The sequence below is a fragment of the Lachnoclostridium phytofermentans ISDg genome, from assembly GCF_000018685.1.
GTDB lineage: Bacteria > Bacillota > Clostridia > Lachnospirales > Lachnospiraceae > Lachnoclostridium > Lachnoclostridium phytofermentans.
Map to the genome: position 1 here is coordinate 4,591,201 of NC_010001.1, position 57,671 is coordinate 4,648,871.

Sequence of the window (57,671 nt, forward strand, 5' to 3'; positions counted from 1 at the left end):
CTGTATTCTTAAAGGAGGTATAAGCAAGGTAGATTTCACCTACCTCGTCTGCTACAAACGCATCAAGAACAGCTTTACCAATTTCAATAGCATCTTTATAGATCGGTGCATTCATTACTTCGGAATAGTCTTTTGCAATATGGTATCCTCTTCTTGCTAATGCCTCTTTTCCTTTACGCCCTACGGCATAAACTACAGCATCTTCCTTATTAATATCACTACTCATAACGAGTTTTAAGATATTAGAGTTATAACCGCCTGCAAGACCACGATTGGAGGTAATTACAATAATCGCCTTCTTATTTGATTTACCTGCTGATAGATAAGGATGTGATATATTACCGGACTTACGAAGCATATTTAGTACAGTATCATACATATGATCAAAGTAAGGTTTCGCATTCTCAGCTTTTGACTTTGCTTTTTGTAATTTTACTGTGGAAACTAACTTCATGGCTTTTGTGATCTGCCCGGTGCTCTGAATACTTTCCTTACGCCTTTTAATGTCTCTCATTGAGGCCATAGCTTCACACCCTCTCTATTAGTTCGTAAACTCTTTCTTGAAGTTTTCTATTGCAGTGATTAATGCTTTCTCACATTCCTCATCCATTACTTTCTTATCACGAATACTTGCCGGAATCTCCGGATATTTCGTATCGATAAACTCAAATAATTCCTTCTCAAAACTTCTAATTTTACTAACCTCTATATCTAATAAATACTTCTTTGTAGCAGCAAAGATAATGATTACCTGATACTCTACTGGCATTGGTTTGTATTGTGGTTGTTTTAAGATTTCGCGAATTCTTTCACCTTGTGCAAGTTTTTCTTTGGTATCTGCATCAAGGTCAGAACCAAACTGAGCAAATGCAGCAAGTTCACGATACTGTGCAAGTTCAATACGGATAGGACCTGCGATCTTCTTCATCGCTTTTATCTGTGCAGAACCACCTACACGGGATACGGATAAACCTGCATTCACCGCTGGACGGAAACCTGCGTTAAACATATCAGTCTCTAAATAAATCTGACCATCTGTGATAGAAATAACATTCGTAGGAATGTAGGCAGATACGTCACCTGCCTGTGTTTCGATGATTGGAAGTGCTGTTAAGGATCCACCGCCAAGCTCATCATTTAATCTAGCAGCACGTTCTAGTAGTCTTGAATGTAGATAGAATACATCACCTGGGTATGCCTCACGTCCTGGTGGTCTCTTAAGAAGCAAGGAAAGTGTACGATATGCCGCTGCGTGCTTCGTTAAGTCATCATAAATTACAAGAACGTCTTGTCCAGACTCCATCCATTCTTCCCCTATAGCACACCCGCTATATGGAGCAATATATTGAAGTGGTGCCAACTCACTAGCTGTTGAAGCAACTACTGTAGTATAGTCAAGAGCACCATACTCTTCTAAAGTTTTAACAATATTTGCAACTGTAGAAGCTTTTTGGCCAATAGCAACATAAATACATTTTACATTCTGACCCTTTTGATTGATAATCGTATCAATTGCAATTGCGGTCTTACCAGTTTGTTTATCACCGATAATAAGCTCACGCTGACCACGTCCAATTGGAACCATAGAGTCAATCGCTTTGATACCTGTCTGAAGTGGTGTATCTACGGATTTTCTTGCGATTACACCAGAAGCTACACGTTCTATTTGACGGTATTTTTTTGTTTCGATCGGACCTTTTCCGTCAATTGGTTGACCAAGCGCATTTACGACACGGCCTAACAATGCATCACCAACTGGAACTTCCACTACTCTACCAGTTGTTTTCACTGTATCGCCTTCGTTAATGTTCTTCATATCACCGAGTAATACGGCTCCGACATTATCTTCTTCTAAGTTTAACACCATGCCATAGACGTCCCCTGGAAACTCCAGAAGCTCACCTTGCATTGCGTTCTCCAGACCATGAATACGAGCAATACCGTCCGCTACCTGAATAACAGTACCTACATCAGATACCTCAAGCTGCATGCTATAATTCTTAATCTGTTCTTTTATGACTGAACTGATTTCTTCAGGTCTTAAATTCAAGAGATAAGCACCTTCTTTCTGTAGATTTCTTCCTTAAGTACCTCTTTTACTATTTTATTAGCCAAGTTGTATCTTAAAGAGATTTTTTGATAGCGTGTTTAGCTTCGATTTTAGGCTGCTATCCACTACTCTATCTCCGATGCGAATGATTAATCCTCCAAGGATTGACGCATCCACCTTGTAATTCATCTCAAATTGAACATATTTTGTTGTAGCTAAAAGCTTATCTTTAATCTGTTCTTTCTCCTGCTCGCTTATTTCCACTGCAGAAGTCACATAAGCTACTCCAATGTTTTTATGCTCACGAACCTTTGCTAGAAAATAATCAAAGATTCCGGAAATCTCATCATACCTTCCCTTCTTAATGATAATCACTAGGAAGCCGGTAACATCATCGCTTACTCTACCTTTAAAGATATTTTCAACAAATGCTACTTTCTCTTCCTTCGTAATCTTAGGATGATTTAAAAATTTGATGAGTTCCGTATTCTCATTAAATACCATCTTCACAGCTTTGATTTCTTCTTCTATTATGTCAAGAGACTGATTTTCCAAGGCTAAATCAAATAACGCTTCTCCATATGTTTTGGAAACTAGTTTTGCCATGTCTCATCACCCATCTCATTCAAAGCTTCATCAATTAACTGTTTTTGTTTTGTTTCATCTATGTTGCCAGCAATAATTTTGCCAGCCATAACGGATGCTACAGCAATCATTTCTTGCTTTACTTCATCCTTCATCTTGCTCTTATTCAATTCAATTTCTTTATTTGCCCGATCTACAATTCTTGAAGCTTCCACCTTTGCTTCATCAACAATATCATTCTCACGCTTTAATGCTTTCTTACGACCTTCACTTAAGATCTCATCCACTTCCTTAGAAGCTTCTTTTATCTTTGCTTCGTAATTAGTTTTTAATTGCGTTGCTTCCTTTTTATCCTTTGCTGATGAATCCATTTCCTCTTTAATACGGTCTTGACGTTTTTGTAAGAGTTCTCTGGCCGGGTTGAACAGAAGATACGATAAAATTAGAAAAAGTACGAATATGGCAAGTCCCATAATGGCTACATCTACCACAAGTTGCATATCTAATCCAAAGATACGATTTACTAGACTTGTGTCTTTAGTTCCTGTCGCCAATACTGTAGTGCTATACATGCCTGCTATCAAATTGCCCACATTTCGGCCTCCCTTCCTTTAATATTTTCTAGAGGCCGATTACAGCTTACCGAGAAGTGGGTTAGCGAATAAGAGAATAATAGCAACCGCGAAACCATAAAGACCTGTTGTCTCTGCTACCGCTTGTCCTAAAAGCATAGTAGACATAATGTTACCTCTTGCACCAGGATTTCTACCTACCGCAGCTGCACCATGACCTGCTGCAATACCCTGTCCGATACCAGGTCCGATACCTGCGATCATCGCAAGACCTGCACCAATTGCTGAACAACCTAAAACAAATGCTTCATTAGAAATCATATATAATTCCTCCTTAATCTTTCTTTTACTCTTTTTGTAAACTATTAATTATGCATCCTCAAATGTATTTGAGATAAATACCATCGTTAACATACAGAACACATAAGTCTGAATGGCACCTGAAAATACATCGAAATAAATGTGTAGCGGAGCCGGTACAAATAATAATATTACCTTTGGTAATAATCCATAAATCAATCCCATCATAACTGTACCCGATAATATATTACCAAATAAACGCAATGATAAAGATAACGGCGTTGCGAGTTCACCGATAATATTAATCGGAGTTAATGGTAGTGGTTTAAATAGATTTGTAACGTGTGCAGCCTTTTGATACTTAAATCCATTGTAATGGATAAGTACAAAGGTAATTAATGCTAATGCTAAAGTTACACCATAATCTGCTGTTGGTGGCCTCATGCCGAACAGTCCGGAGAAGTTCATTAACAAGATAGAAATGAACAAGGTACCAATATAATTTGCAAATTTGAAACCATGTTTCTCTCCCATATTAGCTTTGGTCATACTATCAATACTTTCTACCAAAAACTCAATGAAATTCAGGAACTTGCCAGGAACCTTATAAGGATCTGCTTTTTTAATACAACGGTTTGCTATTACTGCAAATGCTATGATGACAATCATCACAATCAATAAACTAATATGTGTTGTCGTAATCCATAACTCATGCCCAAACAGCTTATACCGAAGCAGACCGTCAACACCAAAGGTTATATCATCTCTTGCTACTTCGACTGCTTGTGTATCTAATACACCTGAGGAAAGCATTATGCCTCCTAAACTCACTTTCTCACCCTCCTTTTCCCTTATTTTTTACTTAATACTTTATGGGTTAACGGCTGTATATAGGCCGATAACTTCAAACATAATACTCCTAGTACCACCGTTAATACGTTGATACTGTTGATATAAACTGCGACCAATAAAACTACAATAATTAACATAAGACGAAACATTGCATTTCTCTTTGTGTAGCTCACAGCACTCTTTTCATCCATATATAAAGATTTTTCAATCGTTGAATACATACTAAATGTTAATAATACCGATACTAATGTTCCCAAACCAAGCCCAAGATAATAGGCTAGCTTATCTACCTTTAAAAATAAACCTGGAATAAAAAATAAGATTGCAAACACTGCGATACCAATTAATAATTCTTGAAATGTTTTTTTTCCTTCATTCATAATAAGCAACCTCCCATTTATTTTTACTTATAATCTCTTTTTTGCGATTATCTTTGGATTTTATTTATCTTCTTTTCTTCTGTTCTCGCGTTCCTTTTTCATTTCAACCAAAAGATTTAGTTCAGCATCTTCTCTTTCCTTGTCTTTTGCATAAAATGATTTTGTCATAAGATAAATGTTACGAAATGCTGCCATAATTCCAAGTACAATTCCAATGATAGTAATGTAACTGGTCCCAAATCTATCGTCCAACTTCCTTCCTACATAAACACATAAAAAAATCGGAACGAGCATGCTGTAACCAATTTGGCTTATCATTAAAATTCCTTTCGCTACACCACTCTTACTCTTCATAATTTTAAATAACTCCCAAATAATTAATATTTATTGAATAGACTTGTAATTTTTTACAAATATATTTCCTGTTTTTACACAATATGAGTAATATTATACCATTTTGTCTAAATTTGTCCACTTTCTTCTAATGGAAAAGTAATAGGACATTATCCTCAATTAATCCGCAAAGCACAAAAGCTGCTATATTAACGGTTTATTTATATGCATACTATAATATATGCAATTTCCGTTATTATAACAGCCTCTAAGTTATTTAGTTCTCCAACATAGAGATTCTTCTTATATGTCTATCATCATTGGAAAATTCTGTGTTTAAAAAGATTTCGACGATCTTTAATGCAAGACCAGGTCCAACCACTCTTCCCCCCATGCATAGTACATTTGCATTATTGTGTTGTCTTGTTGCTTCTGCGCTAAAACAGTCATGACATAATGCCGCTCGAACTCCTGCTACCTTATTTGCTGCCATGGAGATACCAATACCAGTTCCGCAAATCAAGATCCCGAATTCACATTCCTTATTTGCAACTGCCATAGCAACATTTTTCCCAAAAACCGGGTAATCACAAGATGCTTTAGAATCAGTTCCAAAATTCTTATATGGAACCTTCTTCTCCTCTAAGTATGCAATTACTTCCTGCATTAAATCATATCCACCATGATCACAACCTAGTGCTATCATTATTAGTCCTCCAATTCTGTTCTTTCGTTTATTCGGTTCTATGGTAACATAGAACCGTTATCTTGTATATCATATTTTATCCCGAATCTTACCTTTGATTCGCATTAATTTGCACCGCAATCATGTTATTCTCACACTTCTCTCATTAACTGGTACATCGTTTTCTTGACTAATAGAGCAAGTTCTTCAAAACACTCTTCATAATCAAGAAGTGTTCCGCCATATGGATCAACCACATCCCCAATTTCTCCGACATATTCCTTTATACTATATATGTTACTTTCGATACCATAATCTAGCATGAGCTTTAATTTCTGTTTATATGTCATGGTCAAAATCAAGGTACTTTCTGTAACCTCGGAAGCTTTAAACTGCTTCGTCGTATGTCCATCGATAGGAATGTTATGATTTTTTAAAACCTCTTCCGATTTTGGATTGATTGGCTCTGAGAACAAGACAATTAACCCTCTTGAGCGGATTTCAAACTCATCTTCTTGTATTAAATTTTTAAGAAGTGCTTCCGCCATTGGACTACGGCAAGTATTCCCTGTACAGACAAAGATTACTTTATCATACTTTCGTGGCATGATTTTACCCCCTACTTTTGTTATCCTTTCCCAAAGCTCTATGTCTAATCTATTGTAACAACTTGATAACCAGCTGCCTTTAATAGACGATTCATAATGGCTTGTCCTAGATAATTATCCTCAAAGCTTTCTGAAAAGATATATGCTGCATTGCTAGTATCAAACTCGCGAAGACATTCAAATAAGTGTGCAGCAATTGTTTCTTCATTTTTTCTAGTTCCGATACTTTTTACATCTCCATAAGAATAAAGATTCTTCGTTTCTTCGGTAGCAAGGATTCCTACATGAAAGCCCTCTTCTGTCTTTTGCTTAGCAGCTTCATTGATTGCTTTAATTACCTGATTCGTATCACCTTCGTATATCGTAAGCTGTCCTTTCGGTGCATAGTGGCGATATTTCATGCCTGGAGCTTTTGCTACTACTGGATCACTCTTCTCTTTTTTTAACACAGCTTTGTCATATTCTGTTCCCCCAATGCACTGATTCAACATCTCTCTTGTAATAAACCCAGGACGTAAAATAACAGGGTTGTCACCAGTCAAATCTACAATGGTTGACTCTAAACCAATCGTAGAAGATCCACCATCGATGATCATGGATACACATCCATCCAAATCCTCAATGACATGTTCCGCCTTTGTAGTACTTGGTCTTCCTGACTTATTCGCACTTGGTGCAGCTAAGTAAAGACCAGACTCTTTTATTAGACGTCTAGCAATCTCATCCGATGGCATTCGGATTGCTACCGTATCAAGACCTCCTGTTGTCTCAAGTGGAACCAAATCACTCTTTTTTAATATCATCGTGAGTGGTCCCGGCCAGAAATCGTCGGCTAATCGATACGCTTCCTCCGGAACCTCCACTGCTAATTCTTTTAGTGCTTCTATGTTTGCGATGTGAACGATTAAAGGATTATCAGACGGTCTACCTTTTGCCTCATAGATACGTCTTGCTGCTGTCTTATCGAGGGCATCACCACCAAGACCATAAACAGTCTCGGTAGGAAACGCTACTAGCTGTCCTTCTTTCAGTAATTCTACTGCTTCCTTAAAATCTTCTGAATTTAAATTATCTCGATCCATTCGCTTTATTATTGTTTTCACTGTTCTACCTTCTTAACTCTTTCTGCATAATCAATTTATCTATGGAATCCACATAAATCGATTATTGCTCTATCGTATTTAAGTACCTCATCACACCTAAATGAATTGCCCATGCCATTTCCCTTTGATATTTTTCAGTAACCAATAGATCCGCCTCCTTATGATTGGAAAGGAAGCCACACTCAACAATAATGAGTGGACAAGTGGACTTCTTAAGTAGGTAATAGTCCTTATTTGGTTTTTCCAATCTATGATTACCATCGGTAATACATTCTTTTAATGTTGCTTGCATTATCTGAGCAAATTCTTTCCCCTGTTCAGACTCCGTATAATAAAATACTTGTGAACCATAACTTGATTCTTGCGGAAAACTGTTTTGATGAATGCTTACTGCTAAGACTGGATTTGCTTCTGCCATTAATTGAACTCGTTTTTTTAAATCGGATGCCTTTTTATTGGAAACACCTTCTGTATGAAGAGCTTCATCTGTGGTTCGTAGCATAACCACCTTTAGATCATTAAGTTCTAATAAATCCTTTAATTTCATCGCAATCGACAGATTGATATCTTTTTCAAGTGCTCCATTCACTCCAACTTTTCCAGGATCAAATCCTCCATGACCAGCATCAATTACAACAGTTAACCTATGATCCTCTTTCGGCTGCTTCGACCTTGAAAACATATGTTTCATGGTTTCAACGCTCTTGTCTGAGAGAAGTAACATCGAACAGAGGACCAAGATTGCAAATACAACATTAAAGTAACGTTTTTTCATTGTTCTGACCTAGTTTCCTTGCGTTTCTTTATATCATATGAAACGACAAAGATTCTAATTCACATATTTCTGAATTACATTCCATATGCTAGGTTTTTCAAATCCTAATCTCCAACTTGCAACACCCGCCAAATCAGCTTCAGAGATAAGTTTCAACTTAGCTTCGATGGATTCCTCTTCCTCTAGCCAGATTTTATACTTCGCACCATCTTTCTCATACTCAGCATAGTATTGTCCTGTCGTTTGGTCCCAGCTCTTCGTTGCTTTGTTCGCTTCTAACGTTTTTTCAGCACTCGTCATACTAACTGCCTCTGAAGCAAGTGCTGGATTACCAAGTTCCGTATATTCCTTCCATAGTCTTGCGTAAAATGGTATTCCCATAATAAGCTTTTCCTTTGGCACTTGGAGTAGCGTATCTTCGATTGCTTTTTGTAGAAATCCGATAGATGCAACAGAACCAGCTTCTTCTGATTTACTGTGATGCTCATCATATGCCATAATTATAACATAATCAAGTACTGCCCCCTGTTCTTGTCTATCATAGAACTTAGAGTAAGATGCAGGAACATAAGTATCGGAAGATAATACAATCTGGTTGCTTCGGCATTTGACAGATAATTCACGTAAAAATTGAATGTAATGTGGGCCAGTCTCTACCGATAAACTCTCAAAATCAATATTAATACCATCGAGGTTATATTTTATGGCTTGTGCTATCAATTCATTAATCAAACGCTCTCTGCTTGAAGTTTTTGATAATACTTCAAACGTATCAACAGTAGGATCAAAATTATCCACTAGGGCCCAAACTTCAATTCCCATACTATGAGCTTTTTCTATATAGCTTTCACTTGCCAAAGAGGCTAATGTTCCTTCTGCCGAATTAATACGATACCAAGTTGGCGATATCGTCGTAACACCCTTGGTAGAATCTAATACCTCTGCTAACTTTTTATTAGCCTCTTGATTGGTAACCTGATGCCAAGTTAAATTAATCTTATAATCCTTCGTGATACTTTCATAAACAGGAGCTTCAAAGTTACTTGTTACCTTATCGTAGTAAGAATTTGAAAGGTTCTTTTTACGGACGAATCCCCTAATTCCTTCTTCTGTCATAACGGTTAAGAATCCATTTTGTTGATTTCCGCCATTATTGATTAATAAAACACGATCCCCTTTATTTAGTTCTTTTAATATGGGACTTTTAATGGATGCTCCTGTTCTTATCTGTGTTGCATTCTCTACATCAGCAAATAAGTAATCTCCCCATTTACACTGAATTACAACTAAATCCGGATTTTCATAAGCTTTATAACGCATATCTGAATATTCTGCAACAAAGGGTAGTGCTACATAAACTTCTGTATTCACCATCTTTACGATTGGATAATTTGATGATACTTTATTTTTATTTACAAGATAATCTTTTGTACCTACCTCTGCCTTAATAATTTCTGTTGGCGTTGTGTAGATTAATACATTTTCTATCGCATCCCAATAAAACCTCTGATTGAACTTAACTTTTATGGTTTCAAGATCCATATATAAAACACCATCCAGAAGTTTTGCATTTCTCTCATAAACGATATCATCCATGATGACCATCGCTTCCCCTTCCGGTACTTGATAGAATTCCGATAGTGCTTTTACTTCTTTACTTGGTGTATTTTTCTCTACGATATAAGATACAACAATCGCAAGTACAACAACCACTACTGCGATAGTTCCAATAAATGCAAGCTTTGTTCTTTTTTTCATATTAACCTCTCTTAGTATTCTCCTTTGAGTTTTTGAGCATGTTAATGCCTGGGCAAACTATTCCATAGTGAATATTATAGCATTTTTCCCTGTTATCGTCATCTATTATTTCGATGATTTTCTCGTTTTTTCCTTAAAATAATATAAATAAGGCATTGAAATATAAGTCATAGTTAATAATCTAAAATCTCCCTCTTCCCTTTTATCCATTAAATCAACAATTTCTATTCTTAGATTTTACCCATATTTAGTGCATGAAAAACAGCCTTTCATCATTTTTGCAAGAAGCAGTGTATTGAGACAATTGCTCCTAAAGCAGTTTACAGATAAAAGACTGTCTTGTCATGTGAGTTCTCGAATTATTATGCGATACTCAAGTTGCATTTATACATCTTAAACGATCAAGTAGGTTGCATCACTGGTGCGAGTATTCATTTGGGAAAATGGCTGTTGAAATTTTCAGCCCTTCGAAATTAAGACCCTGATATGTATCATAAGAACATTTTTAATTGTTTGGAATAAGAAGGTGTGATATGCATCTTAACTCCTCTTTGATACAGATTACTGATACAAAGTTGCAATGATCATAACTTAATCATTTAAGTGAATGCCTAAAAATAAATTTCTTTTTAATCTATACGGAGCACAGATTCAAACAGATGTATCGCTTCCGTAGTTGGATTAAAAAAATCTGGTTCTAATCCAAGTACACTCGGTCTTATCGGTAATTTCAAACCTTGTGTTAATGACTTTTTTGTAGCCATATTACATATGGCCGTTTTTTTTAATTGAGTTTTTTCATCCGTCATATATCTTAATAGCAAGTCTTCTGCTTGATACCACGGTGCATTCATGAATACAAAAATCACAATATCTAATTTATCCTTTACCTCCATAACTTCCTTATAGTTTGTACCAAAATCAATAAGTACACATCTATTTTTAAAATCATTATTATAATCATCGTTCTCTGTTACATTGCCTTTTATTAAAAACTGAATTCCATGTAACTTGAATCCGTTGGTCCATTTTTCGCTAACAGAGTAATAATTTGATAGAGAAGCTAAATCATTACGTCCACTCTTTTCTAACACAGTGACCTTATGCCCTAGACATCCACTTAAATACTGAGCCATCAATAACGTAAGATGGGTAACCCCAGAATTTCTATGGAGACCCAGTATCCCTATTCTTTTAAACATCTCTATTCTATTCTTTTTCATTCTTCTCAAGTCTCGCCCTTTTCTATCTATTTCTCATCCTTCTCTATCGTGGGACAAACGAGTTAGCTCGCTTGCTGTTAACGATAGACTATTACCCGAGACGCACCTCCCTCTAAGCTGATGGACGCAAGTCACAAGATATCTCTTAGCAATTTCATCGTTTCGGATGTTTTTCCTGTGAGCGTATATGATTCATATGGCAATCGTTCAATTTGTAAATTCATGGTGCGTAATAGCTTTGCCTGCTCCTTTGTTGTAATAAAATTTGCTAAATAAATCACTTTACTATTCCTAAGTAGAATAAGCTGTTGTTTTGAGTTAGTTAATTCCCAATCCTTCGCCCCAACAACAGAAAAACAATGTTTTCCTTTTAAGAAGCCCTCTCTATTTTCCTCACTAAGAACTCCATAATCATAAACAATATGTTTATACTTAGATAACATTTCATCCGAGAGAATTCTACCTTCGTAAAAAGGTAACATAGGAATTCCTTCATATTCGTAGATTCCATCTGAATTTAATCTCCCGTTTTCCGTTAACATATCACGTACTGCACATGTAGGATTGCTTTCGATATAGAGGCAATTACCATATTGAAATTTTAAAAATTTACATAATTTCATTGCAAAATGAGTACATCCAATATGACGCTGTGAACCACTGACTGTGTAAATAGCTGCTGATTTTCCTTCTCCGGTTTTATTTTGTTTTTGTTGTATCTGTAGTAATCGTTTTTTAATCTCTACGATAGACGAATATCTGATTGTCTTCTTAAGCATTAAACAACGATTAATAACCGCCGATAATTCCTTGCTACATCGGTTATTTTCTTCAATATTTTCCCCTTTTCTCCTCGTATATTCTTGTCCAAACACCATATAATACAATACCATACCAAATGCATAGATATCTGAACGCTCATCAAGTATTGATTGTTCATACTGTTCTGGTGGTGCAAACCATTTTGTACCTAAAAAATCTTTTCTGATGTCTGATTTTCTAATCGCATTACCAAAGTCAATTAAATAAAGCTCCGATTCGGATATCAAAAGATTTGAGGGTTTTATGTCAAGATGAAGTACAGGTTGCTTTTGGGAATGAAGATACTTAAGAATATCACATAATAAGATTGCATATGATAGAATCAACTTCTCAGAAAGTTCAATAGATTGGCAGACACTTAGTAATGTTTTACCTGGCAGATATTGAAGGATCAAGCAAGTAAAATTTTCAGTTTCAATGAAATCAAAGACGCAGGGAATTGATGCATGATGCAGACTGCTAAGAATTTTCGCCTCTTGGTAAAGTCCCTTACACAAAGGAGATTTTTTATCAATTTTCTTTAAAATACAAAGACTATGTAACGATATGTGTTCCGCTAAATATACTATAGTATCCTCATGTCTTTTCAGTTCTTTTTGGATACGATATTTTCCAAACCAAAGGTCGTTTTGCATACTCTCCTTTCTACCGGAAAATAAATGATCATTAAGCGATATAAACTCATGAGCATAATGCTTTCTCATAAGTATAAACAAGAAAAAGAGCTTTCTAAGCTTCCTTGTCATGAATTAAGATGAAAAAGAATCTATCTCTATTATAGATAACTTTTCTCTCCAATGCAATGAAATTTATCAATCTGTGCTGTACAAAGTACTGTGCTATTTTTAGTGATTCTGACGAGAGCTCTATATTGTATAGGATATTGACTTCTCTAAGGTTATCCTTTATACTTTGTTCAAGACAATAGGGTTATCAGACCTTGTTGTATACACAGTGCAAATGATGTTAAAACTCAAAATAGAATAGAGCCGTAAGAATAGAAAGGGGTGTGATTCTATGAAACTTGAAAAAATAAGCGATACTCAAATTCGATGCACACTGAATAAGGAAGATCTTATGGACCGGGAACTACGCATTAGCGAATTAGCATATGGTAGTGACAAAGCGAAACAGCTCTTTCGAGAGATGATGCAACAGGCTGCTTATGAATTTGGTTTTGAAGCGGAAGATATTCCACTGATGATAGAAGCAACACCGGTATCGGCAGATTGTTTGGTTCTTGTTATTACTAAAGTCGAAGATCCAGATGAATTAGACACCAGATTTTCCAGCTTTACACCTTATGCATCTGATGATGATGATGACTTAGAGGAAGAGGAAGAAGAGGAAGATGCTTACGCAGATGAGATCTTAAATTGTTTTGAACACCTTGGTGAATTACTCGGTAAACGCGAAAAAAGTAATTCTTCTAAGGAAGAATTTGTTCCAACCCAAAAGCAATCCGAAAAACAGGCGAAAGCTAATGAGGAATTTGTACAGTTAGCAAGCTCACTCTATAAAATATTTTCCTTCCGTAATTTAAGCGAACTCACAGGCTTAGCAAGAATCATCGTACCATTTTATCAAGGATATAACACATTATATAAAAATCCGGTAGATTCCAAATACTACTTAGTAGTGCATATCTCAAGGCATACACCGGAAGATTTTAATAAGGTATGTAACATTATCTCCGAATACGGGAAGTCAGAGAAGACAAATTACGCAAGTATTTCCTATTACAAAGAACATTATGATGTCATAATTGCAGACAAAGCGATTCAAAAATTAAGTTCACTATAATGATTTGAAAACTTCTTACACTAGCAAAAAAATTATATAAAAAATGGGCTGTAATCCTACAGCCCATTTCCTTTTTTATTCTATATTATCGAAACCAAAATCATATTTCGATAATCAGATTGACGGTGCAAAAAAATGCACCATTTATATTATCGAAACCAAAATCATATTTCGATAATCAGATTGACGGTGCAAAAAAATGCACCATTTATATTATCGAAACCAAAATCATGTTTCGATAATCAGATTAGCGGTGCAAAAAATGCACCATTTATATTATTTTGCTTCTTCAAAAGCGTTTAATTTTGCAACTAACTCGTCTACATCGATTCCATGAACCATACATGCTTCCTCTAATGACTCTCCTTGAGCTGATGGACATCCAATACAATGCATTCCGGTATCTAATAAAATAGGAATTAAATTCTGGTCAATTGCAATGATATCTGCGATAATCATATCCTTCGTAATTTTCATATTTATTACCTCCTTATGAGTAAAACACTCCATATAAACACGGTATCGTGTTCATTACATTATAGTTTACCCAATAGTTGTCGTCAAGCCTCTTAATTAAAAGAAATATTTTTTCTAAAAATTAAAAGCAACTCTACTATCCGCTCTTTCTATATATTACTATTATTACTGGATACAAAAGGATAGAGCAAAATTTGACTTGTATTCTTTGTCCATTTAGAGTAAAATGATATCACAAATATTTAAAGGAGGTAAACAAAATGGCATACGTAATTAACGATGGTTGCATCAGCTGTGGTGCTTGTGCAAGCGAATGTCCAGTAGGAGCTATCTCTGAAGGCGCTTCTCATTATGAGATTGATGCAGATGCATGCTTAGATTGTGGCGCTTGTGCATCTACTTGCCCAACAGGAGCTATTGAGGGTTAATTAAAACATAGGAATCGTTAGGATTCTATCAATAGACATACACATTATGTGATTCTATTGTCATGATAAGGAATATTATCATGTACAAAAAGGGGCTTTTGCAAAATAGATGAGTAATCAATCTATCGAGTAAAAGCTCCTTTTTTATCACTTTCTAGGGGTGTTTCGAGTAGAAAAACGCAGACTATTACTCTGTTATTAGCTACCGAAAATAATTGTAGGTTACTATATCCTAACTTTATTTTTCTTAAAAAATTTACTTTCCTTTTTTTTATTACTATTACTATATTCTCTTGTTACAGCTATCTGACCTTTCGATTGCGTTTCGCGGATAAGTCTATCTAACTGTTTATAGCGTTCCTCTTCTCTTTCCTCTCTTAATCTCATTCGATAATCAATCTCTTTCACTACAGATTCCGATACCGTTTTGCTTATGTCCTTTGCTAAATACTGGCTATTTTCTTGCATCGCATCCACCATAATCCCCTGCATGATTTGTATAAATTGCTTTACTTTATCTTGATTATTCTTCTCAGACTTAATACCAATAGCCTCTACTTCTTTAGAAACTCTCGCTTCCTCTACTATCTCCAGGGTTTGTTCGATATCGTATGATTTCTTTTGTTCTACCGTATCATGAAACTCTAAGACATCCTCATTTCGCTTCGTAACCTCTTCCATAGTCTGCACGTCTATTACCTCTCCTTTGGCATCCAAATTCTCTAGCTTTTTTATTTCTTCCCTATCATCTAAATTCATTGCATCCCGCCACTTCGCATATTGAGTGCGTAAATTCAGCTGTGCCTTTGTACCAAAAAGCCCTGTCGCAACTCCTAGCTTGTCCTTAAACAAATCAATACGTCCAGGTTCCATGGAAAATAACTTATCTATGTAAGGCAATATCATCTGAATGACCTTAAAAGAAAATCCTTCATTCTTTAATATGTTTACTGTTTTTAATAATTCAATATCCTGTAGTTTATAGTATCGATATCCTAACTCATTGCGGGGGATATCCAGTTCCAATTGATCTTCCATATATCGAAGCTCGTTTGGTTTAACTTCAATCATTTTTGAAGCCTCCGTTATCATATAAATCCTATCTTTCATATGCGTCCTCCGAAATGTAATAATTTTCCACTTCCTAATTATAACATCTGGATATTGAAATGCAACAACTCGTCCTAATGTTTTAGTAAAACCCTTCGACAGTAATCTATAAAAAAAAAGAGGGTGTTGCAAAAACACCCTCTAAAACTTTTTAATTTGTCGATTCTTTTAATTATACTCATTCATAACATCTGATTTCATACTACAGAAAAAAATACACTTCGCAAACTTTTCCATGCCACGAATAACAAGTGTTAATTGTTTTTTCTTACTATCGCTCTAAGTTCGCAAATTTTGTAAACTGAGATAACCAAGCAAGTTTTACAGTTCCTGTTGGACCATTTCTTTGTTTACCAATTATAATTTCTGATACACCAGCATCCTCGGAATCATGATTATAATAATCATCTCGGTAAATAAACATAACAACGTCGGCATCCTGCTCAATTGCACCAGATTCACGAAGGTCAGATAGCATTGGTCTTTTATCCGGACGTTGCTCTACCGCACGAGATAACTGAGACAATGCAATTACCGGACAGTTAACCTCTCTAGCTAATGCTTTTAAAGAACGAGAGATCTCTGATATTTCTTGTTGTCTCGATTCTGCTTTCTTACCACCTGACATTAACTGAAGATAGTCGATAATGATCAATCCAAGATTATGTTCTAACTTAAACTTTCTACACTTTGAACGAAGCTCTGTTATCGAAATACCTGGTGTGTCATCAATAATTAACCCGGACTCACCAACAGTTCTTGCACTCTCCATTAATTTTGCCCAGTCCTCGTCATTTAGCTCACCGCTTCGGATTGCTTGAGAGTCAACTTTGGAGTTCATCGATAAGATACGATTTACAAGCTGGTTCTTTGACATTTCTAGACTAAAGATTGCTGTCGTTATTTTACTTCGTACTGCAACATATTCCGCTATATTTAAGACAAACGCTGTTTTTCCCATAGAAGGTCTTGCTGCAATCAATATTAAATCCGATGGCTGTAGGCCAGCCATTTTATAATCCAAATCATAAAAACCAGTAGCGATACCTGTTACGCTACCCTTATTCTTTGACGCTGCCTCAATACTATCCAGGGATTTGATAACAATATCTTTGATACTTACAAAATCACCAGAACTACGGTTTTGAACAATACTAAAAACATCTTTCTCAGTTTGTTCTAAAACCACTTCTACCTTCTCTTTATCAAGATAGCACATGTTGGTGATTCCTTCTGTCACCTTAATCAAACGGCGAAGTAATGCCTTTTCACTAACGATCGTTGCATAATACTTTACATTCGCTGAGGTTGGAACCGAACGAATCAAATCACTGATAAACTCTAAGCTACATAATTCCGGAGGTACTTCCTTTTCTTTTAACTTACTCTGTAATGTAATTAAATCTACAGGTTTTCCTTCCTGAAACAGTTCTATCATAGCATCGTATAATACTCCATACTGATGCTGATAAAAATCTTCTGCATTCAATATTTCTGAGGCAGTAATAATCGCATCTCGGTCCATAATCATGGAGCCGATTACCGATTGCTCGGCTTCTGCACTATGCGGTTGAATCTTCTTAATAAATGCCTCATCCATGGCTGATGCTCTCCTTACAGACTATCTACTTTTACCTTAAGTTCTGCAGTTACTTTTGGGTGTAATTTTACTGGTACGGTATAAGTTCCCATATTCTTAATTGGATCATTTAGCACAAGTTTCTTCTTATCAATGTCATGTCCTAATTGTTCTTTTAATGCAATTGCAATTTCCTTTGTTGAAACGGAACCGAATGTTCTTCCACCCTCACCGGATTTGATTTTTAATAAAATGCTCTTTGACTCAATTTCTTTTGCAAGAGCCTGGGCTTGTTCTAAAATCTCCTGAGCTAGCTTTGCTTCTGCAGCTTTTTGTAGCTTTAAATCATTCAAATTCTTAGGAGTTGCCTCTAATCCTAATTTCTTTGGGAGGATAAAGTTTCTTGCATATCCGTCACTTACATTAACCACCTCGCCCTTCTTTCCAAGAGCTTTCACATCATCTAATAATATAACCTGCATCTATATGTCTCCTTCCTCTGTCATCTTTGTTAATACATCCTTTACTTTTTGCATTGCCTCTGCAAGTGTGCAATCAATAAGCTGTGCACCAGCTACACTCATATGACCGCCACCTCCTAGTTTTTCCATCACTACTTGAACATTTAATTCATCAATGGAACGCGCACTTATATAAATCTTTCCATTAAACTGTGTAAATACAAAGGAGGCTTTCATGTTATTAATATTAAGAAGTTCATTTGCCACCTGTGCACCAAGAACGGTTGGGCTATCAACCCCTTCGCTGCTACACTCTGCAAATGCATACTTATCCATAAAAACTTCGGTTGAAGTAATTGCCGCCGCCTTTGTTATATATTCCGGCATCTCGGTACGAAACGCCTTTCGAATCCTTGTAACATCTGCACCACTGCGACGAAGATATGCTGCTGCTTCAAATGTTCTTACACCAGTTTTGTTTAAGAAATTGTTTGTATCAATTACGATACCTGCATACATCGCATCTGCTTCGCACTGACGAAGTTTTAGACCATCTCCAATGTATTGTAGTATCTCTGCAACCATCTCACAAGAAGAGGAGGCATACGGCTCAATATAGGATAATACTGCATTTTCAACAGCTTCTCCTGTTTGGCGGTGATGATCAAGAATTACGATTGTTTTTGTCAATTCCAATAACTCAGGGCACTCAGTGTAACTAGGTCTATTCACATCTACCACAATCAATAGGGTATTCATATCAACTGTTTGTATCGCACTCGGACTATTCAAAAACATATCTTCTTCATAATCCGGATTGTTTGTAAATCTTGAAAGTATTGGGCGAACAGAGCTTGTCACTTCGTTAATTACGATATGAGCTTTTTTCCCTAAGGTTTTTGCAATTCGGTACATACCAATCGCTGCACCAAAGGAATCTACATCTCCAATGGAATGTCCCATAATTACGATTTTATCTTTTGCTTCCACAAATTCTCGTAATGCATGAGCTTTTACTCTTGCTTTTACTCTTGTGTTTTTCTCAACTGTAACGCTCTTTCCACCATAATAAGAGATTTTCTCACCCTCTTTAATGACTGCTTGATCGCCACCACGACCAAGGGCAAGATCAATTGCTGCACGAGCAAATTCATAACCTCTCATATAAGTGTCAGCATTCACTCCAAGACCCATACTGATTGTAACTGACATCTCATTTCCAATATTAACACTACGTACTTCCTCTAAGATAGAAAAACGATTACTTTGAAGCTGTTGCATGTATTTGTTTTGGAATACAAAAATGTACTTATCTTTTTCAATCTTCTTTATTACGGCATCGATACTTTGCATATACTTATTAATCTTTCGGTCAACGAGCGCTGTTAATAAGGATCTACGAACCTCATCTACACTCTCTAATGCCTCTTCATAGTTATCAATGTATAGTAGACCAATAATTTGGCGTTGATCACGATTTTCTTTTTGTAATCCTACAATTTCTGTCTCATCGTGAAGGTACATTGCAATAAGATATGAAGTGTTTTGAATCGTTGTTTCGTCTTCCATATAATAGCTATTTTCTTCAAAATCCGGAATCAAAACTCGACGTAAAACTACCTTATAATTCGCATCACCATAAGACAAATGCACTTCCACATCCATCTCGCTTAACGGTAATATATCGTTCGTAATCTCTGGGAAGATATTTGTGATCGCATGTCGTGCCCTACGTTCCGAATGAATGATATCGCAAAATTCATCGTTTGCCCATAGCATCTTTCCGGTACTATCAATAACTGCATAGGGAAGAGATAGTTCCTTTAACAGCTTACTTTGCACTTGACCATAGTTTGATGCAAAACGCACCATATCACCCATGATACTAGGTCGTTTTACAAAAAACAGCGAAAGTGCTATTACAAGGTACAGTACTATAAAGCAAGTCATAACTACACTTGCTTTACGGTCAATCATATATATGCAAATATTCATAACCACTAATAATGAGGTAAGTAAGAGTGGCCATCTTAAATAAGCTCGTAAGGATCCACTTAATCTTCTTCTATTTCTCATATAAACTCCCATCTGCGTGCTTTAGCACGCATGCAAATCAGGATGTCGAAAAATCGCTTTATATCTATTAATTACTCCCATCTGCATGCTTAAACATACACTTACAAGGAAAGAAGTGATATGTATCCGTTTTGCAGTTAACCTTAGTTTACTGCTGGTAAGATTCATATAACACAAGCTTTAAGACTGCAATTGTATTCTTCATTATACCATCTTAGGCGTGAATAATAAAGCCCCTTTTAGAATTGTAACCCAATTTTCAATCTCTAGAACTATTTCATCTCTACGTAAAAAGCTGATTGTGCTTTAGTATAATTACCCAAAAGAAGATAAATGGAACATTTTTTAAGAAAATGGAACTATCCTTTCCTTGCTTTCGTCTATACCATGTATCTCAACTTGGTTGAAATTACAAAGGAAAAGGAGAATTATTATGAAGAAATCATTATGTTTACTACTATCAGCAACCTTAGCGTTTAGCATGACCGCTTGTTCTGTTAAAAAGGAAGCAAGTGACGTGGAGCCTACCACTGCACCAACAGCAACAGAAGCTCCTACAACGGAGCCTACTAGTACACCGACAGAAGTACCAGATAATACACCAACCGCTGAACCTACCGCAGAGCCTACGGAAGAACCTACTGAAGTACCTACGGAAACGCCAATAGCAACTACACAGCCTACAAAATCTCCAGAAGCTACGAAGGCTCCTACAAAGACACCAGCTCCTACAAAAGCTCCAAGTAAACCAACCAGTACTCCAAAGCCAACTAGTAAGCCAAAACCAACTGCTACTCCAAAGCCAACAAAGGCTCCAACTGCTACCCCAGAAGCTCCTGCAGAAAAGAAGAGCTTAGAAGATATGATGAGTACTATTCTGGACGGAGTTGATCTTCCAATGGTTTTTAATACAACCGTTGATAAAGATAATTTTCCCTATTATTTAGGTATCGAAGCAATTCCTGGGGCAGAGGCTCTTGCTTCTGATGGTGCTATGACAACTACCGCACATTCCGTCGTACTTTTACGTGTTCCAAGCAAAAGTGATGTGAAAAGTGTTGCAAAAGATGTGGAAGCAAATGCAAATCCAAGAAAATGGATTTGTGTAGGTGCTGAAAAAGTATCTGTTTCTTATAAAGACGATGTTATTTTATTAGTTATGTCTAAAACAGAAACAGTGGATGCGGTTGTTAAAAATTTTGAGAACCAATAATTAAAAATATTTCAAATGTTAGAGGCGATCTGACGTCTTTTGGCTAATCTTACAAAGTTATTCGGAATACCTATACTATAAAGAGAATACCACAACTTTATACTGAAAAGAACAAGACAGTGCAGATTTTATGCCCTGTTTTGTTCTTTCTGCCAAATATCATTTCACTCCTCGACAAAAAGCATTCTGTTACGGGTAAACATTCATATATACGACATCCTTGATGCAAAAAACTAAAAATGGTATAATATGTATGTGCATTAGTTCTGTTTTCCCGATAGAAATGGTGGACTAATTATAAACAGTCGAATTGACCAAAAAGGATAGTATCAGCATTGAAATCCTGATTGCTAATGATCGGGCCATACTGAATATCTGTATAGTATTCGCACGGTTGAATAAAAGGAGATAGTTATGACAAAGAGAAAGTTGGCTATATTCATTGCAGCACTAGTGTGCGTTATACTGGTAGCGGCCCATTACAGAATGTTTTCACCACGCCCCGTGATAAAAAGCCCATACAGTATGACGTATGATGTAGTCAGAACATCGGAAACCAATGGTTCTGCCGATGCAAGCTATTCAACTACCAACGCAAGCTTTTCAACTTATGACAACAATTTCGTTTTCGTCAGTTCGATTTTATACAAAAATGAGGACGTTACGGAGAGGATTGACCCAGAAGCGGTGGTGGAGTTGTTCAGTAAAATCATGTCACAGAGAATGGTTACTGGCCCTTATACAGGATCTTACAGCGCAAATAAACTGTGGGAGATTTCTCTTATCCGTTCAAATGGGCCGATACATATCATTCTAGGTCAGCAATCCATCGAACCAGGAATTGAGCTTTATTATTGGTATGTGTCCGCAAATAAGGCCTATTATAAAATACTCGACCCCGACGCGGTCATAGAAGCACTCAATCAAATGCTTGAGGGATAGTCGAATTTAGACAACTTATTTTACATTGTACATTTATGATTTCTATTATAAACTAAAAAGAAGAACAGACTAAATTATCCCAATCTATTGACGGATAATTTCGTCTGTTCTCTTGTTCTGCTTATAACTAAACTTTATGGTCTTGATTTATGATTAAAAGTATAAATCATCTGCATCTTGCTTCGCTTTCGCATCATTGTAACAATACCCTAAAAATGTCTCAAAATCTTTATTATAGCATTTTTCTAGATCCTTATCATATCCGACCATCATTTGTGGCTGGGTTTCTTGATAATATTGTAATAATGCATGGGAATCTGCGCTATTTGCATTAATCTCTAGCTTTTTCTTATTGATGTTAAATGTCCGAACTAAGCTTTGAGAGTACTTTCCACTTCTGCTAAAATAATATGCCCATACAAACTCCGTATGATCTACAACATGCATATAGGCTCCAGATTGATAAAACGTGTACTTTCTTCCTGCAATGATCTTCTTTCCAATCAGATTTCCCTTACTAAACTCTAACTCCAACTGTGAAAGAGAAACTTTATTATTGCTATCTAAAAACTTCTTAATGTATTTTTCCGGATTTCCTGCAAGTAATTTAATCAGTCCAATGATTGCAACAATAAACATAATTGCAGCCCCTGCTGTTAGAATGTAAACAAGGGTAATATCCATACCGTTTACTTCTTCATCAAAGATGGCATATGGAATGACATTTTCTGGTGCAACATTAAATTCCTCATCTAAAGTCTCATTATAGTACTGCAGTATCTTTCCATCCATTTTCTTAAATGTACCTGTAATTTTATGCGTCTTAGATGGGTATGTACCACTATATATTTCATTCATAATTCTTTCTAATCCATCTTTATTAGCGTTACTAACTTTAATTCCGTAAATAACTTCGTATTGCGAAGCTTCGTCATAGTAGTCTCCCAGATAACATAAACTTGTAGTTGTAGTTACATTCGTCTTCGTATTGGTACTAGTTTCTTCTGCAAATGTTCCCATTACCCAATCTACATCTATGGTCACATATTTTCCTTCTAACTCTTCTGGATTCCATTTACCAGATAGCTCTAACGGCCCTTTTAGAATAGCAATTATTCCAAATTTGCTAGCGATTAACAGCACACTAGCCACGATAACACTAATAGCGATCCATTTTAAATTATAATTTCTAAACCTGTATCTTAGTTCTTCAACCATGAGGTCCCCCTTTTTTTAATACACAAGATAGTGCCAAAAACACTTCAAAAAGACATATCGTCATGTTTGTGAATTACTTAACACTTTTTTACTATTTTATATCTTTTATTTAAATTCAATTCCTATATTATTTAGCCATCACAACTCCCCTTTCTCTGTAAGGTACCTCTTACTATAAGGAATCTCCACCAAAAGCATACCAATCCACCCAATTAGACTTGCAAATGCTACACCAACCATTCCCACCTTTGGTACAAGTAGAAAAACAAATAATACTCGAAGAGATATCTGCGTTATCGTGCCAACCAGTGTTATCTTCATATCTCCCATTCCTCGGAAAAATCCCTGTAATCCATTCGTAAATGCAGGCAGTAAGTAGAAAAATGCCATATAACCCAAATAAGTAGTACCAGCATTTATTAAAACCGTTTCTTCTCCCGAAACAAAAAGCTTCATAATCGGTGCCTTAAACAATGTAATAACGATGCATATTATTCCCCAGTATAAAACTTCTACGAATAGACCGTTACTTAGTCCCTTTCTCATTCGTTCCTTTTTACCAGCACCTCTATTTTGGGCTACAAAGGTCATCATAGCACTCGCTATGCTTTGCTCTGGTGTGAATGCAAAATCATCTACCCGATTTACTGCATTAAAAGCTGCCATCATATCTACCCCTAGAGGATTGATAGCCCCTTGGATTAAAAGTTTTCCAATAGGCTGACAGGATTGTTGTAGTGCAGTTATCGATCCATGTTTTAAAGTTTCTTTCAGTAAAAAACGATCAATTTTTAACTCAGCTCTTTTTAATCGAAGCAATGATACCTTACGATTTACATAGATGATACATAATAGCGCAGATGCTGCCTCTGCAAATATCGTTGTTAGTGCAGAAGTTGCAATACCAAAACCAAAACCTGCGATAAAAATTAAATCTAGCACCCCATTTAATACCGATGCAAACGAAAGAAATAGAATTGGCGTTTTCGAATCTCCTACGCTTCGAAGGGCCGATGCAAATGCATTATAAAGATAAGTAAATGGCATACCCAAAAATATTATTTTTAAGTAGATGGACGCATCTCCTAAGATATCTTCCGGTACCTTCATAAGTTTTAAAATTCCTGTTGAGCATAGAACACCAAGTAACGCAATAATCACAGAGAAAAAAGCTCCAAATAATAATGTTGTAGATAACTCTTTCTTTAAATCCTCGTATTTTCCAGCTCCAAACAAGCTACTCATCAATACAGATGCACCGATACAGATTCCTGTGATACCAAGAATCACAATATTCATAATCGGATTTGCAGTACCAACTGCCGCCAATGCATCCTTCCCAATAAATCTACCTACTATAATGGAATCTACTGCATTATAGGTTAATTGAAAGATGTTTCCCAATATAATTGGAATAGAAAAGCTTATTAACTGTTTTTTGATATTTCCTTCGGTCAGGTTTTTCATAATATAACGCCTCTTTCGTTTGATTACCTTATCCACTTGCATTCCCTCATTATATCACTAGCTTCAAGAAAAATGAATTGTTTCCTTCACTTTTATAGGTTTTCATCAACTACTTCAAAATTCAACTAGTGCAAACTAATTTGGTTTATTGTTGTAATGTCTTTCTGACTTAATCACTACCGTCACATGAAAATATCCTTCTTGCAATCAATACTTTATTCCATCATTCTCTATAATTTTACATATTTTTCTATTTTTTTATTGCTTTATACTTTAATTTATGTTAAACTTTATATGTATAAAATAATTTATTGAAGGGAGAATTTATATGAAAAAAGGATTTACCAAATTAATAGCTAGGGTATTATGTCTAGCTATGCTAGTAACATGTTGTATGCCTAGTGTTAAAGCGGAGGCTTGGGCAGGTAGTGACCATAAGACAAGTACAAAAAGCGTAATTGCTGATTGGGGAAAGGGTCTATCCTCTGATGATCGTACTTTATTAGAAATTGCATCAGCATGGTCAGATACCGCATATCCTGCAACATCTACAAATAACAAGCCTCTACACGGTTACATGAATTATTTGGCAGTGCTCGAATACTTATATACAATTGCTGTAAAAGTTAAGAGTACTACAGTAGAAAACGCTATCGCAAACACATTCTTTGTTGATAAAGGTGGGGTTATGACCGACGGCCAAATAACGGCGATAGATGATGCAATTAAAGCTATTACAAAAGATCCAATAAATGGTGGTAAAAACGAGAATAAAGCGATTAAAATATTAGGGCTTGCATTCCACTGTGCTGGAGATGTTTATGCTCATAGAACAATCGTCCCAGCTGATGCAGTGAATACATTTAATCTCGAAAAAACTCAATTTGTATTTGGTTCAGATCCAAAAACAGGTTGGACAAGTTATGAGAACTTTACAAACGGAGTCAGCAATGGAAAAGTTGAATTTTACGAGATTACCAAATATCGTAGCGGATCAAGTAATTATGAAGATAATATAGACTTTTATAGTATGAGATTTAAAGGTGCTACTTACGGTACCTGTAGTTTTTTAATGGATGGTTTTATGAATAATAGCTCTTTTAGTAGTTCATGGATATATAGTCAATCATCAGGCTTTGTTTATAAGTTGCACAACATGGCGTATTACTTAACTGGTAAGGGACAGGAAGTTAAAGTTTATAAATAATAACTTATATTCTTAACTCTAGGTTATTTGATCTTTATTATGGCGATTATATATAATTATATTTAAAAGGACCGTTGGAGATATAAAGTGGTCCCATGTCAAGCACATTTTATAACAAAAGGCATTAAATCTTAAATCTAAATCATGTATCTTTTCTGTAAGGATGAGATGCAGCAAAGATGAGCCAACATTAAATCCTATGAGATTAATGTTGGCTCATCTTAATAACTAATCTGTCTTAAGAACTTTAACAATCCTGCGGTATGGATTAGCTTTTTCTGATTGGACGAGATCTCCTTCTAAATTAAACAAGCCCTTTAATACTTAATTATTAAATATAGTTATTTATCCAATCCGAATTATTGCATTGGAAAAATTGTGGGTATTGTTTCATCATTTCCTTAACCTGATCTATTAAGTAATAAGAGTGCTCCTTTACAACTGCACGCATTGCTTCCACATCTCTTTTTCTTGCTGCTTCTACCATGCGCTCATGTTCTTCAATGATTTTTTGACTATTTCCTTCAATTTTTCCACACATCAGTCGAATACGATTATAATGAGTTGCTGTATCCTCAATCGTCTGCCAGGAAAGGCTTTCATCTGCTGTCTCAAAAATAAGCTGATGAAAACGGTTATCCTTTAAATAAAACTCCATAAAACGATCTTTATCTATATATCGTTTTTGCTTGTTAATTATTTCCTGTAGAGTATCTGTTACCAACTCACTGCATTTACGAATAAATTCATCAACTACTGCAGACTCCAAAGTTGTACGGATAAACCACTCTTCATGAATACGATCAATATCGATTTTAGATACCACGGTTTTTCTTTGCGGATATATCTCCACTAAACCTGATTGCTGAAGACGGACAACCGCCTCACGAACTGGTGTCCTACTAACACCATAGCGTTCCGATAATTTTTGAACACTCACATCGGTTCCAGGTTCTAACGTCATATTCATGATATCTTCTCTTATTTTATTGTAAGTAACATCATTTAATGAATTATGAATTATCTTCAACTATTAATCTACACCTTCCTGAACTTATTCCTATAATGTCATCATAAATTTTTCTTGCATTAACAGAACTATAGCTATAAAACAGTAATACATCCAATAGGAATGGAGAATAGCACAATCCATTTAATTCCCTGGTAAATGCCATAGCACCAATTTCACTAAGAGCACGTATCGTTGAATAGTATCGATACCCAAAAAGCTTCCATAGCACCACTTTTTCTGTTTGAGTATAGATCTCTTTTTCATATTTCTGTTCTAAAAAGTGAAAAATTTCGTGACCCAAGATAGTACTTATTATACTATCTTGTCGAAAAAGTTCAATCAGAATCGACTTTTCCTTATTAATTAACTGTATCGCTCTATGAATTGGCTCATTCATAATCTGTATTTGGTTCGGAGGTGTATACAATGCGAATAGTATATGTGAACCTGTTATCTCTTCTGACTTTTGAATTACCTGTAAGTCAAATTTTTTAGCAATCACATGTGGATCATTTGACCCGACCTCACGCAAGATAAGATGAGCATAATCTTTTCCACATGCAATCGCTTTTTGAATCATTTGAATTTTTTCTTCTTCTGTAATGCAACGCTTTAGCTGATCTCTTGAAAACGCATAGAGTCCCCAGGTTACATCATCAACCTCCATAAGATTTTGAATCATTTCTTCTAATCCTGGTTGCATCCCCTACTCACCTTCCTTGTGAATTACCCACTGTCGAAACCCAATGGGATGCGGTCTCCTTATTTCAAACAGCTCAGTGAAGTAACTTAAGACTGTTTTACATTTGCTGCTACAATAACTATCTCAGTTTCCGGTTCCAGGGTACATAATTCAATATCTAAAAGTAGCTCTAACTGCTCAAAGTCGTTAGCAGAAAAGTCCATAACACGTGCACCCATACACAAATAATAGTCTGGACGTGCGATCAATTCTGTATGATAAACTGCCATTTGATCCCAAAGCTTCTTTACTTTATCAAGATACTCTCCGGCTGTAGTTTTTACTACCATTGCACGTCCACGTTGTACCTTGATAAATCCTTTGTTATCAAGGATACGGACCGCGGTAGCATCCCCTGTATTTTCTGTTTTTTCACCAAAGACACTAAAGTATTTGGTCTTTTCTAAGAGAACAACTTGGTCTGTTGAAACTCGAAGGTCGTTTGCCGCTATCTGCTTTGCTTCCTCTTCATCACAAGCTTTTAATAAGTCTACTGCCTTAACTTCGGTAGAACCAGTAGCAATTGCTGTCACCTTAGAGGTTTGTGGATCAATATCAATGTGGATTTCAATACTTTCTGGAGTCGCACCACTTTCAATTGCTTTGTTCATCGCCTCCGCCTTAATAGAGCGAATAACCTCTTTTGTAGGATTTGGGATGATACGTTCCACTACGTCTCTTACCATAGATAATGCCACACCAATTGAGGAGATTACTTCCGCATTTTCCGGTATACTATATTTTAGTCCCATCTTTTCTGCGAAGTATACAATTAATGATGCTGCACCGCCACCTACACCCACAAGTGATATTTGATCTTTTTCTAATTTATATTTTTCTGCTAATGCCAATATGATTGGCTCAATCTTAGCATAGGATTTTTCCATTATTTGAGTTGCAATATCCTCTACCGTGGTTTGGCAATAATCTGCGAGTGCTTTTATCGCTTTTCTTGCCGCCTCTACGTTTCCATATGAGAAATGTTCTGGTTTTACTAAGCCTAATACATTTGCAGCGCAGGAATTTGTAATGGTAACTCTCTCTCCACTTTCCAGACGTACTGCCACGTAGTCCGCTGGATCACCAGGCTTTGGTGAGAAAAACTCAACTTTTGCACCTTTGATTTTCTCTGCTTCGGTAAATACTGAATAATCTAATCCTGCAATATGAGCGGATCTTGGGCCCACATCAATAACACCATTTTTATCTGCTCTTACCATAGAACCACCTGCAACTCCCAATACACGAACATCTAAGGAATTAATGTAGGTAGGGTGACCTCCTACGATAGAGTAATCAATCGCAGGTCTGCCGTTTTTAATAACACCTATATTCGTTGTAGTTCCTCCAACTTCAAAGTAAACACCATTGGAAGCTCTTAGATACATTAAGGAACCCATGACAGAAGCAGCAGGACCAGAAAGCATGGTTAGTACAGGGCGCCTTTTCATCTCCGCTATTTCCATAACGCCACCGTCACCTCTCATAATCATTAACGGAACGTTTACGCCTGCTTCTCTTACAGACCCTTCAGTTGAAGTTGCAGTATCTAGCATCTTAGGCAGGATACTAGCATTAATTGCGGCTGTTCTTGTTCTTCTGGTTAAACCATACAACTTCGTAATATCGGATGCTATCGTGGTCGGAATTTTACTTCTTGAAGCTATTTCATACACTAATTTTTCTGGTCCCGCATCATCTACACCAAATGCCATCGAAGATACTATAACCTGTGCGCCATCTGATACCATATCAGAGATAGCCTTTTCTACGGATTCCTCCGTCATTTTCTTTGTCTTTAGAAAACAATTTGATATTAGAATCTCTTTGTTATTTCCAAGGTCAATATTGGAGATCTGTGTCTGTTTTTTAGCAAGAAATCCTTCTAAACCGCCCTTGGCCATTCCTATAATTCCTACCTTAGCAACGTCGCCTTCAATCAGCGCATTCGTTGCCTGTGTAGTGCTGTGTGCCACAAAGATAACCTCTTCAGGGCTAATATTATTCTCCTCTAAACAATTTCTAAAAGACTTTACCACGCCAGCTGCTACTCCACGTGGGTCATCATGGGTCGTCTTTACGGATGACTTACCAATAATCTCATGGGTTACATTATCGATAGCAACTGCTTTGGTATGTGTTCCACCTACATCGATTCCCATTCTAACCATTCTGCTCATAGTTTCCTCCATTTCTCTGTCCATCACATGATGAGCCAACTAATCTTTTCTATCGTTAGTAATTGTAAGCATCAAGTCTTTTTTTCATACAACTAGCGCATACTATTTAAAATCAGTTTGTAAAACTGGCTGCTGTTGTAAGCAGCAGCCAGTTAAAATCTGTTCTATACTAGATGACCATACATAAAGAATACTAAAATACAGAGTACAATACCAATAATCCAACCAGCAGGTATTGACATCTTCATATAATCTTTCGTTGATACTTTCGTATATCCAAAGCCCCAAGCAACCCAGGACTGAGTAACGTCAAGATGCTGAGGTGCTACTGTAGTTATCGCAAACAAAGGATATAAAAATTGTACTGGCCAAGCTGTTACTGAAACTACTACCGCTAGGATAGCTGCTCCACATCCAACTAAGTTCATAGGACCACGGAAAAATCCTAATGGAGTTAAGAGTGCAAATACAATACATAAAACCAAGGCACTCGTTGGTATAATTCCCCCAAGTAATATTTTGAAGTATGGAGATGCATATTTAGCTGCATTGTTAAACATCGCTAAGGTTAATAAGAAACCAATCATTGGAGCTACATCAATAGCGCCATCTGCAAATTGCTTTGCAAGCAATCTACCGATATTAGTGAATCCACCCTTAAGTTTACCACAAGTTAATAATGCAAATAATCCAGAAATAATAAAGCCGAAGATAATTGGAATCTGAAATGCAACTACACCGATTACTGGAAGAATAACTGAAATCCAAGAAATTACTGGTGCGTTTTCTGTATTACCGGTATCTGCTGTTGCAGCCCATGCATGAGATAACTTCTTCTTGTTCATAAATATGTTCGCTACGACAAGAACAACAATTAAGGAAACAACCATAGCAATAATACCGAATTTAAAGTATGCGTTGTAATCGTAGTCTGCATAACTTGGATTTGCAGTAGCAAAAATTTGTTGATATTGTTTAAAGTTTACGATATTCCCAAAGATACCTGCCATAATGGAACCCATAAAGGAGAATAAAGCAATTGGGGATGGTATCCCAAGGGAAAGCATAATTGGTAAAACAATAACTGCGATAGAAATAACTGGTCCAATACCTGTCATAGATGTAAATATTATGGATGTAACGACACATAATAGAGTCATTGTTACTCTAGGTTTATCACCACCTAATTCAACAACCTTTCGAATCAGCGTTGCTGCAATACCAGTGTCGATTAAGATACGTCCAAAAAATGCTCCAAAGAAAATATTAACTAGAATTGACTTACCATAGTTTTCTGGTCCTGTCTGAAATACATCCGTTAGGACATCAATAACTTTCTTTCCCTCCATAGATGCATTTGGTGCAATTGCGTTTCCAATTAGCGCAAGAGCTACCCAAAATACAGACATAGAAAAGAACCCCACCATCAGATTATGTCCCTTGACGCAGTACCATACTAATCCAAAAAATGATAGGACCATGATGATACCAATAATAATGTTTACTGCTTCCATAAGAGTATCCTCCTTATAAAGTTTGAATTGAAACAAATAGAGCAAATTTTTGCCTTACTTGTCCTATGTATATCTAACATGCTATTTCTTCAACTAACATGTTAGTTATCTTAATTGCATACTAACATGTTAGTTGATGCTTGTCAATATGTTTTTGTTTGTTTTGTATATTTTATTTTATTTATCTATGAACTCTATAGTAACTTTACACATCTTATAAGTGCAATTACACCGAATAAAGTATCATTTATTTCTAATAACAAAATATAGCTTAACAGAAGTTATTCCTAATCTTTTGCACTTTGAATCTGATTATTGAAACATGATTTTAATTCGAATATATAAAACATTAGTAAATACCAGTTGTAAGTAAACAACTATTAGCCGCTTCCCCATTAAATATCGTCTATTTTTCCTTTTTTAATTGCGTTGCGATCATCTTTTATATTATGCATAAAATAAGACCTTCCATACTTGAAAGGTCCTGTAAATCATATTAATCCTAATTTATTAGTTTTCCGTCTGTCTTTATTTTACTATAGCATTAAAACTTTATCTGGTACTATCATGAAATAATTTTCTGTGGTACTAATAGTCAAATAGCTATTGTCCCCTATTAATCTGCATTTCCTATACTCAACAAATGTATATTATTTCCTAGATTAACTCCATACCAAAGGTTATCGTTATTTATGTGAATGGTTTGATACCATGCATCATCGATTGCATTTTCCTTTAAATTATTGTAATTAAATCCAGCCACTCCAAATCCAGCAATAGAAATAAGAGCACCTGCTAGATTTTGATTTATTTAAGACTAGACCCACAATATTCGCAGACCGCGTCCGCTCCGAGAACAATCATATTCCTAGCTCCACAGCTTTTACACTCAAAAACCCCTGGCTGACTTTCAACCGAAGGTGAAGAACCCTCTAATTTCGTTACTTCACCTGTTTCCGAAATACCAGCCATCCTTAGCGTATTCTCCACAAATTTAGCAATATCCTCCGAATCACTATTCACATTTATAGTATTACCTTCACCAAATATTTTACCAAACTTCCTCTGCATATTATCCATCATTGCTTCTACTTCAGGACTATTATCAGATACTACTTTGCCATTCATAATCACAGTCTGCGTTCTAAACGTTGTGCTTGACTTATCATTATTCTTCTTAAAAATCGACATGATCTTCTGCCTTTCTAAATTCTATTTTACTTCCACTTCATCATCGATCCACAATATTCACAATTTACAGCAGAACCTTTTAATATCCTATTAGATGCCCCGCAGTTTTTGCAGTTTACTTCAACGTATTCGTCCAATTTTGGCTCGTTAACCGATTTTATATTTGATCTAGCATTTGACTCTAATATTGGCTTCTCGGTCCTATAGTTTTGAGAATGTTGATTATAATCTTTATTATTTTTATCTACATAATCGGTAAATCCCATTTGAACTATACTATCCAAGTCTTTCTTTACTGAATCTAATGGCCTCCTTAATACAAGTGCTAACTGTTCAACGGAAAAGGTTGGGTTCTGCCTACGGTGCTGCGCACATGTATAATATACCCTAGTCAGCCGTTTTCGCTGGAGGCCTCTTTTTAGCATTTTAACAAATAAAAGAAATATAATCAGAATAATAGATGTCGCACCAATTCCTGTTGTATTTTCTGGGCCTAACATATCCATAACACACCCTATTAATGTTAATCCAAAAACAAATGAGCAGAAGCCACCTATTGCAATTTGTATTAAGCCAATGACATTGTTATTATAAACCTTTCTATTTACCATCTTTTTCCGAAACAATTTATATTCCTCCTGCCTTAATCATGCTCATCTCCATTGCTCTCTTTTTTATGAGAACCATAATATCATCAATTAATTTTCCCGCTGCTCCGGCCGATTCTTCCGCATTACTTTCTATCAGTTGCTGAAGCTCTATAAGCTTAACAGCAATCACATCATCAGTTGCTACTGTTACCGATACATCACAAAAACGAATTCCATCATAAAGCTTGTTAAGTTTCTGAACCAGCGTACCATTTCTATTGATATTCTGGATGACAACAACCGTATTTAATAACCCCTGCATCTTATTAACCGAATCTAAGACATATTCATTCACCTTACCCACGTGAAGGCTAAAATTATACAATAACAGAATGGTAATCAGATACGCAGCAAATAATACAATTTGAATTGAAAGTAAATATTTTGCGCCTCCTCTGATAACTACCATATAAAGGATTGAAATAGCAATGGATAAGATGGTATAAAATCCAATGGCACTATACATTCCGGGATATAAAACAATAAACTTCTGATTTCCTCTCCCTCTCTGCATAAAAAGAAGTCCATTCATAAGTATCAATTCTGCTGCTATAATGAAAGCAAATCCTAACCAATCGATCAATACTCTTTTCTCAGTCAGTATGAAAAACAATACAATCGTAGTCAAAATAAGGATTAAGCTAATCATACCTATCATATTTCTATTCTGAGTTTTCATCCCATTTCCCCCTTAACTTAGTTTTTCTCCACATTCCGGACAGAATTTAGGGCTGCCTTCAATTACAGTTTCACATTTTGGACATTTCTTTACTAAAGGAGTACCACATTCTGGGCAGAATTTATGCTTTTTACTATGAACAAGATTACCGCATCCCGGACAAGGAATCGGTAATTCGTATCCGCAGGAAGAGCAATTGGTTGCACCATCCGGTATATCTGCTTTACAGTTAGGACATGGGTTGTATCTATTTCCGCATTCCGGACAGAATTTCGTATTTGCGGAATAAAACGCCCCACAATTATCACATTTTATCGTATTACTATTCTCAGATTCCGTTTTACTAGTATCATTCCCACAAGAAGGGCAAAAACGAGTACCTGCCTCAATCGCCGCATGGCACTTTACACACTCCTTCTTATTACCACCTTTTGTATTCAATGCATTTGAAACAGAGCCAAACTGGGTACCGATTGCATTTCCCACATTGATCCCCATTCCTAATCCCATCCCGGCACCCATAATACCGGATGAAACTCCACCTTGGTTACTTGCTGCACTCTCTAACGTATCGAAGGAACGCTGCTGTTGATAATCATAACCTATAATATTCATTTCAGCGCGCTTGGCCAAAGCATCCTTTAGCTTCTTTACTGCTGTATCCTCCTCTGGTACATTAATATCATTTACATAGAAATTTGTTAAACCAATACCGTACTCATCCATAGTCGGCTTGATCCGCTCTACTATATAATTTGACATTTCATCAAGATATGCATTGATTTCCAATACACTTATCTTCTTCTGAATGAGATAGGAAGAAATGGTATCTTTCGCCATTGTCAGATACAGTCCTCTAAAATACTGCAAAATGTTATTATCGTCAAACACATTTAATGTTCCCACTAATTTTATCAAGAACTTCTTAGAATCTTCTATACGGATACCAAATTGCCCATAGGAACGAACCGGTATAAAAATCCCATATTTAGGATCCTGTATCTGTATTGGAGATGTTGTACCCCATTTAATGTTCAAAGAGTAAACCTTATTTACATACCATACTTCAGCACTAAAAGGAGACCTTCGTCCGAAGGGGAGATTAATAATATTATTTAATAAAGGTATATTTGCAGTTTCTAGTGTATGCCTTCCACCTCCGAAAACATCTAATGCCTTACCACCTTTAAACAGAACAGCTTCCTGCGATTCATTTACAATTAATTGCGTCCAGGTTCCTAATTCATTATTTGGATACTTCCATGCAAACACATTCGGTGCTCCATCATATTTAACTACTTCAACGATTGCCATATATCATTTCCCCCATATGTAGTAATAATAAATTTATTGTTGTTATCCTAAATTGTATATTAATATTATGTGTGTTATATAAACCTTATTATACCACTTAGGCCAATATGTGACAATCGTCCTAGAGTATTAACATAAAAAACTGTACGAAAAAGCCGCTGCACAACCTAAGTGAAATATTTCACTCTGGCCATGTAACGGCTTCATTAATAAAATTAATCTAATGTGTAAGGCATTAAAGCGATGTGACGAGCACGTTTAACAGCTACTGTAAGAGCTCTCTGGTGCTTAGCACAGTTTCCAGTAATTCTTCTAGGAAGAATCTTACCTCTTTCGGAAACGTATCTCTTTAACTTATTTACATCCTTATAATCGATCTCTTTGTGATTCTTGTCTGCACAGAAAGCACAAACTTTCTTTCTTCTACGGGTCATACGTCTCTTCATAGGAGCGTCGCCCTTATCGCCTTTATCTTGTCTATTAAAAGCCATTTTTATTTCCTCCTTATTCGATACTGTAGACTTTCATCTACGATTCTGTTCTTATACATATCAGGATTTGCTTGGGTATTAGTTAAATGGTAACTCCTCGTCTATCCCGTCTGGAATGTTCATAAAACCATCACCAACAGCTGCACTTGGAGTAGGTCTTGCAGATGGCTGATATCCACCAGACTCACTGCCTGATGCATTTTTACTTTCTGCAAATTCCTGCTCGTCCACGATAACCTGAACGCTGTAGACCTTCTGGCCATCTTTGTTCGTATAATTATCCTGTTGGATTCTGCCGGAAATTAAGATACGAGTACCTTGTTTCAAATATTTTTCTGCAAACTCAGCATTTCTACCAAAAGCAGTACAGTTAAAAAAGTCTGCATCTGGCTCGCCTTCCCTCTTAAAGGAACGGTTTACTGCTAAGGAATATCTTGCAATTGCAAGAGAATTTGCTCCTTGAGAATATCTGATTTCTGGGTCTCTGGTAAGTCTACCCATTAAGATAACTTTGTTCATTTAAGGATAACCCCCTTTGTTATGCGTCCTGTCTAATGCATAAAAATCTGATTACATTCTCCATAATACGAATTCTTTGTTCAACTTCGCTTGGAGTTGTAGAATCACCATCGAATTTGATGAAATAATAATAACCTTCTTTCATCTTCTGGATTTCGTAAGCAAGTCTCTTCTTACCCCAATCATCAACGTTAGTAATGTTACCGCCGAATCTAGTAATAAGCTCTTTTACAGCTTCCACTGTAGCATTCTTTGCTTCATCCTCGATTTTTGCATTTACAACTAAGGCTAATTCATATTTGTTCATAGTTGCGTGCACCTCCTTTTGGTCTCTGGCCCTCTTTTTTAAGAGAGCAAGGAATTAATATACATATCACAATTCGATATTATATCATAATAAAAATGCTTGTGCAAGCCACAATTTACAGGAAACTTTGAAAATCATGATAGAAAATTTATTGTTTTTCTATACAAACTGCCCACAACTTGGGGGTAACCCAGTAGTTGTGAGCAGCTATAGATGTTCATTCTGTGTGTACATTATCCAAGTACGAATGAAAGCTCATTCATGAAAACATAGAGCATACGATGCTATCTCGCTTACTATATCTGTTGGAATACTTGAATGTGAAGCTACACTTATAAGTGGTGGAGAGCAAGTGACTTACTTAGGAAGCATGTCACTTACTAAGTATTGTTTTAACAAAATTATTAATCTCTGCTTTATCCGCTAACACACTAGTCTTTCCATATTTCATTGCCACCACGATTTTGTTTTTATTACAATTCTATTTCTCTATTACTATTTTTCTCCGGGTATTACCTGACGTATTCCCTTTTCTACCTGTTTTCTTGGAAGCATTACTTGATGACCACAACCTTTACATTTTAAACGAAAATCAATTCCAACTCGTAATATCTCCCATTCATTACTACCGCATGGATGTGGTTTTTTCATTTTAATACTATCACCAACTTTTAAATCCATCAATAATCACCCTTGCTCCTTATTCCTCATACTAACTGTGTTGTAAAAATATAAAACTATTATAGCATACGAAGGTTCCATCAGCAAGGCTACATCTTCTTTCTCAAAGTAACAAAAAAATGTATTGCTATTTCTTTTTCTATGTAGTATTATCATACCTAGTATATAGTATTGATTACTACATATAATATTATCAGTTACTTTGACACGAGTTACTTATTACCATGGATAACATTGGTAATCTTAAAGTAAAACAATCTGTAACATAAAAAGAAAGAAGGATGATTCTACTATGGAAATGAAAAGACAAGCTACAGCCAAATTCAAATTTAAAGACCCTGGAAGTGCTATTTCGCACCTTATCTTTACGATTATTGCATTAATTGCAACGCCTCCACTTTTACTTAAGGCATATCATATGCCTGGACATATTCCGCTATTGTCCATGATTTTATTCCTGCTTGGAGTTGTCTCTTTATATAGTGCAAGCACGATATATCACTCCTTCGATATCTCCGAGGAGATTAATACAAAATTACGAAAAATAGATCATATGATGATTTATGTTTTAATAGCTGGTTCCTATTCACCTATCTGCTTAATTGCTCTGGGAAATAAAACAGGTCTTGTTCTTTTTATCATCATTTGGTCTCTTGCACTCCTTGGAATCTTCCAAGCACTTTTCTTTATTCACTGTCCAAAATGGGTAAGTTCAACTATTTACATTGCGATGGGATGGAGCTGTATCTTTTCCTTCACACAATTAGTTAGCTCTCTTTCAAGACCTGCTTTCTTGTGGCTACTTGCCGGCGGAATTATTTATACAGTAGGTGGTGTTATCTATGCATTGAAGCTTCCAATTTTTAATGGACGCCATAAAAATTTTGGATCACATGAAATTTTTCATCTATTTTGCATTGGTGGTACACTTTGTCATTATATCTTGATGTATTACTTAGTCTAGATTTCATATTATCCGAAGCACCATTACATGCCATAAATAAAACAAGGGTGCTGCCCAAACGACCGGTCGTTACCGATTGTGTGGGCAGCACCCTTTGATCTATGTCAAGCAACCGAACATAGGTGGTTTTTTAATAAGTGGTAATCCGGGAGGGGGACCTCCACGCATATCCAATAGATCGAAATCTACTGACATCCACAGCATCTTGACTACAATAACCCTTTTGCTGTTGTTCTGTCGCATGAAAAAGAACGTAGGAAGAGTTCGGTTGCTAATTTTTTTAGATATGTACCACTTGTTTACCACCTTCCATAACATATTATATGCAAAAGTTAAGAAATTATTGCTCTTATAATAAAGAATGTGCATGGCAGATTCTCCACGCACGAGCAGGTCGTAAAGTAACATAAAAACACTTGGTTGGACAGACATTTTCACACTATCCAATCAAGTGTTCACTTTTACTAAGAGTTTACTTTCTCACTGACTGATTTCTCACCTCAACGAGTTACAAACAGGACTCGTTACTCACTTATTCTTCTTTAAATAAGGTCATAGGGTCTAAACTGCTATCTCCTTCTAATACTTGGAAGTATAAGTTTTCACCTTCTACAGAATAGAATTTACTTACCTTTGCGAGTTTTGCAAATTCTTTTCCAGCTTCCACTACATCTCCAACCTTAAGGTGCTCGTTTTTCTCTAATTGACCATAAACAAGCTTATATCCACTTCCGATATCCATAGTTACAGTAACTCCTGTGTATGGCTCATCTACAATTTTAGTAACAATACCCTTTGCCGCTGCCTTAACAGGAGCTCCTATTGAACCTTGAATAAGGATTGCAGGATTTGTCTTGTATTGTTTTAAGGTTGCATGGAATACCATTTTATCAACACTATATGGAAGAATAACATTTCCTGCAAGCGGTATTTCTAAACCTTGTGCTTTGTCAAACTTTAGGTTTTCTGCTGTGTTTTGCATTACTGGCTTCGTATCAACTGGGGTTTCCTTCTTTGCGGTATCTGAAGGAGTTGTTGTAATCTGTGCAACATTATCCTTCTGGGTCGTTCCCTCTACTGTATTTTCTGCTGTGTTTTGTGTCCTACCCTCATCTGGCTGTGTTGCAACTTCAGAAGGATCTTTCTCATCATCCCCCGGATCTACTGCATATGTGCCATCATCCATTATACTTGCATTGTTCTTATCGATGCCAGCTATTTGATTTTCAGGATCATCAAGACCTACCAAATTGTTATCTTTTTGATCTCCTGTTTTTGCTGTCATGGTTACTAGGGCAACTGCGACAACAACAAATACTCCCACCAATAGCGTTGCATACACTACTTTCTTTTTGGCCATTTCGCTTAACTTTTGTTTTTTCACTGTTTGCACCCCTACCTTTCTAGGTTAGAATATGATAAGCATTTCGTATGCCTCAAGTATATTCTGTCCTAAGAGGTGCTTTTTATACATAAACGACAGCGCAACTCCGTAGTTTCCTTAAGATCCTGTCGATTTATAATGTTTTAATCCAATTTGAAAAAAAAGATAACAAGGTAGATAAAAAAATGCAGAAGCAAGAGGCAGAATGATAAGAACTGGATTCGTGTTTCTACCTAATAAATAGAGAAAAGGATAATACTGAAATAGTGCAAATGGAATAAGATACGTAACTATTTTTAATACTGTTTTTCCATACGTATCAAATGGGTATTTGCCATATTCTCTTGCACCATCCGTTACAATATTCATTACTTCAATTCCTTCTATCGTAAAAAAACTTACCGCTGCATACAAAAGAAATAGCGCGCTATAAAGTGTAGTTCCACCAATTACCATAAAGCCTACTGTAATTACCTTATCAATACTCCATGTAATCCCGCTTGTTTTAACGCCATAAAAAAACATTATGACAGCCTGAATCATACGACCTATTCTCGTAAATTCTATTTTACTGCACAAAACTTGTAAAAGAATCCCTTTCGGTCGAACTAAAATACGGTCAAATTCTCCATTGCTTATGATAGAAGGAAACATATCGAAGCCTCTTGCAAACATCTCTGCTAAAGAATAAGCCATAATATTTACAGCAAAACAAAGCATGACCTCTTGATAAGTATATCCTTTTACCGATGAAAATCTCGCAAACAGAAAATATATTCCTAAAAATATATTAAATGATACTAAAAACTGACCAATCGTTGTTAATAAAAACGATACTTTATACTGCATCGCACTACGAAAATGAATTCCAAAATATTTTTTATATAATTTCATCCCTCTCTAACCTCCTTGTACAACAACTCTGATCTGTGCTTTTTTCAATAACCATTTACCTAAAATAATCAAAGCAACTACCCAGAAAAGCTGTAATGAGACCGCACCATATCCATCTATTCCAGAAAGGTCACCACTATAAATTCGAAACGGTACGTTTTGCATCGAAGCAAATGGCAGCATTTCACACACCTGTCTTATTCCATCTGGTAAAAAAGGTAGTGGAATGACTGATCCTGAGAAGAATTCCACCAAAGAAAACGCAACCATACGTATTCCAAGTGGGGAAATCGTATAAAAACATAGGATGTATAAAATCATACTAAACGCCACTGTAACAAACAACGCAAGGCCCATAGAAATTAAAAATAATATAAATGTAATAAAACTTCTTGGCGGCAGCATGCCATATGGTTTTGGTAAACAAGCTGCAAGAATTAATATAGGAATACATCGAAGTACTGCCTTTGATAAACGGTTTGCAATATTTCTTGCAAACCACATCGAGTATAAATCAAGCGGTCGGCATAATTCATATGCAATGCCTCCACTCGTAATCGAGTCGAAGATTTCCCGCTCTAAAAACCACATCATATAAAGCGCTAAAAATGCCTGCTGTAGCCAGATGTAAGAAGTAAGTGCTGAAAACTCCATCGGAAACGCTGACGGATCCGCCTCATAAAACGCTTTAAATAATAAAATCTCCATAGCTCCCCATACAAACTGGGTCGCCATTCCCGCAAGGGCTGCCTGACGATATTGCAATCCCGTAGAAAACCGCATGCGAAAAAAAGAAACATATTTTTTCATATCTTCCTCATTCCTGCGCTATTTTGCGCATCACTCTTTTATTCGTTATGTGTTTTCTTAGATTATGCGATATCATATTTCCGATACATCGAAGCAATTACTTCATCAATTGAATCCTCCGCTTTCACAGCTTTTAATTCATCAAGGGTTCCATCCATCAAGAGTCTGCCTTTGCCAATTAAGATGATTCGTTTTGACAAGGCTTCAATATCTTGCATATCATGAGTCGTTAAGATAACCGTCGTTTTATGTGTTTCATTTCGTTTCCTAATAAAATCACGCACCGCCAGCTTTGATATAGCATCAAGTCCTATTGTTGGTTCATCCAAAAATAAGATTTTAGGCTCATGAAGAAGAGATGCTGCTATTTCACAGCGCATCCGCTGCCCTAGTGATAATTGTCTTGTTGGAGTTTTTATTATTTGAGATAAATTAAGAAGTGTAATCAGTTCCTCTAAATTATCCCGGTAAGTAGTCAATGGAATGTCGTAAATATCCTTTAAAAGTTCAAACGAATCAATGACAGGGACATCCCACCATAGCTGCGAGCGCTGCCCAAAAACGACTCCGATGTCTTTCACATGAGCCTTTCGTTCCTTCCAAGGAATTCTTCCATTTACTAAACAGGTACCGGAATCCGGATATAAGATTCCACTTAAAATTTTGATGGTGCTGCTTTTCCCTGCACCATTAGGACCGATATAGCCAACCATTTCACCGTCAGCTATCGTAAAAGAGATGTCATCGAGTGCTTTTAATTCTTCGTATTCACGATGAAACAACGCTTTTGTTGCTTCTTTAAATCCAGAATTTCTTCTGCTCACTCGAAAGGTTTTAGAAATGTGTTCCACTTCAATCATATTTGGTTCCTCCTGGTAGTAATATTATAAAATATCTTGCCAAGCGGCTGACTTTCCTTGGATTTTGCCAAGAAAATTCCGTGGTATGAAATTTTTCTGCATCTGTATACACAAACGTGCATTTATGCAGGAAATTACATATTATCACAATTATGTAATATAGTCAAGAAAACAAGTAAATATTCCCATATTATCCGTTTACAAATGTAATTCAATGTGCTAAAGTACCAATGTGTGGTTACATGTATAACCGTACCGTGAATAATGTACATGAAAATAATAAAATTCTACATTTCATTTTCTTATTTTCATGTTACTATATTGAAGGTACACAACAAATGTTTTAATTACTTAGGAGGACTTATCCATGACACCGATGAAATGGTTTTTCTCATTTCTAAAAAAGTATCGACTGCGGCTTATCATCGCATTTCTTATGGTAACCGTAACAACAGCCATGTATATTGTAAACCCTTATATCTCTGGTCTTATAGTTGACCGCGTGATTCGGGATGGCGAGTACGAACTTCTGTGGAAGTTGGTAATTATCTTAATCGGAACTACAGTTATTCGTTCCATCATGAAGTACTGTTATCTCTTTCTATTTGAAACTACCTCACAACGAATGCTATATTCTATGAGAGATCATGTATACCGCCGTCTCTTACAACAGGATTTTAATTTCTACAACAAGAATCGTACTGGTGAATTAATGTCCAGACAAACGGGCGATATGGATGCCATCCGTCATTTCGTAGCCTATGTTACTTACTCCATCTACGAGAACTCCTTGTTGTTTTTATTTGCAATGACTATGATATTCACGGTTGATTACCGTTTAGCGTTATGCTTAATAGCCATCGTACCATTAACAGCCTATACCACAAGGAAACAATTAAAAGCAATTAAACCAGCGTTTCACAACATAAGGAAACACTTTTCCAGCTTAAATACTGCAGTTCAGGAAAATATCAGCGGTAATCGTGTAGTAAAGGCATTTGCCAAAGAAGATTACGAAATCGAAAAATTCATGAAAGAAAACGATGGATATCGCGACGCAGAATTAAATGCGACAGCACAATGGCGCAAGTACATTCCATTTTTTGAATTCTTTGCAAACTTCTCTTTGTTCGTACTTTATCTTATTGGTGGTATTATGGCGATCAAGGAAACTATCACAGTAGGTCAATTAATTACGGTGAGCGGTTATCTATGGATGATTAATAACCCTCTAAGAATGGCAGGATGGCTTGCAAACGATTTTCAGCGTTTTGTTACTTCTGTGGAACGTATTTATTATACAATTAATAAAGATCCTGACGTTGCAGATCCAGAAAAGCCTCATAAAATTGACAGATTGAAGGGTGAAATTAAGTTTTCTCATGTTTATTATAATAGCGAAGATGATGTGATTTTAAAAGACATCAATTTTCATATAAAGCCAGGTCAAACGGTTGGTATTATCGGAGCTACCGGTTCTGGAAAATCAACACTTATGAACCTTTTATGTCGTTTTTATGATGTATCTTCCGGTGAAATTACTGTGGATGGTGTTAATGTTAAAGACTATGAACTTTATAGCTTACGTGGTAACATCGGTATGGCTATGCAGGACGTATTCTTATTCTCTGATACAATTGAAGGTAATATCGCATACGGAAAACCAAATTGTTCCTTCGAAGAGGTGGAGCATGCGGCTAAACTTGCAAATGCAGATGATTTTATTAAGCAGATGCCAGAAGGCTATGATACGATTGTTGGTGAACGTGGCGTCGGATTATCCGGTGGCCAAAAGCAACGTATCTCACTTGCCAGAGCAATCCTAAAAGATCCTGCAATCATTATTCTTGATGATACGACTTCTGCAGTGGATATGGAAACAGAATCCGGGATTCAAGAAGCCCTACATTCCATCCAAAATCATCACACGGTATTTTATATTGCTCATCGAATCTCCTCCATTAAAGATGCAGATCAGATTCTAGTGATTGATGAAGGTACTATAAAAGAAGCAGGAACTCATGACGAATTAGTCGCAAAGAAGGGCTATTATTATACTGTATTTCATCATCAATATGGTGAATTCGATTCGATAAAATCTCTGAAAGGGGGTAATAGTCATGGCAAGAAATAAATACGATATTGATGAAGCTTTAGATTCTGAGTTTAATATAAAACACTTGAAGCGCCTTGGGACCTATATTTCCCCCTTCCGTAAGGATATGGCAATTACCATTTTATTAATGTTGACCTCCAGTGCCCTTGGAATGTTAGTCCCAATCTTTTTCATGAAGATTATTGATGATTTTATTCCTAATAAAAATATCGCTGGAATCGTTGGTGTTTGCTTCTTATTATTGGTGATTAATATTATCAATATGATAAATCTTAGACTTAAGGTAAATATAACAGCGAAGCTTGGTCAAAACATCATTCATCAAATTCGTTCTGATATCTTTACTCATCTGCAGGAGTTACCATTTTCATATTACGACGATCGTCCACATGGAAAGATTCAGGTACGAGTTGTTAACTATGTAAATAGTTTAAGTGATCTTTTAAGTAACGGTATTGTAAATACCATTACTGATCTATTCAGCTTATTCTTTATCGTTGGATTTATGTTATCTATCGATATAAGGCTTACCGGAATATGTATGATAGGTCTCCCGGTATTAATGGCTTTAATCTTCTTTATTAAAAGAAAACAACGTGTTGCTTGGCAGATACAAAGTAACAAATCATCAAACTTAAATGCCTATATCGCAGAAAGTATTAATGGTATTCGCGTGACTCAAAGTTTCGTAAGAGAACGTGAAAATATACAGATTTTCAATAATCTTAGCAAAAGCTATAGTACCTCTTGGATGAACGCTGTTCGTTATAACTTTATGCTTTGGCCAGCCATAGATAATATCGCAACACTTACCACCGCAGCAATTTATGTTCTTGGCGTCAGCTGGATTACAAACGGTGTAGCAGGAATCACAACTGGTGTATTGATTGCATTTACCTCTTATATAGGCAGGTTTTGGGCGCCGATTAACACCTTAGCAAGTTTTTATAACTCTTTATTAACTGCTATGTCCTATCTGGAACGTATCTTCGAGACAATTGATGAGGAGGTAACAGTAAAGGATAATGAGGGAGCAACTGAAATGCCACCAATTGTCGGTGATGTAGAATTTAGAGATGTAACCTTTAGCTACGAAGATGGAGTTCCAATTTTGAATGGTGTTAGTTTTCATGTAAAACCAGGGGAAACCTATGCAATCGTTGGTCCTACCGGAGCTGGAAAATCTACCATTATCAACTTAATCAGTCGTTTTTATAATCTGGATTCTGGAGAGCTTTTCATCGATGGAATCGATATCAACAGCGTAACCATCAAATCCTTAAGAAAACAGATGGGTGTCATGCTTCAAGATAGCTTTATCTTCTCAGGTACCATTATGGATAATATCCGCTATGGTAATATGGAGGCTTCGAACGAAGAGGTTGTTGCTGCTGCAAAAACAGTCTGTGCCCATGACTTTATCATGGGATTAGAAAACGGTTACGATACTGAGGTAAATGAGCGTGGTTCCCGCTTATCCGCTGGCCAACGACAACTTATTTCTTTTGCTCGTGCCTTACTTGCAGATCCAAAGATACTGATCCTTGATGAAGCAACTTCTAGTATTGATACAGAAACTGAGATACTATTACAAGAAGGATTGGCAAAACTTCTAGCAGGAAGAACCTCCTTTATCATTGCTCACCGTCTATCCACCATTAAAAACTCTGACAAAATTATGTATGTCGATGGCGGTCAGATAATCGAGCTTGGTAACCATGATGAATTGATGGCTCTGGAAGGGAAGTACTATGATCTTTACATGTCACAGTATGACTTCTTAAGATAGTTAAAAAGGAGAAGTACGCTTCATGAACTTTTCCTTGTCATAAATTATATTCAATAAATAAACAATAGAAAACTACTTATTCTATTGTTACCAAAAGGCAGAGAGAACTAGGTGATTTATGGCGTAATAATTCCATTAAAAAAACCTACTTCTCTCTGTTTTTTTATTTTATATGCTATGATACTTAATATAGAGTGGCTCAAAATAGGTTAGTCATCGGTCTTTTTTATTTGTGTATCTTAATATCTTAAGTTATAATGTAACAATACTTTATAGATATATTACATCTAATTCATAACTTAAACATAGTTTTGCCACAAACGAACGGTATAACGATACTTACCTATCATTAAGAAAGGATTTCATAAGATGAACAATAAGAAAACCTCATACGATCCGATAGAAGACATTTGGGACGAGCAGTCAGAAGACTATATGGAAGAACAGCAATCTGTCTCTTTCAATAAACGCTCGAAACAAAAAAGAAAGAAAAAAACAAATAAGGTATTAAAAAGATGTCTTGCTGCCTTTATTATCGTAGGCTCACTCGCTTTATTAATTTTTGGTACCCGCTTTGGTAGAGGGCTTCTCTATCATATGGCAAGTAGCTATGTTTACGGTGCACTTGAACATGATAACGGATCAACAGAAGCTATGAATCAAAATAATAATGTAATTGTTGGGCGCCAAGAAGAAGGCGTACTGAATATACTTTTGTTTGGTATTGAAGAAATCGGAGGAGCTAGGAATACAGACAGTATGATGATTGCTTCGATTAACTCAAACAAAAAAACAGTCAAGTTAGTGTCTCTCATGAGAGATACCTACGTCTCAATTCCTGGGTGGAAGTCCACAAAGTTAAATGCTGCCTACGCAAAAGGCGGAGTAGACCTTTTGATAAAAACGATTGAAGAAAATTATAAGCTTCATATCGATGCCTATGCTTCGGTAAATTTTGAATCGTTTGAAAATATTGTGGATAGCATTGGTGGTGTATCCATTGAACTTGGCAAAGAGGAAGCGAAGTATTTAAGGCGTACAAATTATATCTCAAATCCCGAATATCGTACTGTAAAAGCTGGCGTAAATACATTAAACGGTAATCAATTACTTGGATATTGCCGTGTTCGTAAAGTAAAAACACTAGGTGGAGCAAATAACGATTATGGCCGTACTGTTCGTCATAGAAGAGCAATGAATGCCATCTTTGATAAAGTGAAATCTCAGAATATTTTCAAAACAGCGAGTCAAGCAAATAAATGGATGGGTTATGTTACTACCAATATTGCTAAAGACCAAATTGAAGATATAATCAGTACTGTTATGGAGAACCATATCAATACCATCGATACCCTAAGAATTCCTGTAGACGGTATGTTCAATGATCCAAAAGTTTATCAAGGTGTTACTTATCCTTTGGTACTTGATTGGGACAAGAATATCGAAGAGTTGTATCGTTTCCTTTATGAATAACTTAACCTGGTAAACCAATAGCTTGCCTATAAACCATAAAAAAAGATGATTCCTATTTAGGTTTCATCTCTTTTTTATGTGTAAAATTCCGCCGGGCGGAATTTTACGTTTATTTTTTTACGATGGGTGGAATTAATTTTCTCTCCAGCGATTCAGTGTCTTATAATAAGTTAACATATCTTTTCTTACTTCATCCACTGTTTTTCCCTCACCTTCTTTATACACAAAAGGAATACAAAACTCTACCATTTCTTCCATTGATTGATTTGATACAAAATCTCCATCCTTATAGCAGTAAATACAATACTCCTCATTCTTACTGCCATCCGCATTTGTTGCAAACTCCTCTTCCTTTGTAAGTGGCATAGCACATGATTGACATACCTTACCTTCCATATAAACCTCCTTTTTTGCTTCAACTATTCTTTGCCTCTTAATCTCTTATAAAACCAATAAAATACGATTTCTTAGTTTTATAGTTATATTATACTTAAAGTAATATGACATCCTGTGTCATATTAAAATTATCTTTTTACTCATAGTAAATCAATGATTCAAGTAAAGATTAAAATTTGGTATAAGCTAACATAAAAATTACTTTGATCATAGATACCTAATTTTCTCTCATAGGCGAATTTCTCCAACTATGTTATAATAGCATTTAAATAGTACTTAAAAAGTATTTAAAGAATATTTAATTTTTTTAAACAAGAAAAAGCACTTAAAAAACACTAAAACATTACTTTAAATAAGAAAAATCTCGACATGCGAACTTTTCTTACCACGTATAATTGTAAATGTTACAAAGAAAGGACACAAGATGATTACTAAATATTGTTTTGGAACTCCATTTGAAACAGAAGCTGTAGCGATGAAATTAAATTCAACTACTGTTACCTCTTCTGATCTTACCAAAGAAGACTCTAAAGATGTGTTTTCTTTTCCTATTTCTATAAAGTCAGACCATAATTTTTTCCTGGAATATGATATGGCGAAAGATGACATTGTTTACGGACTTGGTGAAGCAAACCGAGGAATCAATAAACGTGGTTATCAATACATAAGCTATTGTACGGATGACCCAAATCATACAGAAAATAAATTCTCACTTTATGGTGCACATAATTTCATAATCATTGATGGAGACCAATGTTTTGGACTTTTCTTTGATTATCCCGGTAAACTAACCTTTGATATTGGATATTCTTCCTACTCGAAATTACGTGTCGTGGCAGAAGAGGCAAATCTTTATCTTTATGTTATCTCGGGTGCAAGCTCTTATGACATCATAAAACAATTTCGTGAAATGATTGGCGAATCCTATCTTCCTCCTCTTTGGGCATTTGGTTACCAGCAATCTCGTTGGGGTTATAAGACAGCAAGTGATATAAGGACTGTTGCTGATGAATATCAAAAACATGGAATTGGACTTGATGCTATCTATATGGATATTGATTATATGGAACAATATAAAGATTTTACAGTTGATGAAGAGAAATTTCCGAATTTTACAGAGTTTGTCGCTGAAATGAAGAATAGAAATATACATCTGGTTCCTATTATTGATGCTGGTGTAAAAATTGAAGATGGATATTCCGTCTATGAAGAGGGTGTCGCAAACAATTACTTTTGCAAACGAGAAGATGGTACTGACTTCATTGCAGGCGTTTGGCCTGGGGATACTCATTTCCCAGATTTTTTTAAGAAGGATGCCAGAGAATGGTTCGGAAACAAGTATCAAACCTTGCTGGAAAAAGGAATTGATGGCTTTTGGAATGATATGAATGAACCAGCTATCTTTTATTCTAAGGAAGGTTTAGATGAAGCATACGAAGAAGTTAAAAAAATGGAAAATAAAGAACTTTACCTTTCAAATATCTTCCACTTAAAATACCTCATGGATTCCTTACAAAACAAGGAAGATGATCATAAAAGATTCTATCACGATGTAGAAGGGAAAAAAGTTCGCCACGATAAAGTCCATAATTTATACGGTTATTACATGACACGTGCAGCAGGTGAAGCATTCCATAACTTAAATGAGTCCAAGAGAATCCTCTTATTCTCTCGTTCCTCTTATATCGGCATGCACCGCTATGGCGGTATCTGGACTGGAGATAACCATTCTTGGTGGTCGCACCTTCTATTAAATATCAAGATGATGCCATCACTAAATATGTGTGGTTTCCTATACAGTGGTGCGGACTTAGGAGGGTTTGGCGGTGATGTAACTAGAGATTTGATGCTAAGATGGCTTGCTTTTGGTATCTTTACTCCTCTTATGAGAAACCACTCTGCGATTGGTACAAGAAATCAAGAATGTTATGAATTTGAATCAGCAGAAGAATTTAAGCATCTAATCGGAATTCGTTATCGTCTCATTCCATACCTATACAGTGAGTTTGTAAAGGCCGTGAAAAAGAACGATATGCTCTTTCGACCGCTTGCTTTTGATTATCCAAATGATCCACTGTCTCGACATATCGAAGATCAATTAATGCTTGGTGAAGGATTAATGATAGCTCCGGTTTATACCCAAAATGCTACAGGACGCTATATCTACCTTCCAGAGGATATGCTTTATCTAAAGTTTACAAAAGACTCTGATTTTAGTATGGAAGTACTCACAAAAGGCCATCACTATATAGAAGTTGACTTATCGGAAGTTCCTTTGTTTGTAAAGCAAAATCATATTCTGCCATTAGCAAAAGAAGCAGAGAACACAGCAACCTTAGACCGTAAAAACTTTACTATATTATGCTACTTAACAAAAGAAGCTTCTTATGAGTTTTATGAAGATGACGGTATTACACTTCCTGCAAATGGTACAACAAACATCCTAACGATTGATTGCCCTAATGCAGCACAAATTGTGAATTCTGAGTTTCAGTTCGCTTAAGACTTTATCTTCAAAGCTTTTCAACATGATTACTATACAGTAAGCATTTCTGTCTTAAAATGACTTAATGAACTCAAAAAGGTCCTTGAAAACTGCTAATATACAGTTTCAAGGGCCTTTTTAATAAGTGATTATTCTATGTAAATCACTCTTGTACAAATACTTCCTTAGTCTGACCACAGATAGGGCATTCGTAATCATCTGGTAATTCTTCAAATGGAGTTTCTCCATCATATACCCATTGGCATACGGAGCAAACATATTGTACTTCTTGACTCATATTATCACCTCCTTTCAATGTACTATTAGCCTCTGGCTTACTTCCATTTTAAATTGCGGTAATCTTTATCGGTTATTGACTAATTGTTACTAAGATACTCTCTTCTAGTATCTCACAAACAAATAGCCAATGAGTATTAAAATATGCGATAATAGACTCTTGTATGTATAATGCAGAATTTAGATTTCTTAATAACTTATGAAATCTAAATAGCATTTTGACACTGTTCCTTGGGTTATGGTATAATACTCGTTGGTTCTTCCAATTGTATATCAAAATAGTAAAAAAAACAACTATTTGAATATATTTTGGTATCAGAACCAATAATTTCTGGTATGGCATTTGTGCTAAACCTAAAAAATAATTCGTTAAGAAAAGGTGCTAAAGCGCCAGAATAGAGGTTACTATGAGAACAGTGTTAGTTATATTGGCAATCACGATTTTCTTAATTATATCACTGCCATTCTATTTGATTTCTCTCATTATTGGCCTATTTAATAATCGTGCCAAAATAAGATTCTCTCAAACAGCAGCTAAGGTTTTTTTTCGTATCATACTAATTTTCTCAGCTACCAAAGTCAAGGTTTTAGGTCGTGAAAATGTTCCGTCTAAAGAAGCAGTTTTGTATACTGCTAATCATCGAGGGTTAGCTGACATCGCCGTTGCTTACGTTACGCTGCCTACTCTAACAGGCTTTGTAGCAAAGAAAGAAATGGGCAAGATACCCGTTATGAGCTGGTGGATGAGAAACCTCAATTGCCTATTTCTAGATCGTGAAAACCCGAGAGAGGGATTAAAGACCATCTTAACAGGTGTAGAAAATATAAGAAAAGGCTACTCTATGTTTATTATGCCAGAGGGTACAAGAAATCACGAAGAAGAGATGTTACCATTCAAAGAAGGAAGTTTTAAAATGGCTGAAAAAACTGGCTGTGCCATCATTCCGGTAGCAATCACAAACTCCGATGCTGTTTTTGAGCGTCAATTTCCATGGGTTAAAAAAGCAACTGTTGTCATTCATTATGGTAATCCAATATATCCAAATGACTTACCAAAAGAAGAGCGTAAATTCATTGGAAATCATGTTCGTGATGTTATCTCCTCTATGTTAGAAGAGGATAAAAAGTTAGCACTTTAATACTCCCTATGAAAAATTATTTTACTATTTCTTTTTTCATAAATTAATGTTAAAATAATATCCATGGCTTTCTTGAACAACCTATAGAAAGAAGGCTGTTTCGTGATATTACATAACGAAAGGAGGTAGTCATATGCCAGTGTGGGCAATTGTAATGTTAGTTATTTTAGCAATCTTAGTTGTTCTCTTTGTTGCTTTACTTATATATGGAAGAAAGATGCAAAAGAAACAGGAGGCATCTCAAGAAGATATTCGTAACGGTGCACAGTCGTTTTCAATCTTAGTCATCGATAAAAAGCGGATGCGTATTAAAGACGCCGGGTTCCCGCAGATTGTACTAGATCAAACACCAAAGTATCTTCGCCGTGCAAAAGTTCCGGTTGTAAAAGCGAAAATCGGTCCTAAAGTTGCAACTTTAATGTGTGAAGAAAAGGTTTTTGACTTAATACCAATTAAGAAAGAAATCAAGGCTGTTATTAATGGTATCTACATTCTTGATGTCAAAGGCCTCCGTGGCGGTTTAGAACAACGCCCGGTTAAGCAAAGCTTCTTTAAGAAAATGAAATCAAAAATAACAAAAAAGAACTAATCGTTTAAAATATTCATCAAAAGTAGATGAACTAGTTAATTCATCAAAACGATAGATGAGCAAGAAAAAATTAGTTATCTTATAAAAAAAGGTTGTTTAACAATAAATCACTTCCTCAAGAACTTGATTTAATATGTTAAACAGCCTTTTTCAATTCAAATGTTAATATTCCTTTGTACTTATGGCTATCATTATCTTTTGACTATCAATATCTTTTAGCTATCATTATCTTTTGACTATCAATATATTTTGACTATCTTTATCTTTCGGTAATCTTTATTGTAAGGTTACACTCAGATACATACTGATAATTAACATCCAATGCATAAAACAACTCTACCATAATTTCTTTTTCTGCTTCTACAATATCAATAGACTTCGTAGTAACACCTATCATCAAATCGCCATACGGAGTCGTATAATAATTCATATGACTTTTCCCGAGTTCGAATACCATATGGGAAGCTGCCTCCCCTTTTTTGGTTAACTCAACTTGATTTTTTGAAATCTTTAATGTACATCGCACCGTTTTATCTGGTGCACTCTCCTGATCTAGCAATTCGTCATACAATACAAAATGTTTTCCATTGCGAAAATAGTATTCACCAAGGCTAATTACTTCAATGGCTTCTTCTTGTTCTGTCTCATATTGTAAGCCGGCAATCGATACAATTACCTCTTTTGTCATGCTTTCGGTTACCTTTCCAATATAATTTCTTATTCAAAAGTCTTTATGTTAACATCCTTCGTTTCAATTATTTCACATGGTAATATCGTATTTGCAAAGTTACGGAATTTCTCTGCACCATCACTGACAAAAAAGGTATGTTCTGGTGTCGTTGTTTCTTCCGATAGCAATTTTTGTTCTTCTAATACATGCTTTAAGGTTCTGGCTGTTTCATAAGCTGGATTTACTAGCTCTATTCCATCACCAACCACCTCACGAATCACCTTTCGAAGCAAAGGATAGTGAGTACAACCAAGAATTAAGGTATCAATATCTTTATATAAAAGTTCTTGAATATACCTACTTACAACTTCTTTCGTAATAGGATCATCAATCCAGCCCTCTTCTACCAAAGGTACAAATAAAGGACAAGCCTTACCAAACACTCGAAGATCAGGACGAATTTCTCCTAAAAACTCGTTATAAATACCACTTCGTATCGTGCCTTCGGTAGCAATCACCCCAATATTACCATTTCTCGTTGTCTCAGCTGCTACTTTGGCACCCGGGTTAATAACACCGATGATTGGTATCTCTATTTCTTTTCTCACTGTTTCAAGAGCATGGGCACTTGCTGTATTACATGCTATCACAATCGCTTTTACATCCTTCGTCAATAAAAAACGAATGATTTGTCTGGAGTACATTGTTATGGTTGCCTTTGACTTACTACCGTATGGTAATCGAGCAGTATCTCCAAAATATATGATTTGCTCCTTAGGTAATTGATTCATAATTTCCTTAGTTACCGTAAGACCACCAATACCAGAATCAAAAACTCCAATTGCAGATTTATTTGACATATTGTCCCTCCACGCAGCCTACTTCATATTTCTTGTAAATGCTGTTTGAATTAATTTTTCCACTAATTGTGGCTTTGCAATCCCTTTCGCTTCCCATAACATAGGGTACATACTGATTGCTGTAAATCCTGGAAGAGTATTGATTTCGTTAAAAACTATTTCATTGGTATCCTTTTCTAAGAAGAAGTCGACTCTTGATAAGGAATAACCATCTACCGCACGGAATATCTTTACCGCTGCATCACTGATTTCCTGTGCCTTCCCCTCTGGAAGTTCTGGTGAAATAATAGTTTTAGAATCTGCATTGTTGTATTTTGCATCATAATCGTAAAACTCTGCTGCCGCTAAAATCTCACCAACTCCTGAAGCTTTTGCTTCCATACCACCAAGCACTGCACACTCAATCTCTCTTCCCACAATCGTTTCCTCTACTAGTATCTTGCGGTCATGCTCTGCGGCTTCTTTTAATCCAACGATTAAATCATCACGATTATGAGCTTTTGTAATCCCCTTAGAGGAACCAGCATTGGATGGTTTAATGAATACTGGATAAGATATACGATTCTCTATTCGTTCTACTACCTTATTCATCTCCTCCAATTCCTTCGCATACACAGGCTCATAAGCTGCCTGACGAATACCAAGGCTATCCACAATAATCTTAGTATATAATTTATCCATGGATACCGAACTTGCTAGAACACCACAACCCACATACGGAACCCCAGCTAATTCAAGCAATCCCTGAACAGTACCATCTTCACCGAATAATCCGTGTAATACAGGGAATACAACATCTACCTTTTGATATTCTACTTTATTATCTTCCATGATCAAAAGGCTTGGTTTACTTCTATCGGGTGAAAGAATTGCGGTCTTTTTCCCATCTCTCCAAACTCCACTTGTGATGTCTTCTACACTTCCTGTAAGCAGCCACTTTCCCTCTTTTGTGATGCCTACCAATACAATATCATAATGATCAAGATCAATATGATTAATAACCGTTACTGCCGAAACACATGACACCTCATGCTCTGAGGATTGTCCTCCAAACAATACGACAATAGTTTTCTTATCCATGCAAGTCATCCTTTCTGTCTGCCTATCTATTCGAGTTTCCACCTAAGTCGAATCGAAATCATTTAATTATCGTATGAAATTCATACTTTATTAAAATGTTTTATTCATAACAAAAACTAGTACGTAAAGCGCACTTTTTCTTGTTTCTTGAATTTCATAGTTTCACTGAATCCATTATTTACTAGGCCATGAATATTATACTTTCCTATTACTATATACATTTTACACTCAATTAGTTATTAATTCAATGATTTTATCTTATGAACTACCGACCATCTAAAGCTAATGGGATGAAACTGAACTCATGAATGTATCATGTATGTATCACAAATGTATTTAATTTGTTTAAATCGCATAGGTCAGGACATACTCTTAATAATAAAATCAAAAAGATTATTTTCCTAAATTTTAATAAAAGGAGTATTGTTATGAGATTCGTACATTTTCCTAACCCTAATATGCATGAAATTTCTAATAGGGAGTGTTTCCCTAAGAAATTATTTATATCTTACATATTGCCTTTTGCCCTTGCATTTTTGATCACTTTATATGCCTTGTTTGGAGCTTTTGTATCATTTGCAGGCTCACCAGCTGTAAAACAAAATCAGGCTCTTCTACAAGAAGACCTAGCGAAACAATTACTGCGATTTCACATCCTTGGTAATAGTGACTCCGAGGAGGACCAGGATGTGAAACTTTATGTAAAGGAAGGTTTAATGACCTACTTAATACCACTCTTAGAGGATTGCACAGACAAAGAAAGTACAATCAACGTATTAATGGATCATCTAATTGATATTGAGAAAGAAGCTTCCAGGCTTCTTGCTATGAAGGGATATTACTATGGTGCTAGTGCTGCCATTGATAAGAGTACTTTCCCAATTAAAGTTTATGGAGATATAACCTTACCAGCTGGGGAGTATGACGCTCTTAAAATTAAACTTGGTAAAGCACAAGGACGTAACTGGTGGTGTATTCTGTTTCCAAATCTATGCTTTGTTGATGCAACCTATTCCGTTGTTCCGGAAGTTTCTAAGCAACAGTTAAAATCCTTATTAACAGAAGAGGAGTATACCGCAATTATCAAGGAAGAAAAACCAAATGTTGTTGTAAAGTTTAAACTTTGGGATTATCTATCAAAGCTATTTTAGATGAGTACATAGGAGACTCATCTTATCATCCATCTTTGTAGAATGTCTGAATATTACTTGCAAAACCCTTATAAGCCTAATATAATGGACAATATCAGGGTTAAACCCACGACAGGAGTTTTCAATGGATATTATTTCACTAAAGGCATATGCAAAAATAAATCTTGCACTCGATGTGATTGGCAAGCGTCCAAATGGATACCATGATGTCCGAATGATCATGCAAACTATTAAGCTTTACGATAAAATTACAATCAAGCCAACCACAAATCCAGATATCACGATTAAAACAAATCTACACTTTTTACCAACCAATGAGAATAATATCGTATATACAGCCTGTAAGCTGTTTAAGGATACTTTTCAGATTAGCGACGGTTTTTACATTAATCTAGAGAAGAGAATCCCTGTTGCAGCTGGAATGGCTGGCGGAAGTTCCGATGCTGCCGCAACACTTTTTGGTTTAAATGAACTTTTTCAAACCAATCAATCTTTAGAAGATTTAATGAAGCTTGGCGTAAAGCTTGGTGCTGATGTTCCTTATTGTCTTCTACGTGGAACAGCTTTATCCGAAGGAATCGGTGAGGTCTTAACTCCTCTCCCTCCAGCACCCAACTGCTATTGTTTAATTGTAAAGCCACCGGTCAGTGTATCAACCAAATTTGTGTACGAAAACCTTAAGTTAGATGAGAACACCAAACATCCTAATATCGATGGAATGGTAGAAGCCATTGAAAAACAAGATTTACATCAAATGTCTTCTCTTGTCTCTAATGTTTTGGAGTCCGTCACAATTAAACATCATCCAGAAATTGAACGAATTAAAATGGATTTACTCTCTCATGGTGCTCTTAACGCCTTAATGAGTGGCAGCGGTCCAACTGTCTTTGCCTTATTTGATAATCAAAAAGCTGCAGAGCGTGCATTTTATGAATATAAGGTTGGTCCTTATGGAAAACAGACTTTCTTAACACGTTTTTTTGAGTCGAAGAATGTTTAGATCTTTTATAAAAAAGAACAAATTGTATCATCACTAAGATTCATAACCTTAGAAAATGATGCAACTTGTTCTTTTTTGTTCATGACAAGGAAAAGTTCGCGTGTGCGCTTTTTCCTGTTCTGTGTAGGAGTTTCCTACCTGATACCATCTCTTTAGATCTCATCTTATACGCATGTTTTGTTCTCTTAACTCATAGCTTATAATATCATTCACATTTTGCATTCATAACTACTTATCCAGGCTCATATAATGTGTTAGACGCAAACGTGGGACATTTAGAACACGAATAAAATGAGCAAGGAGGGAATTTACTTGGAACTCATTAAAAAGAACATACATATGAATAAGCTGAAATGTAAAAGCAATCTTCAAGTAACCTTTGACGATGATTTCAATGTACCGGATAG

The 57,671-nt window shown here is 35.9% G+C and carries 58 protein-coding genes (2 of these 58 only partly in view); 15 read left to right on the plus strand and 43 right to left on the minus strand.

Annotation, left to right across the window (positions count from 1 at the left end; translation table 11 throughout):
- The 15 genes from atpG to CPHY_RS19425 all read right to left on the minus strand — a co-directional run.
- Positions 1-523, minus strand: partial view of an ATP synthase F1 subunit gamma gene (atpG, locus tag CPHY_RS19355; protein ID WP_012201732.1) — the 5' portion only. It extends 353 nt beyond the left edge of the window; the window shows 523 of its 876 coding nt (coding positions 1-523); it begins with the start codon at positions 521-523; the stop codon falls past the left edge of the window.
- Between the two features lie 18 nt (positions 524-541).
- Positions 542-2,050 (minus strand): F0F1 ATP synthase subunit alpha, encoded by a 1,509-nt coding sequence (gene atpA, locus CPHY_RS19360; RefSeq protein WP_012201733.1) that lies wholly within the window; start codon positions 2,048-2,050, stop codon positions 542-544.
- Positions 2,051-2,107: 57 nt separating this feature from the next.
- On the minus strand, positions 2,108-2,656 hold the full coding sequence (locus tag CPHY_RS19365) for a F0F1 ATP synthase subunit delta (protein ID WP_012201734.1): 549 nt from the start codon (positions 2,654-2,656) through the stop codon (positions 2,108-2,110).
- Positions 2,644-3,228, minus strand: a complete 585-nt coding sequence (atpF, locus tag CPHY_RS19370; RefSeq protein WP_012201735.1) for a F0F1 ATP synthase subunit B — start codon at positions 3,226-3,228, stop codon at positions 2,644-2,646. The genes CPHY_RS19365 and atpF overlap by 13 nt, the downstream gene beginning before the upstream one ends.
- A 39-nt stretch (positions 3,229-3,267) precedes the next feature.
- Positions 3,268-3,528 carry an ATP synthase F0 subunit C gene (gene atpE, locus CPHY_RS19375; protein WP_012201736.1) on the minus strand — a complete coding sequence of 87 codons (261 nt, stop codon included), beginning with the start codon at positions 3,526-3,528 and terminating at the stop codon, positions 3,268-3,270.
- 48 nt (positions 3,529-3,576) lie between these two features.
- A complete protein-coding gene (gene atpB / locus CPHY_RS19380) occupies positions 3,577-4,320 on the minus strand; it encodes a F0F1 ATP synthase subunit A (RefSeq protein ID WP_012201737.1) in 744 nt (247 codons plus the stop codon).
- A gap of 38 nt (positions 4,321-4,358) precedes the next feature.
- Positions 4,359-4,739: an ATP synthase subunit I gene (locus tag CPHY_RS19385; RefSeq protein WP_012201738.1), complete on the minus strand. Its 381-nt coding sequence runs from the start codon at positions 4,737-4,739 to the stop codon at positions 4,359-4,361.
- Between the two features lie 60 nt (positions 4,740-4,799).
- Positions 4,800-5,093 (minus strand): AtpZ/AtpI family protein, encoded by a 294-nt coding sequence (locus CPHY_RS19390; RefSeq protein ID WP_012201739.1) that lies wholly within the window; start codon positions 5,091-5,093, stop codon positions 4,800-4,802.
- 256 nt (positions 5,094-5,349) lie between these two features.
- Positions 5,350-5,778 (minus strand): ribose 5-phosphate isomerase B, encoded by a 429-nt coding sequence (gene rpiB, locus CPHY_RS19395; RefSeq protein WP_012201740.1) that lies wholly within the window; start codon positions 5,776-5,778, stop codon positions 5,350-5,352.
- Positions 5,779-5,909: 131 nt separating this feature from the next.
- Positions 5,910-6,365 (minus strand): low molecular weight protein arginine phosphatase, encoded by a 456-nt coding sequence (locus tag CPHY_RS22020; RefSeq protein WP_012201741.1) that lies wholly within the window; start codon positions 6,363-6,365, stop codon positions 5,910-5,912.
- A gap of 44 nt (positions 6,366-6,409) precedes the next feature.
- Positions 6,410-7,468 (minus strand): L-threonylcarbamoyladenylate synthase, encoded by a 1,059-nt coding sequence (locus CPHY_RS19405; RefSeq protein ID WP_012201742.1) that lies wholly within the window; start codon positions 7,466-7,468, stop codon positions 6,410-6,412.
- Positions 7,469-7,529: 61 nt separating this feature from the next.
- Positions 7,530-8,243, minus strand: a complete 714-nt coding sequence (locus tag CPHY_RS19410; RefSeq protein ID WP_012201743.1) for an N-acetylmuramoyl-L-alanine amidase — start codon at positions 8,241-8,243, stop codon at positions 7,530-7,532.
- A 54-nt stretch (positions 8,244-8,297) separates the two neighbouring features.
- Positions 8,298-10,001, minus strand: coding sequence for a glycosyl hydrolase family 18 protein (locus CPHY_RS19415; protein WP_012201744.1), 1,704 nt, complete (start codon positions 9,999-10,001; stop codon positions 8,298-8,300).
- A 629-nt stretch (positions 10,002-10,630) separates the two neighbouring features.
- The gene (locus CPHY_RS19420; RefSeq protein WP_041703795.1) at positions 10,631-11,224 is read right to left on the minus strand and encodes a hypothetical protein; all 594 of its coding nucleotides are present in this window, start codon (positions 11,222-11,224) and stop codon (positions 10,631-10,633) included.
- A gap of 131 nt (positions 11,225-11,355) precedes the next feature.
- On the minus strand, positions 11,356-12,681 hold the full coding sequence (locus CPHY_RS19425) for a serine/threonine protein kinase (RefSeq protein WP_157668763.1): 1,326 nt from the start codon (positions 12,679-12,681) through the stop codon (positions 11,356-11,358).
- 382 nt (positions 12,682-13,063) lie between these two features.
- Here CPHY_RS19425 and CPHY_RS19430 point away from each other — a divergent pair, with 382 nt between their 5' ends.
- Complete coding sequence (locus tag CPHY_RS19430) at positions 13,064-13,849, plus strand: adaptor protein MecA (RefSeq protein ID WP_012201747.1); 786 nt, start codon at positions 13,064-13,066, stop codon at positions 13,847-13,849.
- Between the two features lie 276 nt (positions 13,850-14,125).
- Here the strand turns inward: CPHY_RS19430 and CPHY_RS19435 are convergent, their stop codons facing one another.
- Positions 14,126-14,326, minus strand: a complete 201-nt coding sequence (locus tag CPHY_RS19435) for a DUF1858 domain-containing protein (protein WP_012201748.1) — start codon at positions 14,324-14,326, stop codon at positions 14,126-14,128.
- A 260-nt stretch (positions 14,327-14,586) separates the two neighbouring features.
- On the opposite strand from CPHY_RS19435, the gene CPHY_RS19440 reads away from it, so the two are divergent.
- The gene (locus CPHY_RS19440; protein ID WP_012201749.1) at positions 14,587-14,754 is read left to right on the plus strand and encodes a DUF362 domain-containing protein; all 168 of its coding nucleotides are present in this window, start codon (positions 14,587-14,589) and stop codon (positions 14,752-14,754) included.
- A gap of 225 nt (positions 14,755-14,979) precedes the next feature.
- Here CPHY_RS19440 and CPHY_RS19445 read toward each other — a convergent pair whose 3' ends face one another.
- From CPHY_RS19445 to CPHY_RS19460, 4 genes are all read right to left on the minus strand, one after another.
- Entirely contained in the window at positions 14,980-15,864 is an 885-nt protein-coding gene (locus CPHY_RS19445; RefSeq protein ID WP_012201750.1) for a MerR family transcriptional regulator, read from the minus strand.
- A 271-nt stretch (positions 15,865-16,135) separates the two neighbouring features.
- On the minus strand, positions 16,136-17,464 hold the full coding sequence (gene dnaB / locus CPHY_RS19450; protein WP_012201751.1) for a replicative DNA helicase: 1,329 nt from the start codon (positions 17,462-17,464) through the stop codon (positions 16,136-16,138).
- A 14-nt stretch (positions 17,465-17,478) separates the two neighbouring features.
- Complete coding sequence (rplI, locus tag CPHY_RS19455) at positions 17,479-17,925, minus strand: 50S ribosomal protein L9 (RefSeq protein WP_012201752.1); 447 nt, start codon at positions 17,923-17,925, stop codon at positions 17,479-17,481.
- Positions 17,926-19,980 carry a DHH family phosphoesterase gene (locus CPHY_RS19460; protein ID WP_012201753.1) on the minus strand — a complete coding sequence of 685 codons (2,055 nt, stop codon included), beginning with the start codon at positions 19,978-19,980 and terminating at the stop codon, positions 17,926-17,928.
- Between the two features lie 433 nt (positions 19,981-20,413).
- Between CPHY_RS19460 and CPHY_RS21540 the strand changes: the two genes are divergently transcribed.
- Complete coding sequence (locus CPHY_RS21540) at positions 20,414-21,193, plus strand: PT repeat-containing protein (RefSeq protein WP_012201754.1); 780 nt, start codon at positions 20,414-20,416, stop codon at positions 21,191-21,193.
- 414 nt (positions 21,194-21,607) lie between these two features.
- Positions 21,608-22,135, plus strand: a complete 528-nt coding sequence (locus CPHY_RS19470) for a PI-PLC domain-containing protein (RefSeq protein ID WP_012201755.1) — start codon at positions 21,608-21,610, stop codon at positions 22,133-22,135.
- A gap of 153 nt (positions 22,136-22,288) precedes the next feature.
- On the opposite strand, the gene CPHY_RS19475 is transcribed toward CPHY_RS19470, so the two are convergent.
- Both CPHY_RS19475 and CPHY_RS19480 read right to left on the minus strand, forming a co-directional pair.
- On the minus strand, positions 22,289-23,353 hold the full coding sequence (locus tag CPHY_RS19475; RefSeq protein ID WP_012201756.1) for a DUF6709 family protein: 1,065 nt from the start codon (positions 23,351-23,353) through the stop codon (positions 22,289-22,291).
- 138 nt (positions 23,354-23,491) lie between these two features.
- On the minus strand, positions 23,492-24,820 hold the full coding sequence (locus CPHY_RS19480; protein ID WP_012201757.1) for an MATE family efflux transporter: 1,329 nt from the start codon (positions 24,818-24,820) through the stop codon (positions 23,492-23,494).
- 328 nt (positions 24,821-25,148) lie between these two features.
- Between CPHY_RS19480 and CPHY_RS19485 the strand changes: the two genes are divergently transcribed.
- Positions 25,149-26,027 carry a hypothetical protein gene (locus tag CPHY_RS19485; RefSeq protein WP_012201758.1) on the plus strand — a complete coding sequence of 293 codons (879 nt, stop codon included), beginning with the start codon at positions 25,149-25,151 and terminating at the stop codon, positions 26,025-26,027.
- A gap of 331 nt (positions 26,028-26,358) precedes the next feature.
- On the opposite strand, the gene CPHY_RS19490 is transcribed toward CPHY_RS19485, so the two are convergent.
- The 12 genes from CPHY_RS19490 to CPHY_RS19545 all read right to left on the minus strand — a co-directional run bounded on the left by CPHY_RS19490 (position 26,359) and on the right by CPHY_RS19545 (position 37,307).
- Entirely contained in the window at positions 26,359-27,057 is a 699-nt protein-coding gene (locus CPHY_RS19490) for a GntR family transcriptional regulator (RefSeq protein WP_012201759.1), read from the minus strand.
- Positions 27,041-27,742: a hypothetical protein gene (locus CPHY_RS19495; protein WP_012201760.1), complete on the minus strand. Its 702-nt coding sequence runs from the start codon at positions 27,740-27,742 to the stop codon at positions 27,041-27,043. The genes CPHY_RS19490 and CPHY_RS19495 overlap by 17 nt, the downstream gene beginning before the upstream one ends.
- 86 nt (positions 27,743-27,828) lie before the next feature.
- Positions 27,829-29,961 carry a hydantoinase/oxoprolinase family protein gene (locus CPHY_RS19500; protein ID WP_012201761.1) on the minus strand — a complete coding sequence of 711 codons (2,133 nt, stop codon included), beginning with the start codon at positions 29,959-29,961 and terminating at the stop codon, positions 27,829-27,831.
- Between the two features lie 164 nt (positions 29,962-30,125).
- Positions 30,126-31,475 carry a V-type ATP synthase subunit I gene (locus tag CPHY_RS19505; protein ID WP_012201762.1) on the minus strand — a complete coding sequence of 450 codons (1,350 nt, stop codon included), beginning with the start codon at positions 31,473-31,475 and terminating at the stop codon, positions 30,126-30,128.
- Positions 31,476-32,282: 807 nt separating this feature from the next.
- Positions 32,283-32,666: a hypothetical protein gene (locus tag CPHY_RS19510; RefSeq protein ID WP_012201763.1), complete on the minus strand. Its 384-nt coding sequence runs from the start codon at positions 32,664-32,666 to the stop codon at positions 32,283-32,285.
- Between the two features lie 26 nt (positions 32,667-32,692).
- On the minus strand, positions 32,693-33,292 hold the full coding sequence (locus CPHY_RS19515) for a hypothetical protein (RefSeq protein ID WP_012201764.1): 600 nt from the start codon (positions 33,290-33,292) through the stop codon (positions 32,693-32,695).
- A 1-nt stretch (position 33,293) separates the two neighbouring features.
- Positions 33,294-33,995, minus strand: a complete 702-nt coding sequence (locus CPHY_RS19520) for a hypothetical protein (protein ID WP_012201765.1) — start codon at positions 33,993-33,995, stop codon at positions 33,294-33,296.
- A 12-nt stretch (positions 33,996-34,007) separates the two neighbouring features.
- A complete protein-coding gene (locus CPHY_RS19525; RefSeq protein ID WP_012201766.1) occupies positions 34,008-35,309 on the minus strand; it encodes an SPFH domain-containing protein in 1,302 nt (433 codons plus the stop codon).
- 215 nt (positions 35,310-35,524) lie between these two features.
- Complete coding sequence (rpsR, locus tag CPHY_RS19530) at positions 35,525-35,800, minus strand: 30S ribosomal protein S18 (RefSeq protein ID WP_012201767.1); 276 nt, start codon at positions 35,798-35,800, stop codon at positions 35,525-35,527.
- Positions 35,801-35,878: 78 nt separating this feature from the next.
- Positions 35,879-36,319: a single-stranded DNA-binding protein gene (locus tag CPHY_RS19535; protein ID WP_012201768.1), complete on the minus strand. Its 441-nt coding sequence runs from the start codon at positions 36,317-36,319 to the stop codon at positions 35,879-35,881.
- Between the two features lie 19 nt (positions 36,320-36,338).
- Positions 36,339-36,626, minus strand: coding sequence for a 30S ribosomal protein S6 (gene rpsF / locus CPHY_RS19540; protein WP_012201769.1), 288 nt, complete (start codon positions 36,624-36,626; stop codon positions 36,339-36,341).
- A 495-nt stretch (positions 36,627-37,121) separates the two neighbouring features.
- Complete coding sequence (locus CPHY_RS19545) at positions 37,122-37,307, minus strand: DUF951 domain-containing protein (protein ID WP_012201770.1); 186 nt, start codon at positions 37,305-37,307, stop codon at positions 37,122-37,124.
- Positions 37,308-37,599: 292 nt separating this feature from the next.
- On the opposite strand from CPHY_RS19545, the gene trhA reads away from it, so the two are divergent.
- Positions 37,600-38,271: a PAQR family membrane homeostasis protein TrhA gene (trhA, locus tag CPHY_RS19550; protein WP_012201771.1), complete on the plus strand. Its 672-nt coding sequence runs from the start codon at positions 37,600-37,602 to the stop codon at positions 38,269-38,271.
- 532 nt (positions 38,272-38,803) lie between these two features.
- Here the strand turns inward: trhA and CPHY_RS19560 are convergent.
- The 4 genes from CPHY_RS19560 to CPHY_RS19575 form a co-directional block, all read right to left on the minus strand.
- Entirely contained in the window at positions 38,804-39,655 is an 852-nt protein-coding gene (locus tag CPHY_RS19560; protein ID WP_012201772.1) for a M23 family metallopeptidase, read from the minus strand.
- Between the two features lie 117 nt (positions 39,656-39,772).
- Positions 39,773-40,549: an ABC transporter permease gene (locus CPHY_RS19565; protein ID WP_012201773.1), complete on the minus strand. Its 777-nt coding sequence runs from the start codon at positions 40,547-40,549 to the stop codon at positions 39,773-39,775.
- Positions 40,550-40,555: 6 nt separating this feature from the next.
- A complete protein-coding gene (locus CPHY_RS19570) occupies positions 40,556-41,359 on the minus strand; it encodes an ABC transporter permease (protein WP_041703798.1) in 804 nt (267 codons plus the stop codon).
- 62 nt (positions 41,360-41,421) lie between these two features.
- A complete protein-coding gene (locus tag CPHY_RS19575) occupies positions 41,422-42,219 on the minus strand; it encodes an ABC transporter ATP-binding protein (RefSeq protein WP_012201775.1) in 798 nt (265 codons plus the stop codon).
- Between the two features lie 367 nt (positions 42,220-42,586).
- On the opposite strand from CPHY_RS19575, the gene CPHY_RS19580 reads away from it, so the two are divergent.
- The 3 genes from CPHY_RS19580 (at position 42,587) to CPHY_RS21070 (ending at position 47,597) form a co-directional block, all read left to right on the plus strand.
- On the plus strand, positions 42,587-44,353 hold the full coding sequence (locus CPHY_RS19580) for an ABC transporter ATP-binding protein (RefSeq protein WP_012201776.1): 1,767 nt from the start codon (positions 42,587-42,589) through the stop codon (positions 44,351-44,353).
- A complete protein-coding gene (locus CPHY_RS19585) occupies positions 44,340-46,124 on the plus strand; it encodes an ABC transporter ATP-binding protein (RefSeq protein WP_012201777.1) in 1,785 nt (594 codons plus the stop codon). The genes CPHY_RS19580 and CPHY_RS19585 overlap by 14 nt, the downstream gene beginning before the upstream one ends.
- A 369-nt stretch (positions 46,125-46,493) precedes the next feature.
- Complete coding sequence (locus tag CPHY_RS21070; RefSeq protein ID WP_012201778.1) at positions 46,494-47,597, plus strand: LCP family protein; 1,104 nt, start codon at positions 46,494-46,496, stop codon at positions 47,595-47,597.
- A 132-nt stretch (positions 47,598-47,729) separates the two neighbouring features.
- Here the strand turns inward: CPHY_RS21070 and CPHY_RS19595 are convergent, their stop codons facing one another.
- Entirely contained in the window at positions 47,730-47,993 is a 264-nt protein-coding gene (locus tag CPHY_RS19595) for a zinc ribbon domain-containing protein (RefSeq protein ID WP_012201779.1), read from the minus strand.
- Between the two features lie 424 nt (positions 47,994-48,417).
- On the opposite strand from CPHY_RS19595, the gene CPHY_RS19600 reads away from it, so the two are divergent.
- Positions 48,418-50,496, plus strand: coding sequence for a glycoside hydrolase family 31 protein (locus CPHY_RS19600; protein ID WP_012201780.1), 2,079 nt, complete (start codon positions 48,418-48,420; stop codon positions 50,494-50,496).
- Between the two features lie 145 nt (positions 50,497-50,641).
- Here CPHY_RS19600 and CPHY_RS21435 read toward each other — a convergent pair whose 3' ends face one another.
- On the minus strand, positions 50,642-50,776 hold the full coding sequence (locus CPHY_RS21435; protein WP_081428598.1) for a rubredoxin: 135 nt from the start codon (positions 50,774-50,776) through the stop codon (positions 50,642-50,644).
- Between the two features lie 406 nt (positions 50,777-51,182).
- On the opposite strand from CPHY_RS21435, the gene CPHY_RS19605 reads away from it, so the two are divergent.
- Positions 51,183-51,914 (plus strand): lysophospholipid acyltransferase family protein, encoded by a 732-nt coding sequence (locus CPHY_RS19605; RefSeq protein ID WP_012201782.1) that lies wholly within the window; start codon positions 51,183-51,185, stop codon positions 51,912-51,914.
- Between the two features lie 133 nt (positions 51,915-52,047).
- Positions 52,048-52,503 (plus strand): hypothetical protein, encoded by a 456-nt coding sequence (locus tag CPHY_RS19610; protein WP_012201783.1) that lies wholly within the window; start codon positions 52,048-52,050, stop codon positions 52,501-52,503.
- 259 nt (positions 52,504-52,762) lie between these two features.
- Here the strand turns inward: CPHY_RS19610 and CPHY_RS19615 are convergent, their stop codons facing one another.
- From CPHY_RS19615 to CPHY_RS19625, 3 genes are read right to left on the minus strand one after another with little or no spacing between them, the layout of a single operon-like run.
- Complete coding sequence (locus tag CPHY_RS19615) at positions 52,763-53,191, minus strand: DUF1934 domain-containing protein (RefSeq protein ID WP_012201784.1); 429 nt, start codon at positions 53,189-53,191, stop codon at positions 52,763-52,765.
- A gap of 29 nt (positions 53,192-53,220) precedes the next feature.
- On the minus strand, positions 53,221-54,033 hold the full coding sequence (gene murI, locus CPHY_RS19620) for a glutamate racemase (RefSeq protein ID WP_012201785.1): 813 nt from the start codon (positions 54,031-54,033) through the stop codon (positions 53,221-53,223).
- An 18-nt stretch (positions 54,034-54,051) separates the two neighbouring features.
- Positions 54,052-55,113 carry a D-alanine--D-alanine ligase family protein gene (locus CPHY_RS19625; RefSeq protein ID WP_012201786.1) on the minus strand — a complete coding sequence of 354 codons (1,062 nt, stop codon included), beginning with the start codon at positions 55,111-55,113 and terminating at the stop codon, positions 54,052-54,054.
- Positions 55,114-55,541: 428 nt separating this feature from the next.
- Here CPHY_RS19625 and spoIIR point away from each other — a divergent pair, with 428 nt between their 5' ends.
- From spoIIR to CPHY_RS19640, 3 genes are all read left to right on the plus strand, one after another.
- On the plus strand, positions 55,542-56,264 hold the full coding sequence (spoIIR, locus tag CPHY_RS19630; RefSeq protein WP_012201787.1) for a stage II sporulation protein R: 723 nt from the start codon (positions 55,542-55,544) through the stop codon (positions 56,262-56,264).
- Between the two features lie 124 nt (positions 56,265-56,388).
- The gene (gene ispE, locus CPHY_RS19635) at positions 56,389-57,264 is read left to right on the plus strand and encodes a 4-(cytidine 5'-diphospho)-2-C-methyl-D-erythritol kinase (protein ID WP_012201788.1); all 876 of its coding nucleotides are present in this window, start codon (positions 56,389-56,391) and stop codon (positions 57,262-57,264) included.
- 312 nt (positions 57,265-57,576) lie between these two features.
- Positions 57,577-57,671: the 5' end (the start) of a DUF3794 and LysM peptidoglycan-binding domain-containing protein gene (locus tag CPHY_RS19640; RefSeq protein WP_012201789.1), read on the plus strand. The gene runs 1,477 nt beyond the window's last position; 95 of the gene's 1,572 nt are visible here — the first part of the coding sequence; it begins with the start codon at positions 57,577-57,579; its stop codon lies beyond the right edge, outside the window.

Excerpts from the sequence above, each read along its gene's own strand:
- CPHY_RS19365 (WP_012201734.1), bottom strand. The coding sequence starts at position 2,656 with ATGGCAAAACTAGTTTCCAAAACATATGGAGAAGCGTTATTTGATTTA.
- atpE (WP_012201736.1), bottom strand. The coding sequence starts at position 3,528 with ATGATTTCTAATGAAGCATTTGTTTTAGGTTGTTCAGCAATTGGTGCA.
- atpB (WP_012201737.1), bottom strand. The coding sequence starts at position 4,320 with ATGCTTTCCTCAGGTGTATTAGATACACAAGCAGTCGAAGTAGCAAGA.
- CPHY_RS19385 (WP_012201738.1), bottom strand. The coding sequence starts at position 4,739 with ATGAATGAAGGAAAAAAAACATTTCAAGAATTATTAATTGGTATCGCA.
- CPHY_RS19390 (WP_012201739.1), bottom strand. The coding sequence starts at position 5,093 with ATGAAGAGTAAGAGTGGTGTAGCGAAAGGAATTTTAATGATAAGCCAA.
- rpiB (WP_012201740.1), bottom strand. The coding sequence starts at position 5,778 with ATGATAGCACTAGGTTGTGATCATGGTGGATATGATTTAATGCAGGAA.
- CPHY_RS22020 (WP_012201741.1), bottom strand. The coding sequence starts at position 6,365 with ATGCCACGAAAGTATGATAAAGTAATCTTTGTCTGTACAGGGAATACT.
- CPHY_RS19410 (WP_012201743.1), bottom strand. The coding sequence starts at position 8,243 with ATGAAAAAACGTTACTTTAATGTTGTATTTGCAATCTTGGTCCTCTGT.
- CPHY_RS19415 (WP_012201744.1), bottom strand. The coding sequence starts at position 10,001 with ATGAAAAAAAGAACAAAGCTTGCATTTATTGGAACTATCGCAGTAGTG.
- CPHY_RS19420 (WP_041703795.1), bottom strand. The coding sequence starts at position 11,224 with ATGAAAAAGAATAGAATAGAGATGTTTAAAAGAATAGGGATACTGGGT.
- CPHY_RS19425 (WP_157668763.1), bottom strand. The coding sequence starts at position 12,681 with ATGCAAAACGACCTTTGGTTTGGAAAATATCGTATCCAAAAAGAACTG.
- CPHY_RS19430 (WP_012201747.1), top strand. The coding sequence starts at position 13,064 with ATGAAACTTGAAAAAATAAGCGATACTCAAATTCGATGCACACTGAAT.
- CPHY_RS19435 (WP_012201748.1), bottom strand. The coding sequence starts at position 14,326 with ATGAAAATTACGAAGGATATGATTATCGCAGATATCATTGCAATTGAC.
- CPHY_RS19440 (WP_012201749.1), top strand. The coding sequence starts at position 14,587 with ATGGCATACGTAATTAACGATGGTTGCATCAGCTGTGGTGCTTGTGCA.
- CPHY_RS19445 (WP_012201750.1), bottom strand. The coding sequence starts at position 15,864 with ATGAAAGATAGGATTTATATGATAACGGAGGCTTCAAAAATGATTGAA.
- dnaB (WP_012201751.1), bottom strand. The coding sequence starts at position 17,464 with ATGGATGAGGCATTTATTAAGAAGATTCAACCGCATAGTGCAGAAGCC.
- rplI (WP_012201752.1), bottom strand. The coding sequence starts at position 17,925 with ATGCAGGTTATATTATTAGATGATGTGAAAGCTCTTGGAAAGAAGGGC.
- CPHY_RS19460 (WP_012201753.1), bottom strand. The coding sequence starts at position 19,980 with ATGAGAAATAGAAGAAGATTAAGTGGATCCTTACGAGCTTATTTAAGA.
- CPHY_RS21540 (WP_012201754.1), top strand. The coding sequence starts at position 20,414 with ATGAAGAAATCATTATGTTTACTACTATCAGCAACCTTAGCGTTTAGC.
- CPHY_RS19470 (WP_012201755.1), top strand. The coding sequence starts at position 21,608 with ATGACAAAGAGAAAGTTGGCTATATTCATTGCAGCACTAGTGTGCGTT.
- CPHY_RS19475 (WP_012201756.1), bottom strand. The coding sequence starts at position 23,353 with ATGGTTGAAGAACTAAGATACAGGTTTAGAAATTATAATTTAAAATGG.
- CPHY_RS19480 (WP_012201757.1), bottom strand. The coding sequence starts at position 24,820 with ATGAAAAACCTGACCGAAGGAAATATCAAAAAACAGTTAATAAGCTTT.
- CPHY_RS19485 (WP_012201758.1), top strand. The coding sequence starts at position 25,149 with ATGAAAAAAGGATTTACCAAATTAATAGCTAGGGTATTATGTCTAGCT.
- CPHY_RS19495 (WP_012201760.1), bottom strand. The coding sequence starts at position 27,742 with ATGCAACCAGGATTAGAAGAAATGATTCAAAATCTTATGGAGGTTGAT.
- CPHY_RS19500 (WP_012201761.1), bottom strand. The coding sequence starts at position 29,961 with ATGAGCAGAATGGTTAGAATGGGAATCGATGTAGGTGGAACACATACC.
- CPHY_RS19505 (WP_012201762.1), bottom strand. The coding sequence starts at position 31,475 with ATGGAAGCAGTAAACATTATTATTGGTATCATCATGGTCCTATCATTT.
- CPHY_RS19510 (WP_012201763.1), bottom strand. The coding sequence starts at position 32,666 with ATGTCGATTTTTAAGAAGAATAATGATAAGTCAAGCACAACGTTTAGA.
- CPHY_RS19520 (WP_012201765.1), bottom strand. The coding sequence starts at position 33,995 with ATGAAAACTCAGAATAGAAATATGATAGGTATGATTAGCTTAATCCTT.
- CPHY_RS19525 (WP_012201766.1), bottom strand. The coding sequence starts at position 35,309 with ATGGCAATCGTTGAAGTAGTTAAATATGATGGAGCACCGAATGTGTTT.
- rpsR (WP_012201767.1), bottom strand. The coding sequence starts at position 35,800 with ATGGCTTTTAATAGACAAGATAAAGGCGATAAGGGCGACGCTCCTATG.
- CPHY_RS19535 (WP_012201768.1), bottom strand. The coding sequence starts at position 36,319 with ATGAACAAAGTTATCTTAATGGGTAGACTTACCAGAGACCCAGAAATC.
- rpsF (WP_012201769.1), bottom strand. The coding sequence starts at position 36,626 with ATGAACAAATATGAATTAGCCTTAGTTGTAAATGCAAAAATCGAGGAT.
- CPHY_RS19545 (WP_012201770.1), bottom strand. The coding sequence starts at position 37,307 with ATGGATTTAAAAGTTGGTGATAGTATTAAAATGAAAAAACCACATCCA.
- trhA (WP_012201771.1), top strand. The coding sequence starts at position 37,600 with ATGGAAATGAAAAGACAAGCTACAGCCAAATTCAAATTTAAAGACCCT.
- CPHY_RS19565 (WP_012201773.1), bottom strand. The coding sequence starts at position 40,549 with ATGAAATTATATAAAAAATATTTTGGAATTCATTTTCGTAGTGCGATG.
- CPHY_RS19570 (WP_041703798.1), bottom strand. The coding sequence starts at position 41,359 with ATGAAAAAATATGTTTCTTTTTTTCGCATGCGGTTTTCTACGGGATTG.
- CPHY_RS19575 (WP_012201775.1), bottom strand. The coding sequence starts at position 42,219 with ATGATTGAAGTGGAACACATTTCTAAAACCTTTCGAGTGAGCAGAAGA.
- CPHY_RS19580 (WP_012201776.1), top strand. The coding sequence starts at position 42,587 with ATGACACCGATGAAATGGTTTTTCTCATTTCTAAAAAAGTATCGACTG.
- CPHY_RS19585 (WP_012201777.1), top strand. The coding sequence starts at position 44,340 with ATGGCAAGAAATAAATACGATATTGATGAAGCTTTAGATTCTGAGTTT.
- CPHY_RS21070 (WP_012201778.1), top strand. The coding sequence starts at position 46,494 with ATGAACAATAAGAAAACCTCATACGATCCGATAGAAGACATTTGGGAC.
- CPHY_RS19595 (WP_012201779.1), bottom strand. The coding sequence starts at position 47,993 with ATGGAAGGTAAGGTATGTCAATCATGTGCTATGCCACTTACAAAGGAA.
- CPHY_RS19600 (WP_012201780.1), top strand. The coding sequence starts at position 48,418 with ATGATTACTAAATATTGTTTTGGAACTCCATTTGAAACAGAAGCTGTA.
- CPHY_RS21435 (WP_081428598.1), bottom strand. The coding sequence starts at position 50,776 with ATGAGTCAAGAAGTACAATATGTTTGCTCCGTATGCCAATGGGTATAT.
- CPHY_RS19605 (WP_012201782.1), top strand. The coding sequence starts at position 51,183 with ATGAGAACAGTGTTAGTTATATTGGCAATCACGATTTTCTTAATTATA.
- CPHY_RS19610 (WP_012201783.1), top strand. The coding sequence starts at position 52,048 with ATGCCAGTGTGGGCAATTGTAATGTTAGTTATTTTAGCAATCTTAGTT.
- CPHY_RS19615 (WP_012201784.1), bottom strand. The coding sequence starts at position 53,191 with ATGACAAAAGAGGTAATTGTATCGATTGCCGGCTTACAATATGAGACA.
- murI (WP_012201785.1), bottom strand. The coding sequence starts at position 54,033 with ATGTCAAATAAATCTGCAATTGGAGTTTTTGATTCTGGTATTGGTGGT.
- CPHY_RS19625 (WP_012201786.1), bottom strand. The coding sequence starts at position 55,113 with ATGGATAAGAAAACTATTGTCGTATTGTTTGGAGGACAATCCTCAGAG.
- spoIIR (WP_012201787.1), top strand. The coding sequence starts at position 55,542 with ATGAGATTCGTACATTTTCCTAACCCTAATATGCATGAAATTTCTAAT.
- ispE (WP_012201788.1), top strand. The coding sequence starts at position 56,389 with ATGGATATTATTTCACTAAAGGCATATGCAAAAATAAATCTTGCACTC.